We start from the raw sequence: 56,688 nt of genomic DNA, 5'->3' as shown, positions 1-56,688 counted from the left end.
GGCTTCAAGCGACTGCTGCTTTGCCGTGTCCGGCTGGGTCCGGGCGGCGGCGACGGCCGTATGCGCACGGATCGCCGCCCGGCAGGCGAGGAACAGCGGCAGGGCCGCCAGCCCCGCCACATCGTCGCCAAGCGCCATATACCGGTTGAACACCTCGTTCGCGCGGTCGCGGTGCCCGCGATGTTCAAGGTCCATCAGCAGGAACGCCAGATCGTACAGAACGTCGATGACGGAGATGTCGTCATTGAATTCGATCGCGTCGAACAGGGTCGGCGCCCCGTCGACAAGGCAGATATTGCGCAGATGCAGGTCTCCGTGACAGCGCCGGATGCGCCCGGCCCTGCCGCGTTCGTCCAGCAACCCGGAAAAACTGTCCAGCGCCGTCCGGGACCGTTCCTCCAGCAGCGCAACCTTGTCCGGATCGAACAGCGACGGGGTGGATTTGCGGATCTCCCGGAAATTTCCGTCGATAATGTGCCGCATGACCGCGGCGCCGCCCCGGTCGCTTGCCGGGGCCGCTTCATCGTGAAACCCGAATATGGAATCCGCCAGCCCGGTCATCAGTTCCGGCGTCAGTTCCCCGGCTTCGGCCATGCGGTCGAACAGGGAATCCTGGTCGAATCGGCGCATTTCGACCAGCCATTCGACGGGTTCGCCGTTCCCGTTCAACTGAAAGGCGCCATCCTCCGCCCGTGTCACCGCCACGACGCCGAGATAGAGCGACGGGGCCGTACGGCGGTTCGTATCGATTTCGGCCTCGCAAAAGGCGCGGCGGCGCGCCAGGGTTCCATAGTCGAGATATTCGAAACGGATGGCGCGCTTCATCTTGTAGACGCGGTCGCCAGCCAGGAACACCACCGAAATATGTGTATCGATTCGCTGGACGTTCTCAACATCCCGCCCGTAACTCTCCGGTCGCGACAGAAAGGCAATCACGTCCCGCTGGATATCGTCGGTCGAATTATCCGGCACGCGGATTGCTCCCCACTGTTCTGGACTTTAGGCTTATCGTTAATGTGGGCGAATAGTCAGGGAATGCAACATGGATAACCTTTGGAAGGTACTGGTTCTGGGTCCCATGCCCCCGGCGGCGACCGATATATTCGAGGCGCGGGACGATATCGCCTATGAGGTCGTGACCGACGTATCCGAGGCAAACCTGATTGCGAAGATGAAAGGCGTGCACGGCGTAACCGTCCGCACCGCGATCATCACACCAAAAGTCATTGCCGTCGCCGACCGGTTGAAGATCGTGTCCCGCTATGGCGTCGGCTACGACAATATCGATGTCCCTGCGCTGAATGCGCGCGGCATTCCGCTGGCGGTCATCGGCACGGCCAATGCCGTCCCCGTTGCCGAAGCCGCCATGTTCATGATGTTCGAACTGGCCAAGATGGGCCGCGAGCATGACCAGGCGGTACGCGCCGGGAACTGGGATTACCGGTTGAACACCCATGCGATCGAACTTTGGGAAAAGAAGCTGCTGATCGTCGGTTTCGGGCGTATCGGCACGCGGCTGGCAAAACGCTGCCTGGCGCTGGAAATGGATGTCCACGTCGCGGACCCCTATGTTTCGCCGGAAGTCATTGTTGCCGCAGGCTGCAAGCCCGTCGCGGATTTCCGGGCAGCACTGCCGGATATGGACTACGTGTCGCTGCATCTGCCGTTTTCGCCGGAATGCGCCAACATGTTCGGCGCGGCCGAATTCGAGGCCATGAAGGAAAGCGCTATCCTGATCAATTGCGCGCGCGGCGGCATTGTCGACGAAGGGGCGCTGCATGCGGCGCTGTCAAACAGGACCATCCGTGGCGCCGGGCTCGACGTCCTTGAATCGGAACCGCCGAGAAAGGACAACCCGCTGTTCCGGCTGGACAATGTCATCTTCAGCCCGCATATCGCCGGCGTCACACGCGAATCCGCGCATCGCATGGCCATCACCTGCGCGCAGAATGTCGTCGACGCGCTGGACGGCTCGCTGGACCGGGGCATGGTCGTCAATACGTCGGTTCTGGATCCGGCATAGCCGCATGCAGCAATAACCGCGCCGCCGCGGCGGATCGGCGCCCTGCTGCCGGTACGCGGCGTCGCTGGCGAACGGCCCGTCCGGCAGCATCACCGGCGCATCGGCGGACTCGGAATTGAGCGGCAGAACGCGATTTCGCCGAAGAAACCCGGCAGCGGCGAAGGGAATTTCGCCAGATTAACCAGGGTAGTGACATTTTTTAAAAAATTATTGCAGTGGGGTTTAAAATAGGGAGGGACAATATCAAGATATCTCGCTACATGTTCGCGCGAAACGGTGCCGCAACCTGCGCCGACAACGATGTAACAAGATAATCCTGGTACCTTAAGAATGCTGAACCGACACGACGATCTGCAGGGATAACCCGGTAGACCGACTGGCATGACAGTATTGCGTATTTTTGTGGGCCTGGCCGCCGGGGCGGCTTTTTTGAATGTATTGCTGACCCTGCAAAATGTCTGGCCGACACCCTGGGTCCGCAGCACACCCGAAATATCCATCGAAATTGTCATACTCCTGTGCGCCTTCGCAGTCGTGACGGAGTTTCGCGGCCTGCCGGGCAGGACCGCGCGCTGGGCCGTCTCCGCGGCCCTGCTCTTGCTCGTTATCGGCCGCTATGCGGACATTACGGCGCCGGCGCTCTTCGGACGGCCGATCGACCTGTACTGGGATGCGCAGCATTTGCCCGCGGTTGTCGCCATGATCATGGAAAGCGCCCCCGCCTGGCAGGTTATCGCCCTGGCTGTTGGCATCGTTGCAGGCGTCATTATCCTTTACCTGACCATCCGCCTGGCGGTCGGCGGAATCCTCGCCGCCATGCCGGTTGCGGGACTGCGGCGCGGCGTCGGCATCGCCTCGGTCCTGGCGATCGTCCTGTATTCGGTCAATTCCGCCGGCGTTCATACGGGAACGGCGACGGCATATGCCTTGCCCGTAACACCGGTTTACGCGGCGCAGGCCAATTTCCTGATCAGGGCGAGCCGGGCGGACATGCGCCAGCCCGCCGTCATGCCCGCTTCCGACCTCGCGCATGCCGGAGGCGGCGATGTCTATACGTTTTTTTTCGAATCCTACGGCGCGATCGTCCATGACCGGCCGGAGATGCGAACCGCGCTTGCGGGCGATTACGAAAACCTGAACGCCGTGCTCGCGAGATCCGGCTGGCAATCCGTATCGGCGCTCGTCGATTCCCCGACATTCGGCGGCGGATCCTGGCTGGCCCATGCGACGCTGCTGACGGGCGACTGGATCACCCGCGAACCGGAATACCGGATGTTTCTGGCCGCCCCTCCGGAAACGCTGGTCGACCGGTTCCGGAAGGCCGGATACCGCACCGTGGCCCTGTTCCCGGGGATCAGATTGAACTGGCCGGAAGGCGCGGCGATGGGCTTCGATTCAATCATGACGTCAAGGAACATCGCCTATCGCGGCCCGGCCTTCGGCTGGTGGACGATTCCCGACCAGGCCAGCCTGGAAGCCTTCCACCATGCCGAAATCAGCCGCAGCGACCGGAAGCCGCTGTTCCTGACCTATGCCTCGGTGATGAGTCACCTGCCGTTCGGTCCGACCCCGCCATACCAGGCGGACTGGGGGCGGATCGCGACGGAAACGCCGTTCGACCCGGCGGAAGCGGACGCCGCGCTGGCGCTGGCGCCGGACTGGCAGGACATGACGCCGGCCTACCTGCGGTCCATCCGATACAATCTCCAGATGCTTGGCGGATTCCTGGAAAAGCGGGCGCCCGAAGACGCCCTGATCGTCGTTCTGGGCGATCACCAGCCGCCTGCGGTAGTCAGCGGGGCCGCCGCATCATGGGCGGTTCCGGTCCATATTTTTTCGCGCAACAGCGCCATCCTGGAGCGCTTTGCCACCGCCGGGTTCCAGCCCGGTCTCACCCCGGCGTCGCCGGTACTGATGCGCATGGATGCGCTGAACCACCTGCTGCTGCACGCGCTTGATTCATCCCCGCGTCTGGCGGGAGCCTTGCACCGTTGAAGTACATTTCGTTCCTGGTTCTGGTCGCCGCAACCGCGACGACCGTAGCCCTCTGGTCAATTGCAAATCAGCCCGCCACCGCGCCGGCATGGATCGGCGGGCCGCTGGCCGGCCTGTCATACAGCCCTTATGGCGCGGGGCAGGACCCGACGGACGGCGACATGCCGACCCCGGAGTCCATCGGCCGCGACCTCGATCTCCTGCGCGGACAGACCGCGACGCTGCGGACATACAGCGTCGACGGCACGCTGCGCGACATCCCGGCGCTGGCCGCCGAAAGGGGCATCGGCGTCATGCCCGGCGCCTGGATCGGGCCCGACCGGGAACGGAACCGGCGTGAAACCGACAATCTCATCGCTATCGCGCGGAACGACAGTAACGTCCGGCGCGTCCTGGTGGGCAACGAAACGCTGCTCCGCAAGGACATGTCAGCCGACGCGCTGATCGCGGAAATCGAACGGGTCCGCAGCCGTATCCGCAAACCCGTCAGCACGGCGGAAACCTGGGATATCTGGCTGGCGAACCCGGCGCTCGCCGCGGCGGTCGATTTCATCGGCGTCCAGGTTTTGCCGTACTGGGAAGGCATCGCCGCCGAAGAAGCCGTCGGTTATACCTTTGCCCGGCTGGCGGAAATAGAAGCGGCCTATCCGGGCAAGCCCGTCGTCCTGACCGAAACCGGCTGGCCGAGCATGGGCCGGACGATCCGGCAGGCCGAAGCCGGCCGCATCGCGCAGGCGACGTTCCTGCGCCGGTTCGCCAATGCCGCGGCGGCCCGGAACCTGGATTATTTCATCATTGAAGCGTTCGACCAGCCCTGGAAAATCGGTCCGGAAGGTCTGGCAGGCGGCTACTGGGGCCTGTTCGATGCCGACCGGCAGCCCAAGTTTTCCTGGACCGGTCCGGTTCAGGAGCACGTCAACTGGCTCGAATGGGCGCAACTGGCGGCGCTGCTGGGCCTGATGCCGGCGGCCGCCTATATGGCCCGGCGGCCTGGTTTGCGGACAGGCGGCGCGCTGCTCACCGCGGCCACATCGTTTACAACCGCAACCCTGCTGGTCCTGCTGGTCATGACCATGGCCGGTCTCTACCTCACGATCGCGCAGACGGTGCTGTGGGGCGTATTGCTGGCTTCGGCGCTGTTCCTGCTGGCGGGGGTCTTCATCGACGGCATGGAGGCCAGCGACCTGTTGTGGAACGGCGGCATGCGGCGCCGCTTCGGCCCGGCCCGGCCTGAAGACACGCCGCGCATGGTGTCGATCCACGTCGCCATCTGCAAGGAGCCGCCGGAAATGGTCCGGCGCACGCTGACCGCCCTGGCCGCGCTCGACTACCCCGATTTCGAGGTCATCGTCGTCGACAACAATACCCCCGATCCGGCGATGTGGAAACCTGTGGAGGCCTGTTGCAGGATGCTGGGCGACAGGTTCCGGTTCATCCACCGCGATACCCTGCCCGGTTTCAAGGCCGGGGCGCTGAACCTCGCGCTTGCCGAAACCACACCACGGGCCGATGTCATTGCCGTGATCGACAGCGACTATGTCGTCGCCAGCAACTGGCTGGCGGATCTCACGCCGCATTTTGCCGATCCGGAAATCGGACTGGTTCAGGCGCCGCAGGATTACAGCGATCTGGGCGAGAACGGGTTCAAGGCCTGCTGTTACTGGGAATATTCGGGATTCTTCCGCATCGGCATGGTCCGGCGGAACGAAGCCGACGCGATAATCCAGCACGGCACCATGACCATGGTCCGCCACACCGCGCTGCGCGAAGCCGGCGGCTGGGCCGAATGGTGCATTACCGAGGATGCGGAACTCGGCCTGCAACTGGCCAGCCTCGGCTGGAAATCCGCCTATACGGCGCAAAGCTACGGCCGCGGCGTCATGCCGGATACCATGCGCGCTTATAAGATGCAGCGGCTGCGCTGGGCCTATGGCGCGATGCAGATCCTGAAACGTCACTGGCGCTGGTTCCTGACCGGCGACGATACGAAGCTGACCGCGGCGCAGCGCTTCCATTATGTCGCGGGCTGGCTGCCCTGGCTGACCGATGCCGCCGGCCTCGTCTTCACCGTTGCGGCCCTGGTCTGGACGGTTCTGCTGTCGGTCCTGCCCAATCAGGATACACCGCCGGTCATTGTGCTGATCCCGGCGCTGGCCGCGTTCGCCTTTCGCCAGTGGCGGATCCTCCACCTGTACCGGCGCGCCGTCGCCTGTTCGGCCCCGAAACGCTGGGGCGCCGCGCTGGCCGGTCTGGCGCTGAACCATACGGTCGCAAAGGCCGTGCTGCAGGGCCTGGCGACATCCGGACGGCCCTATCAGCGCACGCCGAAAAAACGGAGCGGCCCGCAGCTTGTCCAGGCCCTCGCCATGGCGGGCGAGGAAACCCTCATGCTCGCGCTGCTGACCGGCGCCGCGATCCTGTTCGCCGTGATGCGGGCGCCGCTCGCGGCGGCGGACGGGATCTGGCTTGCCGCCCTGGCGGTCATGGCGCTGCCCTATGCGGCGGCGCTCGCGCTGACGGTCGTCAACGCGGTCACGGGCGGCGCGGCCCGCGACAGGTCGGCCGACGGTTTGCTAAACCTGGTGCACGACGCAGCGCCCGTCCTCCCCGAACCCGAGCACGCTTCCGCGGCGCGTGGCGCAACGGATCGACGCCGGCGATCACGCCGGCGCGCTGGCGCCGTGCGATGAGGAGCTGCGGGCCGCGGCGATTTGCCATGCGCTGGTTTACGGTCAGTCGTAACCGAACAGCCAGCGGGTGGTGCCGCCATTCACATTTTTCACCGAATGCGGCACATCGCGCGGGATGAACACCTCGTCGCCCGGCGCGACTTCGACTTTCTCGCCATTCAGCGTCAACTCCAGCCGTCCTTCCAGCACCGTCAGCAGTTCATTCGTCGAATGGATGAAATCGTTCCATTCCTGCCCGGGCGGATCGGTAAAGGCATGGCAGGAATAGCCCCGTTCCCGCCAGGATTCCGCTACCGTGGCATGATCCACCGGAGCGGAAAACCGGCTCCTATCGACGCCGTCCGCCTCTCCTGTCATCCTTCCCTCCACAGAACTTCAGGGGGAGATAATACATCATGCCAGAAATCAGGGAAATCACGAGCGGATTGCGCTTTCCGGAAGGCCCGGTCGCCATGGCCGACGGGTCGGTCATCCTGGTCGAAATCGCCGCGGGACGGGTGACGCGGGTGCTGCCGGACGGCACCAGGAAGACGGTGGCGGAACCGGGCGGCGGGCCAAACGGCGCGGCCATCGGGCCGGACGGCAAATGCTACATCTGCAACAATGGCGGTTTCTCCTGGGTCGAGGAGGACGGGTTGCTGCGCACCGGCGGCACGGCCCCGGACTACACGACCGGGCGGATCGAGCGGATCGACCTGGACACCGGCGAGGTCGAAACGCTGTACACCGAATGCAACGGCCACAACCTGCGCGGCCCCAACGACATCGTCTTCGACGGCAACGGCGGTTTCTGGTTCACGGACCTTGGCAAGCGCCGCCCGCGCGACATGGATATGGGCGGCATATACTACGCCCGCGCCGACGGCAGCATGATCGTCGAGGCGGCCTATCCGGCGGTGACGCCGAACGGCATCGGGTTGTCGGCCGATGACAGGACGCTCTACGTGGCGGAAACCGAAACCGGCCGGCTGTGGGCATGGGACATTATCGGCGAAGGCAAGCTCAGCAAGGAACCCTGGCCCAGCGTCAATGGCGGCCGCTGCATCGCCGGCGTGGACGGCTACCAGCGCTTCGACAGCCTGGCGCTGGACAGCGCGGGGAACATCTGCGTCGCAACGCTGGTCAACGGCGGCGTCACGGTAATTTCGCCGGACGGCAGGAACATCGAACACATCCCCATGCCGGACCGGATGTGCACCAATATATGCTTCGGCGGACCGGATCTGCGCACTGCCTACATGACCCTGTCGACGACGGGCAAGCTGGTCTCGATGGAGTGGCCGCGACCGGGGCTGCCGCTGCATTACCTCAATAAATGAATCACGCCATGCCCCGCGGCAGCCGGCGCCGCGGGGCATGGATAGCGGATTAAGGCGCGGAACGGATTGGCCACCGTCAGAAGCTGAAAAAGCGGGATAAACTGATCTGGCCCCGTGCATTTCAGCTTCGTTCCGATTAGAATGATTCAATAATTTTACCATGGCTGGCACGAGGAGTACCGAAGAATGGCCAACGAGGGATACCACGAACCGATCGACGAACTGTCCGACGAAACCCGCGACATGCATCGGGCAATCACGTCGCTGATGGAGGAACTGGAGGCCGTCGACTGGTACAACCAGCGGGTCGACGCCTGCAAGGACGAGGACCTGAAGGCCATCCTCGCGCATAACCGCGACGAGGAAAAGGAACACGCCGCCATGGTCATGGAATGGATCCGCCGCAAGGACCCCAGCTTCGACAAGGAATTGAAGGACTACCTCTTCACGGACAAGGTGATCGCGCATCGCTGACAGGGCCGTCGGCACAAATCATACCGGGGCGGCCTCACAGATGCCGGGCCGCCCTTCTCATTGCCATATGCGCTCGCCACGACCCATTGGCCGCTTGCTCGTGCGGCCTGGACTCAAGACTATGGCACATCAGCGGCGGGCGGCCTTCGCACCCGCATACAGCACCGAATCCCGGCGTTCGGCATCCGCGGCGATGGCGGCGAAATCCGCCGGGTCCAGCCGCGTCGCGGGGGGCGGCATAAGCCGGAAATTGCCGTAGCGGTCCTCGCCGCTGATCAGCGAGACCTCGGTTTCCGGACCCGCGGAGGCTTTCATGGACGGCACGATATAACGGATGGCGGCGCCGATACGGCGGTCGCCGGTGCCGTTCGGACCCGAGGCATGAAACAGGTGGCCGTGATGCAGCGAGGCCTGGCCCGGCTGCAGCACCACATCGACCGCGTCGGATTCATCCACCTCGACGGCGATTTCCTGGCCGCGGGTCAGCAGGTTGTTGTCGGCGAAGCTGTCCGCATGGGGAACGATACTGCGGCCATGGCTGCCGGGAATAAATCGCATGCAGCCGCTCGCCACCGTTGCCGGCGACAATGCGACCCAGAGCGTCACTTCATCCGCCCGGTCGAGCCCCCAATAGGTGAGGTCCTGGTGCCAGCTCACGAAACTCGGCGTGTTCGCCTCCTTGATGAACAGTCCCGAACCCCAAAGGATCAGGTCCGGACCCAGCACGGCGGTGGCCGCGGCAATCATCTTCGGATGCCGGACCAGCCGGGCGAAGGACGGCAGCAGCCGCGCCGGATAGCCGCGCAGCAGGCGCAGCTTCTGTTTGTCCGCGCGCACTTCATCTTCGGCCCGTTCCAGATCGGCGCGCAGTTCGGCGGCTTCCTGTGCGGACAGGATATCGAACGGAAAAACAAATCCGTCGCGGGCGTAATCCGCGGCAATCGTGGGCGTCGATACGTTCATGACGAAGTTCTCCGATCCGGTTCGCGCAACGCTGCAATACCGGAGAACTGTAGCGGCCCTGACCGGTTGCCGACAAGCCGCCAGATGTCGTGGCCTGTCGTCGCGGCGCCGGAAGTTGTCCCTGGCGATTGGTCCCAACTTGAATTCCGTTCAGTTACCGGCCATTTTGCCTGCATGTCAATTGCGCCGAAACCGACCCCGCCCTTCGCCGCCCTGCGCGCCTTTCACGCGGTGGCGACGCATGACCGCTACCGCGATGCCGCCGCGACCCTCGGCATCACGGAATCGGCGGTGAGCCACCAGGTGCGCAAGCTGGAAACATTCCTGCAAACGGCGCTGATGGACCGGTCCGGCCCGCGCGCCGTGCTGACCGATACGGGGCGGCGGTATTTCGAACAGATCGATCCCGCCATCCGCCAGATCCAGGCGGCGACGGAATCCCTGCTGCCGACCGGCGGGCGCGATACGGTGCGGCTGACCCTGCCGCCTTCGCTGGCGGCGGCCTGGCTGATTCCCAAGCTGGGCGCTTTCGAGAAGGAAAATGCCGATACCGACCTGCAGTTGATCACCACGACCCGGGTCATCGACCTGCGGCGCGACCAGGCGGATATCGCCATCCGGCTGGGCAAGGGACACTGGCCGGGCATCGATGCCAGCTTCCTGCTGGAGGAAACCGCCTTGCCGGTCTGCGCGCCCGGTTACTTCGAGCAACTGGGCGGCGATGCGTCCCCGGGCGGCAATCTGCCGCTGCAGGGGGCGCGGCTGATCATCAATGGCAGCTTTCCCGATGAATGGGAGGAATGGGCCCGCGCCCGCGGCATGCCGCCGCCGGACCTGAAAGGCGCGATCACGCTGGATTCGCTGGCCCAGGCGTTGCAGGTCGCCGAGGGCGGCCATGGCGTCGCCATGGGGCGGCGGCCCGTGGTCAATGACTGGCTGACCCGCGCGGCGCTGATCGCCCCGTTCGGCAAGGCGGACCCGACGGGTGCGGGGTATTACCTGTGCCGCGCCGCCGGCAAGACACCGACCGCCGCCGTGCGGCGGCTGGAGCGCTGGCTGCAATCGGTCGCTGCCGCATAAATCATTCATGACTTGAATTGTATTCAAGTCATCGTGAAACGAAGTCGCTGGAATCCTGCTACGGTTTCCCCCATCTTTCGCCTCAACGGATGGTCGCGGCATGGCCCGGCCCGAACAGGAGATACGATATGACACAGCTTGCAGGCGAACAGCCCGCGGCCCGGCGCGAAGTCCGGTCGGCGCTGACCTTCATCACGCGGCAGAATACCAAGCCGTATTTCAACAGTTCCGCCCTGACCGGCGGCGCGCCCGAGGTGTTTTTCGGCACCGAAGACCATAATGTCACCGTGGAGGACATGCGTCCGATTGCCGATACGCTGTCGCTCGACGTGCAGGGTTTCGAACTGATGACCAGCCCGACCGCCGTCGACGACCTGTATGACGACAATGCGGTGGACACCGCCTATGCCGACGAACTCAAGGCGCTGCTGACCCGCCGCTTCGGCGCGACTTCGGTGCATATTTTCGACGTCACCCGCCGCGCCGATGCCGGCGCCGGCGCGCCGAACCGGGACGGCCTGCGCGGCCCGGCCGACCGGGTGCATGTGGATTACACGGTCAAGAGCGGCCCGCAGCGGACCCGCGACATTCTGGGCGACGCGGAAGCCGAACGCCTGTTCAATGCCGGCGCCCGCATCCTGCAGGTCAATGTCTGGCGGCCGATCAGGGGCCCGGTGAAGCGCTCGCCGCTGGCGCTGGCCGATGCCTCCAGCGTAAAGCCGGACGAGTTGATCGCGACCGACCAGATATTCCCGGACCGGGTCGGCGAAATCTACAATGTCGCCCATGCCTGGACCCAACGCTGGTATTACGCCTCGGAAATGGAACGCGACGAGGTGCTGCTGATCAAGGGCTGGGACTCCGTCGCGGATGGCCGCGCCCGGTTCACCCCGCATGGCGCCTTCACCCTGCCGGATACCGAAAACGCCCCGGCGCGCGAAAGCATCGAGGTCCGCACCCTCGTCGTCATCGAATAGTAGCGTCGCGGATAATACCGTCCGCCCGGTACTTGCGTCAGTCGTCCGGCCAGATCACCGTGGCCGCCGCGAGTTCCGGCCAGCCGATGGGCGAGCCGGCAATGGCGGCCGCTTCCGCATCGGGCAGGGAGGCATCCCACCGCCCGCCGATAAAGCGCCGCCCGGTCACCCCGTCCGCATCGCGGGAACACAGCCAGGCCACAGGCGGCCCCATCACGGTCGGACGCAGCATTCTGGCGGGATCCATGCCGGATTCCTTCGCGATGAAGGCGGTATCGGTCGGCCCGCCCGGCACCACCACATTGACGGTGATACCGGTGCCGTCCAGTTCCTGCGCCCAGGCCGCCGATCCCGCTTCCAGCGCCGCCTTGCTGGCGCCATAAGGCATGTTGCGCAGCATGGTGAAGAAGCTGGTGGTCACGTTGATCACCCGGCCCCAGCGGCGCTTTTTCATGCCCGGCAGGGCCGCGCGCATCATCTGTAGCGGCCCTTCGGTATTGACCGACATGAATTTGCGCCAGACCTCCGGCGTCAGCTCCTCGATGGTCAGCAGATTTTTCTCGCCGTCCGGGCGAATTCTGCTGGCGCCGAAGCCGGCATTATTGACCACGATATCGACCTGGCCGAACACATCCGACACCCTGCCGACCGCGATCTCGCAATCGCCCGGCTCCGCCACGTCGCCGCCGATGGCGAACACGCCGTTGGTGCCCGCTTCCTGGTTGATCGCCTCCGCCGCGCGGGCCGCCGCGTCGCCATCGATATCCATCAGCGCCAGCCGGTGACCGTCCCGTACCATGCGCCGCGCCATCGCCTGTCCGATCCCGCCGGCGCCGCCGGTGATGATGGCGACCCGTGTTTCCGCCTGTCCGCTTGTCATTTTTGTCATGCCTCCCTGAAATGCCTGTCGCCGGAGGAGTATAGGAATACAGCCGCCATTCGCCAGTCCGGTTCGGTCACCGCCTTGCAGTTGCAGAATGCCGGGCGAGCAAAGAAAAGTCGCCGTCCGTGGTTGCCATTGCGCGGCGAAACGCCAACTTCATGACGTGGCGACACCGCACTACACCAACGGCTGGCCTTGCCACGAAACCTGAAACAGAAATCACCCGTTCTGAAGGTACATTGATTGATGCATGGAGTTGCAGGAAGCGGGAAAACAGCATTACGCGGCGGCACATTTCTGGCGATGATATTCGCCGTCGGCGTGAGTGCCGTCGGCCTGCGCGCCGAGACCCCGTCCCAGCCGGGGCGTTACGGCATCTGCACGAAGGCGGAAGTCCTGCGCCTGCTGGATGCCGGATTCCCGCAACCGGACGTAACGCGGTTGTGCGTTACGCATAGCATGCCGGATGCCGACGCCGCCAGGGCGGCGGCCCCGCCAAAGGCCGCCGGCGGGCTGGTCGAAAAGGATCCTAATCCACCACCGCCGCCGCCGAAGAAACCTGAACTTTCGTTAATTGAATTCCCGGCGATTGCCGACTGGCGCGGCCCCGGTGCACGCCCGGACCGCGCCCGCTGGCAGCCCGCCTATACGGCCGAGGGGCGGCCGCTTTCGGATATCGATATCGCCGCCGGGGCCAGGGTTGCCGTCCGGGCCGACGGTTTCCCGCTGCGCCGGGTTCCGGTGCGCGACGTGCCGGGCCTGCTACAGGCGGTCAAGAACGCGAAACCGGGCGACTATATCGAACTGGAACCGGGCACATACGCGGCGAAAATCTATCGCGGGATCACCGTGCAAACGGCCGGACGGGCGGAGGCGCCGATTGCCGTCGGCGCCAAGACCCCCGGCTCCGTCACTCTTAAACTGGAGGCATCGGAAGGCTTTATTGTCAAGGCGCCCTACTGGATATTCGAGAACCTGGAGATCGAGGGGAATTGCGCCGACCACAGCCATTGCCACCATGCCTTCCATGTGGTGGGCAGCGCGACCTCCCTCGTGTTGCGCAACAATCACATCCGGGATTTCAACGCGCAGCTGAAGGTCAACGCGATTTATGACGACAATCCGGATTTCGGCCTGGTGGAAGGCAACAGCGTCTACGATACCCAGGGCCGCCAGACCAGCGCGCCCGTCACGAAGCTGAATATCAATTCCGGCAATGGCTGGATGGTGCGAGGAAACCTGATCGCCGATTACGAGAAACGCGGCGGCAACGGAATCAGTTACGGCGCCTATTTCAAGGCGAACAGCCGCGACGGCGTGTTCGATGGCAATGTCGTGGCGTGTTACATGCAGACGGAGGTCAAGGGCGGCGTCCGTCTGGGCCTGTCTATCGGCGGCGGCGGCACCGGCCAGAAATTCTGCCGCGACCAGAACTGCGATTCCGAACACACGGGCGGGATCATCCGCAACAATATCATCGTCAACTGCCCGGTCGATGTCGGCGTCTATCTGAACAGGGCCACCGATACGCTGATCCACAACAATCTGATCCTGAACACGCGCGGCATCGACTCGCGTTTCCCGACATCCAGCGTGCGGGTCTTCAACAATATCCTCGACGCCCGGGTGAAGGAGCGCGACGGCGGAAAAGCCAGCGGCGACCACAATCTGCTGATCTCCGGCGAGGATTTCGAGGCGACGGATCTGGACGCCGTTTTCCGCCACGTCGACGGCCTGAAGCTGACGCCCACGGAAAAAGGCCTGCGCGCCATAACCGGAAAAGGCGCGGAGATTCCGAAATCGGCGACCGATATCTGCGGCAACCCGCGCAAGGCCGGCGCCCCGGATATCGGCCCCGTGGAATATCAGTCCGGGAAGCCATGCGTTCCAGGCGCCATGTGGAAATAGCGCCAGTCCGTTGACACTGTCGCTTCGGGACGGGTCAGGCAGGTTGGCGAGGAGGGGCGCCCGGGCTATACCAACGAAGGGCGCGGGACGCGAAATCCGTCGCCTGAGCCACTGATGGAGAATCGCGCTTGGACCGCCGGATATTCATACAGGGAATTGCGGCGACGGGCATGGCCGTGACGGCCGTCACCCCGGCGACCGCCGCAGCCCCGATGCATACCCGACCGATCCCGAAATCCGGCGAGACGATCCCGGTCATCGGCCTGGGGACGTGGATCACACTCAATGTCGGCGATGACCCGCAATTGCGGGCGGACCGGCTGAAGGTCGTACAGGCGTTTTTCGACGAAGGCGGGCGGATGATCGATTCCTCGCCCATGTATGGTTCTTCGGAAGAAGTCATCGGCTGGTGCCTGGCCCGCATCCCGGATCGCAACCGCGTGTTCGCCGCCACCAAGGTCTGGACGCCGACCCGGTGGCTCGGCGAAAGGCAGATGGAAAAATCCCTCGACCTGTGGGGCGTGGCGCAATTCGACCTGATGCAGGTGCACAACCTGCTGGACTGGGAGGCGCATCTGGAGACCCTGCTCGCGTGGAAGGCGGCGGGGCGGATACGCTATATCGGCATGACCACGTCGCATGGCCGGCGGCATGACGACCTGGCCGAAATCATGGAAACACAGCCCATCGATTTCATTCAGATCACCTATAATGTGCGGGATCGCGAAGCGGAGAAGCGACTGCTGCCGCTGGCCGCGGAGCGCAGGATCGCCGTCATCGTCAACCGTCCGTTCCGGGGCGGCGAACTGTTCAACGGTGTCGAAGGCCGTCCCCTGCCCGGCTGGGCGGCGGAAATCGATTGCGCCAACTGGGCGCAGTTCTTCCTGAAATTCATCATCTCCCATCCCGCCGTGACCTGCGCCATTCCCGCCACCAGCCGGGTCGATCACCTGTACGAGAACATGGGCGCGGGCCGCGGCGCCCTGCCCGGTCCCGACATGCGGGCGCGCATGCTGCGCCATATGGAAACCCTGTGAGGCGGCGCCGATGATCCCGTTCTCCAGGGACGTTTTCCTGAACGTCGTCGAACGCTATGGCGCGGCCATGCAACCCAGCCAGATCATCGCCTTCCTGTTGGGCTGCGCCATGGTCGACATGGTCCGCCGGTACCGGCCGACCGGCAGCCGCCTGATTTGCGGATTGATGGCCGCCGGCTGGTTCTGGATCGGCATTGTCTACTACGGCAGCTACATCGTGGCGCTGAGCTGGGCGGCGTGGATCGCCGCCGCGGCGTTCGTCCTGCAGAGCGCCTTGCTGCTCGTTTTCGGCACCCTCCAAAACGCCCTCGCGCTGCAATACGAACGAAGCGTTCATGCGAATGTCGGGATCGGGTTCATGCTGTACGGCCTGTTCGCCTACCCGGCGACAGCGGTCGCAACCGGGGTGGCGCTGAAATCGGCGCCGGTCGTCGGCCTGGCGCCCGATTCAACGCTCCTGTTCACCCTTGGGCTCCTGCTGGTCGCGAAGAACCGGACGCCCCTTCTGCTGGCGATTCTGCCCCTGGGGCTGGCGGCCGCCAGCGGCATTTCGGCAATCCTGATCGGACTTCCCGAGGATTACGTCATGCTGCCGGCGGCGATTTTGGCGCTGGTGCTGATCATCGCGAAAAACCGGCGCGCCGGATAAACCGGCCGGCCGCCACGACTACTTTCTGCCCTGTTCCGGCGGGTTTGGCAGTGCGGCGATCACGGACATCAGGCCATCGCTGTATCCGTCGCGGAGGCTGACCCAGTAGGGATCGTCGCGGCGGTATTTGGACAGGTTTTCCGCCGAAAAACTGTCCTTCCTGTAACGCAGCAGATCGATCGGCCCTTCGACGGACAGATTGCTTCGAATCGTCGCGTCATAGGACAGCAGCGCCAGTTTCGCCGCCGTATCCAGCGAGGTCTTGTCGCAGATTGCCCGGTCGAGAATCGGCTTGCCGTATTTCGTTTCACCGATTTGCAGCAGTTGCGAACGCGACGAGGCCTCGATGAAGTTTCCGGCCGAATAGATCTGGAACAGGCGATGCGCCTCGCCCAGGATCTGACCGCCGACAAGAAACGTGGCGTTCGGATCGCCATGCATCCGGACGAATTCGCCGTCATGCTGCAGCACATCGCGCATCTGGCCGCCGACCATGCGCGCGACTTCGAACATGGTTTGCGCGGAAAACAGGTCCCGGCCCGAATCGGGTTTGTTCAGGTTTTCCCGCAGCAGGGTGATCACGGCCTGGGTCGTCCCCAGGTTGCCCGCGGACAGGATCGCGATCACCCGCTTCCCCGGCTGTTCGAAAATCGACATTTTCCGGACCTTGGCGATCTGGTCGACACCGGCATTCGTGCGGGAATCCGAAGCCATAACCAACCCGTCATCCAGATACACTCCAAGACAATAGGTCATTTTGCGTTCCTTTTGGGCTAACCCTGTTAAGAAAATCGTATTAACGATGTGGCTAATTTATGGGCGGAATTCGATACGATGCAAAAGCGCCGCACAAGCGAAATTGGTGCCCGATACAGCAAATATTTTTCTTTCCCTCAAGGAGACTCCCGTGACCACGAATCTGGCGGAAATCGTCGCAACTGTCCGCGCGGACATGGAATCGCATATCGGTTCCGGCCGCGTCGCCGATTACATTCCCGCGTTGTCCCGCGTCGATCCCCGGAAATTCGGCATCGCGGTCACCACCTGCGACGGCGAAACCATCACCGCCGGCGACGCCGAGGAACCCTTTTCCATCCAGAGCGTGTCCAAGGTCTTCGCCCTGACCATTGCGCTTGAAAGGGTCGGGGAAGCGTTGTGGCAGCGGGTCGGGCGGGAGCCTTCCGGCTCCGCCTTCAATTCCATCGTCCAGCTGGAGCACGAACACGGCATTCCGCGCAATCCGCTGATCAATCCCGGCGCCATTGTCGTCGCGGACGTGATTTTGAACCAGCGCGACCCGAAACTGGCGATCACCGAAATCCTGGAATTCCTGCGCGCCCGCGCCGACGACCGGTCGGTGCAGATCGACCAGGAAGTCGCCCGATCGGAAGCGGATACCGGGCACCGCAATACCGCCATGGCCTATTTCATGCGCGCCTTCGGCAATCTGAACAGCCCGGTCTACGATGTCCTGACCACCTATTTCCATCAATGCGCCATCACCATGAACTGCGTCCAGCTGGCCCGCGCCGGGCTGTTCCTGGCCGGCAGCGGCCGCGACCCGATTTCCGGCGAGCAGGTCGTCAAGGAAGCACGGGCGCGGCGCATCAATGCGGTCATGATGACCTGCGGCCATTACGACGCCTCGGGCGACTTCGCCTTCCATGTGGGCCTGCCGGGCAAGAGCGGCGTCGGCGGCGGCATCCTCTGCGTCGCCCCGCACCGCGCCTCCGTCGCGGTCTGGTCGCCAGGGCTCAACGCGGTCGGCAACTCGCTGGTCGGCTCGCTGGCGCTGGAACGGCTGGCCCTGCTGACGGGGTGGTCGGTTTTCTGACCAGACGGTAGAATCGCACTACACAACGACGTCCGAAACAGGAGGGCACCCGATGACCACCAAATCCGCCACCGCCGCCTCTGAAACCCATAGGGCGCCGGAATTCCGCCATCCGGACGACATGGATTGGGAAATGGGCCGGTTCAAAAACCGCACCAAGTTCCTGTTCCACCCCTCCGAAGCGCATCCGACGCGGCCGAATGCCGGGTTCCTGCATTACGAACCGGGAGCGGGATTTCCCTTCCACAAGCATGAATTCGCGCAGGTCTGGTACATCATCGACGGCACCTTCCGCATGGGTGAAAAGACCTATGGACCCGGCACGCTGGTCTGCATGGACGACCCGCATTTCGAGGACGAGATGTATACCGAAACCGGCGGCACGGTGCTGTTCGTACAGTATCCCGGGCCCAATACCGGTGCGCGGCCGCTCTATGAGGGGCGCATGAATCTCGCCCGCCCCGAAACGCCCGAAGAACACGATCTGGACCATTAGGCGCGACCGACGGGAGCACCGCGTGACATCCGCCACACCAGCGCCCGGCGGCGCCCCCGCACCGCGCACCCGGGCGGTCGCGGCGCTGCGCGGGGCCGGTATTCCGCTGCTGATCCTCGGCCTCGTTACGGCGCTCGTCGCCGTCGACTTCGTACCGCTGCCCGAAGGGGCCAGCCCGGACAGTGTGCGCACCGGAATCCTGGTGGTGTTCACCATCGCGTCCTGGGCGATGAACCTGCTGCCGGAACCGTTGACGACGCTGCTGTTCTTCCTCGCCGCCATGCTGTTCCATATCGCCGCGCCGACGACTGTCTTCGCCGGCTTCGCCACGCCGACATGGTGGCTGGTGCTGGGCGGCGCCATTGTCGGGATCGCCATCCGCACCACGGGGCTTGGCCCCAGGCTGGGGCGGCTGTTCTTCGGCCGGGCGAGCGGCGGCTACCGCTATTTCATCGCCATGGTCGTGGTCGCCTCGGTCAGTCTCGCCTTCCTGATGCCCTCGACCATGGGACGGGTGCTGCTGCTGGTGCCCATCGTCATGGGGCTGGCGGACCGGCTCGGCTTCACCCCGGGGCGCACGGGCCGCACCGGCCTGATCATGGCCACGGCGATGGGCAGCTACCTGCCCTCCACCGCGATCCTGCCGGCCAATGTGCCGAACACGGTGCTGCTGGGCGCCGCCGACGCGCTGTACGGGATAAAGCTGCAATACGGCTCATATTTTCTGCTGCATTTCCCGGTGCTGGGGCTGGTCAAGGGGGCGGTGTTGATCTGGCTGATCTGCCGCCTGTTCCCCGATACCGTGGCGTCGCAGCCGGCCGCCACCACCGCCGGACATGGGCGGCTGTCCTCCGGCGAGGGCCGCCTCGTCTTCCTGCTGGCGTTGATGCTGTCGCTGTTCGCGACCGATTTCTGGCACGGTATTTCGCCGGCCTGGATCTGCCTCGGCGCGGGGCTGGCCTGCCTGCTGCCGCAATCGGGGCTGGTGTCGTCGAAGGAGCTGCAGCAGGGCCTGGCCATCGGGCCGCTGCTCTACGTCGCCGGGTTCCTCAGCCTCAGCGCGGTAATCGCGCAAAGCGGGCTTGGCGCCTGGGCCGGGCGCGGGCTGCTCGACCTCGCCGAGATGACGCCGGACAACCCGATTGCCAATATCCCGCTGGTCGCCGCGATCTATGCCGGGATCGGGCTGCTGACCACCCTGCCCGGCCTGCCCGCCGTGCTGACGCCGGTCGCGGGCGAATTCGCCCAGGCCAGCGGACTGTCCATCGATACGCTGCTGAACCTGCAGGTGCCGGTCTTCGCCACGGTATTCGTGCCCTACCAGTCGCCGCCGATGATGATCGCCATGCTGATCGGCGGGGCGGCGCTGAAGGACGGGTTGAAGCTGTGCCTCGTCCTGTCCGCCATCACCGTCGCCGTCATCCTGCCGCTCGACTTCGCCTGGTGGTGGCTGCTGGGGGAATTCAACGTCTGATCGATTCCTATGCCGCCGTCACCCGGCAGCGCAGTTCGCTCTGCAATGTCGAATGCAGGAAGCAGGTGCGTTTGGCGGAATGCATGACATCGCGGGCGTATTCCGGATCCGGTTCGTCCGGGTTCAGATACAGCACGGTGCCGATGACCGGCGCTGCTTCCGGCGCGGCGCCGGGCAGGGGAATGTCGATGGCCTGGATCATGCGGTAGTCGTGCACCGGGCGTTTCATTGCCGCCGCATAGCGGCCAAGCTGGGTCATGAAACAGAATCCGATTCCGGCGGCAAGCAGCACGGCGCTGGACGGCGCGGTGGGCGACCCCGCATCGGAGGACCCCCGCCAGGCGAAAACCCCGGCTTTCGGCCGCGCGATGCCGGTTTCGCCGACAATCGCGCCGTCCGCCGTGACCCGCGCGGTGGCGGATACCCGGTTGCGGCGGTTCTGCACCGCATCCAGCCCCGAACCGCCGGTCTGGACGAATGTCGGATCGTCCGGCCGCAACCCGCTCTTGACGATGCAGGAGGTGCCGACCGCCGACAGCGGCGCGGCGGGCAGGACATCGATGCCGACCGCAAGTCCGCAGCCGGGCGGGTCCAGCGGTACCGGCGCGCCGTGCGATACCAGGCTGAACTCGCTTATGAAGGCGCTGCGCATCAGGTAGCCGGCCAGCGACCCGGATACCGCCTCCAGCGCCAGCGCGGAGACCGCCCGCTTCGGCAGGTCCCTGATCGAAACCGCGACATCGGGGTTCAGCCCCGTGCCTTCCATCGTCCCTTGCAGGATCGAGCCGCTGAGGCTGTAGTGATTGGTCATGTCGACCGACAGCGCCGACGCGGGAATGCCCTGTGCGGCGGCTTTCTCGGCGACAGCCCCGGCAACGGAACACGCCATCCCGGCGGCGAACCAGGCCAGCGGCGGCGGCGCCCAGTCGGTGCCGCCCAGCCCCGGCCCCTCGTCGCAGAGCAGTTGCCAGGCCTCATCCGCAGCCGGGCGGAAAACCTGCCCGCGTTTCTGCATCACCTCCAGCGGGTCGAAGGCGGCCCAGATCCGTTCGAATCCGTCGGGCGGTGGTTCCAGGCCGGCGCAGGCGGCCGCCGCGTCTATCGCCAGCGGCCCGGTCTCCTGCAGAAATTCATCGGAAGCTTTGTCGAATGGCACGGCGATTTCTCCCCGGGATCAGGCGCGGCGACTTTGTTGCGGAAAAGATTATACGCATCGACCCGATGAATAAATGGCGGCGCCGCAGCCGGATATTCGGGGAACCGTGCCGGGCAACCGTCCGTTCATACCGGTGATGCCGTACCGCTCGGCCGGCAATCGAACTTTAGGAAAGGGACAGCACCGATGAAATTTCTCACCGATGGCGAGTATTCATTCAGCGACGAAGAACTCTCGCTTTACGCAAAACACGATCTGCGCCGCTACAGGGTCACGATTGACCGGGAAGTGTTCGAGCGCCGCTACAACGCCACCGCGTCCGGCGATTTCCATGAATACTGGGGCCTGCTGATGGACAACAAGGCGGAACTGGAACGCCTTGCCGCGGAAAAGCATGCCGCCATTGACGCCACGCCGGGCACGCCGATAACCATCGCAACCGACGACCTGCAGGATTACTGACCGGGACGGCCCCGGTTGGCCGGCGGCTCGCCGGAGCCGCCGGCATAAAAACGTCGCTTGACAATGCATCCATATATCGTGTTTTCTGGATATATGGATAAAACGCAGACCCTCGATGCGCTGTCCGCGCTGTCGCAGGGAACCCGGCTGGATGTCTTCCGACTGTTGATGAAGGCCGAACCCGAAGGACTGTGCGCCGGTGACATCGCCGAACGGCTGGGGGTGCGCCAGAATACGATGTCCGCCAATCTGGGCATTCTGGAGCGCGCCGGCCTGATCCGGGGCGTCCGGGAAGGGCGGAGCATCCGCTATTTTGCCGACCTGGACAGCATGAGGGCATTGCTGCGGTTTCTGATGGAAGACTGCTGCGGGGGGCAGCCTGAACTGTGCGCCCCGTTGCTGCGCGATATCGTCACTTCTTGCTGAAAAAACCCGACACATGAATATTGAATCGATAATCGTCCTGTTTCTCGGCGACCGAAACGCCGCCACCGACCCGCGCCCGACGCACCGGGAAGAATTCGCCCGACCCGGCGCGCCCGCCTGACCGCCACCTGCCCAGGGAAAGCACACCGCATATGACTACAAATATGACAGCCGCCGCGCCGGCCGGCATCGGATTCTTTGAAAAATGGCTGTCGGTCTGGGTCGCCCTGTGCATCGCCGCCGGGATCGGGCTGGGCAGTCTCGTGCCCGGATTGTTCGATGTGCTGGCGAAGCTGGAATACGCCTCGGTCAACCTGGTGGTCGCGGTGCTGATCTGGGCGATGGTCTATCCGATGATGGTGAATGTCGACTTCGCCAGCCTGCGCAGCATCGGCGACCGGCCCAAGGGGATGGTCATCACCATTCTGGTCAACTGGCTGGTCAAGCCCTTCACCATGGCGGCGCTGGGCGTGCTGTTCTTCGAAATCCTGTTCGCCGACCTGATCGCCCCCGCCGACGCGGAACAGTATATCGCCGGGCTGATCCTGCTGGGCGCGGCCCCCTGTACGGCGATGGTTTTCGTGTGGTCGCAGCTCACGCGTGGCGATGCCACCTACACGCTGGTCCAGGTGTCGCTGAACGACGTCATCATGATCTTCGCCTTCGCGCCCCTGGTCGCGCTGCTGCTGGGCGTCACCAGCATTGTGGTGCCCTGGGAAACGCTGCTGCTGTCGGTCGGTCTCTATGTCGTCATCCCGCTTGCCGCCGGTATCGTCACCCGGCGCTGGCTGGTCAGCCATGCGGCGCGGGGCGAATCCGGCGCCGCGGCGGTGGAGAAATTCACCGGGACGATCAAGCCGGTATCGGTTTCCGGGCTGCTGGCCACGGTGGTGCTGCTGTTCGGATTCCAGGGGCAGGTCATCCTCGACCGGCCGGTGCTGATCGCGCTGATCGCCGCGCCGCTGATCATCCAGTCCTACGGTATCTTCGTCATCGCCTATGGCGCGGCCTATCTGTGGAAGGTGCCGTTCAACGTGGCGGCGCCCTGCGCCCTGATCGGCACGTCGAACTTCTTCGAACTGGCGGTGGCGGTCGCGATCAGCCTGTTCGGCCTGTCCTCGGGCGCGGCGCTGACCACCGTCGTCGGCGTGCTGGTCGAGGTGCCGGTCATGCTGTCGCTGGTCGCCTTCGCCAACCGCACACGGGCACATTTTCCCGGCAGTTGACCGGATTCCCCGCTGTACATGCGGCGGCGCGCCGGTATTGTCGCGCCATGCAGAAGGATCCCGCATCGTTCCGGAAACTCGCCGTCATCACCGGCGATCACAAGGCCAGCGACCCGACCAAGCTGGGCGCCGCCTACGGGCCCGAAGACCTCGCCGCGCATGCCGCCATGGTCGCGGCGCTGGAAAGCCTGAACCGGTTTTGCATTACCGTGTACAACGACCATGACGGGCTGTTCGAGCGGCTGACGGCCGACCGGCCCGACCTGGTGGTCAACTTCTGCGACACCGGCGTCAACAACCGGCCGACGCGGGAACTGAACCTGCCGGCCTGGCTGGAGCTCCACGGCATTCCCTATACGGGCGCCTCGCCGCAGGCGATGGTGCTGTGCTTCGACAAACAGGTCGTCCGCCTGCTTGCGGAGGCAATCGGCATCGAGGTGCCGCGCGAAGCCTGGATGCCGGCCGAAAAGGGTTTCCAGACGCTGCCCGGATTCTATCCGGCGCTGCTGAAACCGAATACCGCCGATGGCAGCGTCGGCATCACCAAAGACGCGGTGGTCCGAAACGACGACGAGGCGCGCCGTTACCTCGCCTTCCTGCACGATACCCTCCCAGGGCACGACGTGCTGTGGCAGGAATACCTGCCGGGACCGGAATACGGCGTCGGATTGATCGGCAATCCGGCGGATACCCTGACCGCGCTGCCGCCGCTGGAAGTGGACTTCTCCCAACTGCCCGCCGGGCTGAACCCGATCCTATCCTTCGAATCGAAGGCCGACCCGGATTCGCCCTACTGGACGAAGATCGCCTTCCGCAGGGCCGCTATCGATGCGGCCACCGCCGCGCGGCTGACCGGCTGGGCCGGCACGCTGTTCGGACGGCTGGGCCTGCAGGATTACGGGCGGTTCGATTTCCGCTGCGCCGACGACGGGCGGCCGAAGCTGATGGAGGTCAACCCCAACCCGGCCTGGGCGAATGACGGCAAGCTCGCCTTCATGGCGTCCTTCGCCGGAATCGCCTACCCGCATATGCTGGAAATGATCGTCGACGCCGCCATCACCCGGCTATAGCACATCAGGATAGAATGGAACCGCATCAGGTTCCATTCTATCCTGTGAAGGTGCTATATCTTCAATAAGATAGATCAGATTCACGTATTTGGTTGAATCGCCTCTGGCGATCCAACCAGATACGATCTGATCTGTGCCGCGCGTCACAATAGCTTGCGGGGAATCGCCACTGTCCAGTGCCGTGATTCGAACGGCGCGCCGCCGTCGAAAGCCTCCACATCGCCGGAAAACTGGAAGGCATCCGCGGTTACGGACAGCCGCGTGCGGCAGTCCACCCGGATCGACCAGTCGTCGCGCCGCAGGGTGGCGCTCTGCACCAGTTCCGTCTGCGCCGACAGCGGATCGTCCTCGACGATCCGGTAGCGCTTCATCATCGTGAAGCCGATGTCGAGGTCGATATCCTCAAGCCGGGCCAGCGCCGCGCCGCCCAGTTCACCGCCATCGCCGCGCAGCGTATAGACCATCTCGTTCGTGGTCAGGTCGATCTCGACCCGCCGGCGCATGTCCATATGGGACAGCTTCTTCTGCTGCGCGCCCGGCGCGGCAACAGGCTCCCCAAACGGCCGTAATCCGGCATCGTCATCACGATCCGGCCGGACCGGAAGATCGAGAAACCCGGTCCCCGTCCGCACGGTCAGGATCGCCGTTTCCGGCGCCGGCCAGATCATCGGCCAGTACCCCGTGGACAGGGCCAGCCGCAGCCGGTGCCCGGCCGGGACGGCCTGCCCCAGGTCATCCAGCTTCAGCGTGACGCGGTACCATGTCCCCGGTTCCAGCGGCGACGGGAATTCGTGGCTGTCGCGATGGGTCAGGTTGAGGATGCCAAAGGATATTCGCCCGGACGTGCCATCGGGATGCACGTCGCACAGCCGCGCGACGAGAAAGGCCACGGGCTTGTCCGATTTGATATCGAGGGTGAGTTCCGGCGCGCCGAACAGGTCGATATCCGCCGCCAGCGGATCGCTGTCGAACAATTGCGAGCCGCCATCGTCCGAGCGCTGGTCGCGTGGCGCTTCGCCATCCGACCCGAAACCGCACCATTCGCCGCCCCGCACGCCCATGGTATGCGGCGAACTGAAGCTGACCTCGTGCGTCTCGTGCTCCGCCTCGGACAGGTGACCCCAGCCGAGATGGTAACGGCGGGTCGCCGCCTTCGCGTCGGGCCAGTCCGCCTCCGCGACCCAGCGGCCGGGCCGGGTCTCGTATTGCGGCTGCGGCGGCAGGCTGTCCTGGACCCAGACCCGCAGCATCGGTTCGTCCATGATTCCGTCGTCAATGCCCTTCAGCCAGTGATCCCACCAGCGCACCGCTTCCTGCAGATAGCCGATGGAGGGGCCGGGAACCGAGTCATGCGGAAAGGCGTGCGACCACGGGCCGATCAGCCCCTTGCGCGGGCCCGGCAGGCCTTCCAGCAGTTGCGACACCGCATTGGTATAGCCGTCCGCCCAACCGCCGATGGCGTAGACGGGACAGGACACCGCGGCGAAATCCTCGCAGACCGAGCCGTGTTTCCAGAATTCGTCGCGCCACGGGTGCCCCATCCAGACCGCCGGGAACGGCTGCAACGCGGCAATCCGGCCGCGCCACATGTCGCGCCAGCGGTCGCCGACGATCTGCGGATCCGGCGGCAGCGCGTTGTAATGCATGAAAACGGAACCCCATTGCATGTTCTCGTTCAAAAGGCAGCCGCCCTTGTAATGCGCGTCGTCGGCATAGCGGTCATCGGCGGCGCAGAGCGTGATGATCGCCTTCAGCGCCGGCGGCCGCAGGGCCGCGACCTGCAGCGCGTTGAATCCGCCCCAGGATATCCCGGTCATGCCGACGGCGCCCGAACACCATTCCTGCGCCGCCAGCCAGGCGATCACGGCAACCGCGTCCTCATGTTCCTGGGCGGTGTATTCGTCATGCAGCACACCCTCGGAATCGCCGGTGCCGCGCAGGTCGACGCGGATACTGGCATAGCCGTGCAGGGCGTAATACCGGTGCATCGGTTCGTCGCGCAGCCGCATGAAGTCGCGCTTGCGGTAGGGCAGGTATTCGAGCAGGGCGGGAGCCGGCCCCTGTCCTTTCGGCAGCCACAGCCGGGCGGCGAGCTTCGTGCCGTCCGGCATCGGAATCCAGATGTTCTCGATTTCCTCGATCGTGGACAGGTCCATCGGCGGATACCGGTCAGCCATCCACGGCCGGCCGGCGTCGGCGCGCGGAACGCAATTCCTGGGTCGACCAGTAGCTGAGCGCCAGCCGCTCGCGCGCCCGCATGCCGGCCTCGAGGTTCCAGCAGTTCACGATGCCAAGCCGGAAACCGCCCGGCGGCATGGAATGCCAGGCTGGCGGGCGGTCCTCATGAAAGGTTACCTGCACGCTGGTAACGTCCGGCATGGCGCGGATGTCGTCGATCAGGTCCCGCGGCGGATGGTGGTACTGGACGTTATGCGCGCCGAACAGCACGACGCTGTACCCTTCGCGGCGCGCTGAATCGTCGTATTGCCACACGCCGTCGCGGTACAGCCGGACCAGCGCATCGACCCAGGGATGGCCGCCGTACAGGTCCGGCCACTGGTCGGCGAAGCGCAGATGCGCCTCGATGATCCGCGCGCCGATGGTTTCGAAATTGGCCATGCCGGTATAGCCCGTCAGGTTCCTGCGCAGCCAGTCCCCGCAATATTCCTCGATCTCCGGCTTGCTGTCGGCCAGCACGGTCCAGTAATCGAACATCCCGCCCTTGAGCGGCTCGCCGGTGGTGTGGCGCCACCATTTCGCCTCGCCATCGACCACCGCGACATCGGTCGAAACATGCTCGCCTTCCAGCAGGGTCGTCCAGAAATGACCGGGTTTCTGATGCGTCTTGTAGTCGGTCAGGTTGCGCATGACGCGGCTGCCGGTCCCCATGCCGCGCATGTTGAAGACCGGCTTGGAGAAGACGGGAAAGGACGGCGGCTCAAGCCCGTGCGGACCGCAGGCAAAGCCCTGACTCTCGGAAATCTCCAGTTTGTTGTAGACCCATTTGTATTCCGGATACCACAGCCAGGCGTCGCCGTCCTCGGTCGGAACATTGACGTCCTCGGGGCAGTCCACCCCCTCGAAATACTGCATGCGCCACGGATCGGCTTCCCGGATCGGCATTCGCCACCCCACTCTGTCGCCGCGTTTCAAGGAATACGGCAGCCGGATATTTGTAGCCCCCGCAGCGGCGGCGGGCAACGACCACAAAATCGCTTGACCCGGCAACGCCATGTTGAAACAAGGGGCCGGCCCCTTCTCCCGCAGCAGGTCTGACCGAAGCGTGCCGAAAATGCTGCCCTATGCCGCCTTTACCGCCGTGCGCCAGAACACGCTGCATGGAATCCTGTTCATGTGCCTCGCCGTGGCGCTGATGCCGGTCATGAACACGATCGCCAAGATGCTGGCCACGGAATACCCGTTGCAACAGGTCGTCTGGGCGCGGTTCGCCGGGCATTTCCTGATCATGCTGCTGCTGTTCATGCCGCGCCGGGGCTGGCGCGTCTTTGTCACCACCCGGCCCCTGGTGCAATTCGCCCGCTCGGTGACCATGTTCGCCTCCAACGGCTGTTACATCGTCGCGCTGTCCCTGATCCCGCTGGCGACCGCGTCATCGGTCAGCTTCACCGCGCCGCTGATCGTCACCGCCCTGTCCATGCCGCTGCTGGGCGAGCGGGTCGGACCGCGCCGCTGGGCCGCCGTGCTGGTGGGGTTCGCCGGCGCGCTGATCATCATCCGCCCGGACGGCGCGTCGATCGCGACCGGCGAAATGCTGGTGCTGGTCTCCGCGACATCTTTCGCCTTCTACCAGATCCTGACCCGCAAGCTGGTCGCGGTCGACGCGCCGGACACGCTGATCCTGTACACCGCGCTGGCGGGGACGCTGATTACCAGCGCCGTCGTCCCGTTCTATTTCGAAGCGCCGCGCGAATGGCTGCATGCGCTGGGGTTCGTCCTGCTGGGCGGCATTGGCGGCGCGGTCCAGTATCTGGTCATCAAGGCGCTGCAATACGCCCCCGCCGCGATCACCGCTCCCTTCGCCTATGGGCAGCTCATCGGCGCGACCGTCCTGGGCTATTTCTTCTTCGGCGATTTCCCCGACAGCTGGACCTGGGTCGGCGCCGCCATCATCGTCGCCAGCGGCGTTTATGTCGCCTATCGCGAGCGCGTCCGCGCCCAGGAAAAGAACCGGTCATAGGCGGCCTCCGCCATCCCCCGCCCGGCGGCTTCAGAAGAACAGCGTCAGGTTCTTGGCCTGCAGGACGCTCTGGTCGAGGAAGATTTCGCGCGCCGCGATTTTGAACCCGCCGCCATCGGGGCGCAGCCGGTCATGGCGCTTGCCGACAAAGAAGTCCGTCTCCGTCTCGTTGCGGTTGCGATAGATGAAGAAACGGCAATGCGTGTCGATACGCCCGTCATCCGCTTCCACGACGCGCAGATTGGCGATCATGTGGCTGGTGCGGGAAACCGGCTCCTCCGCCCAGTGCAGCCCGGTCATGATCTGCTCGACCCGTTGCTCCAGTTCGAAGCGGCCCTCGTCGAACCAGTTCAGGTCGGCGCCTTCCCTTGTGTATTCCCCGTCCCATTTGCCCGTTTCGCGATTGCTCGCGACCGGCATCCAGTAGCGGATATCCGCGTCCAGAAGGGCAAGCCATTCGCGAAACCGGCGCGTATCCAGCAGGTCGGCCTCCGCGATATAGAACTGCTCCACCCGGTGGCGGAGGATGACCTGTGCCAGGAAGGCGCTCTCCGGCGTCGCGTCCATGACCGGCGCTATTCCGCCGCCTGCAGCGGCTTGCGCTGGAACGGGGGGCGGTCCATGTCGCGCGCCCAGCGACCGTAATAGGCGCGCTGGTTCTGTTCGGAGACATCCTCGGTCGCATAAATTTCGCCGCCCAGCCAGGATACCGGCCAGCCCTTGCGCTCATGCCCCATGCCCATGCCGTAATGGAAATCATGGCGTTTCGCGATGGTGCCGCGCGCGCCCTGATGCGCCGAGCTCCAGTTTTCCATGTCGTCCTGTTCGGTCAGGCCCGACGGCCCCTGGTAACGGATGACATAATGGCGCAGCACGTTCTTGACCTCGTCCGGCGCCGATTTTGGCGCCAGGAAGATGCGCCAGATTTCGGTTTCATGCGGACCGGAAGGATGCCAGGTGCCCATGCTCTGCACCCCGTTGGAGTAGGACACATTCGGGAAGATCGTGCCGCCATGCCCGTACCAGCGCGCCTTCTCGCCCAGCTTCGCCTGTCGCTTCGCGTAGCAGTCGCGGAAGTAATCCTCGACCACCGCCATTTCCTGATAGGTGGGCACGTAGGCGTAATCATCCTTGAACAGTTCGCCCCGGGCGTTGTGGCCTTCCTTCGTCAGGATGTTCAGCTTGTGCACCGCGCGCGTTTTCGACACCGTGTCATAGGTATGCCGGCCCCTGGTGCCGGCGGGCGACAGGACCACCGCATCGACCGAGGCGTGGCTGGGGTTGTGATAGTAATCGCCGCCGAAATTCTCCGCGCCGAATTTCCAGTTGCACGGCACTTTCCATTTGAAGACGCCGCCAAAGGCTTCCCAGTCGCCATGGGTGCCGTCGGGCAGTTCGCAGTAATCGTCGAAATAGAAGCGCAGGTCGCCCAGATAGTCCTCGAATGCCGGCGTTTCCTCGTCCCAGCAGGCGAAGACATAGCCGTGATAGCTGGCGACACACGCCTCGATCAGCCCCCATTGCGACCGGTCGAGTTCGTTGTGATAGCCGCTTTCCAGCTTCGGCACGCCGATCAGTTCGCCCTCGTCGGAAAACACCCAGGCGTGGAAGGGGCAGGCGAATTTGCGTGAATTGCCGCTGTCGTAACGGCAGACCCGCATGCCGCGATGGCGGCAGTTGTTGAGGAAGACATGCAGCCTGCCATGCCGGTCGCGGTTGAAGATGACCGATTCCTCGCCCATCCGGCCCAGCATGTAGTCACCCGGTTCCGGAACATGGCTTTCATGGCCGACAAACAGCCAGGAGCGCGCGAAGATGCGCTCCAGTTCGTCGTCATAGATGGCCTGCCCGGTGAAAATTTCCCGGCTGATCCGGCCCTTGTCCAGGTTGACCAGCCCGCCCGTATACCGCCGCGCGCCGCCGCCGCTCATTGCGATGGCCTCCCTCATCACATTCGCATGCCCGAACATAGCGATTCCGCGGGCCGGGCGGCAATAGAGGCGCCGCAATCCCGCAATATCCGGCATTTTCCCCGCCGTCGGATCGCTATAGAATGCAACTGTCACCACCTTACAGGGGGAGCCGGAAGCATGAGCATCGAATCACCAATCTGGCCGGCGCAGCTGGATCACCTTCGACTCAATTCCGATGACCCGGCGATGCTGGCCGATTACTACGCCACCGTGTTCGGCTTTCACCGGTCGCCCTTCGAGGACGATACCTTCCTGCTGCAGGGTCCCGGGCGGCGACTCGTCATCGGCGGCGGCAGGCCGGGCGAGCGGCCCTATCACGGCTTCCGGGTGCAGAGCCGCCGGCAGCTCGAGGAGATCCGCGACTTCGTCCAGGGACAGGGGCTGAACACCGAACCCTCGCCGTCGACCGTTTTCGAACCCGACGCGGTGGCGGTACGCGACCCCGATGGCTGGCTCGGCGTCTTCGGCCTGCCGCGCCGCGACCTGCCGTCACGGAAAGCGGTCAATACGCCGTCGGCGCTGAAGCTTTCGGGGCGGCTGCAGCATGTCGTTGTCGCGACGAACAACCTCGCGCCGATGATGCAATTTTACGAGGACGTGCTGGGTTACGCCGCATCCGATTACTGCGCCGCCGATGTCGACGACCCGGCGACGCGCAAGGTCGCGTTCTACCGGTCCGACCCGGAACATCACAGTTTCGCGGTGTTCAGCGCCTCGGAAGTCCGTTCCGACCACCATGCCTATGAAGTCGATTCCTGGAACGATATCCGCGACTGGGCCGACCACATGGCGTCGCGGAACATCAGGCTGTGGTGGGGGCCGGGCCGCCACGGCCCCGGCAACAACCTGTTCTTCATGATCAGGGACCCGCACGGGAACCAGGTGGAAATTTCCGCCGAACTGGAAAACCTGCCGCGCGAAATGGCGCCCCGGACCTGGCCGCTGGAGGAACGTTCGCTGAACCTGTGGGGTCCCGGCTGGATCAGAGATTAGCGACCATTGCCGGCGCGACTTCCTCCATGAACGGTTCCAGCACCGTCGTCCGGCGCAGGACGCGGCTTTCATGGGCTGTGTCGAAGGGGGTCGCGCGGTGCAGCACACAGCGATTGTCCCACATGACCAGGTCGCGCCGCCGCCAGCGGTGCCGGTAGATCAGTTGCGGCGCGGTCGCGCGCTCGTTCAGGTCCGCGACCAGCGCCCGGCCTTCCGCTTCGGGCATGCCGGTGGCGTAGGCGGCATGTTCGCCAAGATACAGCGCGGCACGGCCCGTTTCCGGATGGACCCGGACAATGGGATGTTCGACCGGCGGCGCGGCGGCGCGCTGCTCCGCCGTCATCTGGACGCGCGCCCCGGAACGGCGCCGGGAATCGTTCAGGTCGTGGACGGCCGTCATGTTCGCGATGCGCGTCCTTGTGGCGTTGTCGAGATCGTCATAGGCCGTATACATGTCGGCGAACAGCGTATCGCCGCCTTCGCTGGGAATCTGCAACGCATACAGCATGGTGATGGCGCCCCTGCGGTGCGACCATGATCCATCCGTATGCCAGATCATCGCGCCCGGATCCGGATGTTCCCCGGTCGGCCGGCCATCCCTGTCCAGGTTGCTGATCACGAAAATGCCGGGATCCACACCGCGATACTGGCTCAGCACATGTTCCTGGATATCGCCGAAATACCGGCTGAGGGTGATCTGCTGCCGTTCGTCGAGCCCCAGGTCGCGGAAAACCAGCACCTGGTGCTCCAGCAGCGCCTCTTCAATTACCTTGAACAGCGCCTCGCCGGAAAATCTGGTGAAGTCCAGGCCCGTTATCCGCGCTCCGAATGGACCGCTGAGGGGTGCGATATTGAAACAGCGCTTACCCGCAACCATGACCGGCGGCATCGTTTTCCTCCCACGGAATTTCCGCCTGAACCGAGGCGGATTCATCACAATAACGCTTCGAGAAGGCAATAGTTCACTGACGGCAGACCGCTCAAGGGGCAGCCGCCCACCTATTCTTCCCGCCATTCCCATACGAAAGCCTGAAGACAATACGGGCGATCATTTTGCCGGACAAGCGGGGAAATAATCTGAATCGCTATAAAATACTGGATTTGGGGGATTTTTTTCCCGCATGCATCGCAGTCAAGGAAAGCGATCCGAAAACTGGCCATTAAATGACGCGGGGAGGAAAACTGTAATATCTGGCAAGGCCTTGGCAGGTGCGCGCATAACGAAGCCGCGGGGGATTTCAGAGTCCCAGAATGGCCTTGGCGATAATATTCTTCTGGATTTCGTTCGATCCGCCATAAATCGACGCGGCCCGGCGCAGGATTCTCTCGCTCATGATCCCGACGCTGTAATCCGGACCGACCGGCGCCTCATTGGTGTCCGGGCGCACCTGGCCCGGTCCGAACGGCAATGCGTAATACGCCATCGCCTCGACCAGAAGCTCGTTCAGTTCCTGTTCGATCTGCGTCCCGCGGATTTTCAGGGTCGACGATTCCGCGCCCGGCGGCCGCCCGGCGCTCATCGCCGCCATCATGCGCAGATTGGTCACTTCCAGCGCCATCAGATCGACCTCGACCGCCGACAGTTTCGCCCGATATTCCGCGTTGTCGATCAGGGCGCCGCCTTCCGACCGTTCCATCGCGGCGATTTCCCTGATCTTTTCCACCACCCGCTTCGATTTCGAGACGCCGGCGATACCCGTGCGTTCATGCCCCAGCAGGAACTTCGCATAGGTCCACCCCTTGTTTTCCTCGCCGATGCGGTTTTCGACCGGCACCCGGACATCGTCGAAGAAAACCTCGTTCAGGTAATGCATCCCGTCCATCGTGATGATCGGCTTTACCGTCACGCCGGGCGTTTTCATGTCGATCAGCAGGAAGCTGATGCCTTCCTGTTTCTTTACATGCGGATCGGTCCGCACCAGACAGAAAATCATGTCGGCCCGGTGCGCCTGCGAGGTCCAGATCTTCTGGCCGTTGACGACGTATTCGTCACCGTCGCGGACCGCGCGGGTCTGCAGCGAGGCGAGGTCCGACCCGGCCCCGGGTTCCGAATAGCCCTGGCACCAGAATTCGTCGCTGGACAGGATTTTCGGCAGGTAGCGCTGTTTTTGCGCGTCGGTGCCGAAGGTGTAGATCACCGGCCCGACCATGGTGATGCCGAAGGAACTGATCTTGGGGCAGTCCGCGGCCTGGTATTCCTCGCCATAGATGAATTTCTGCACCGCGCTCCATCCGGTCCCGCCATATTCCCGCGGCCAGCCCGGCGCGATCCAGCCCTTGCGGTACAGGGTCTTCTGCCAGTCGACCATCGCCTCCTTCGACAGGTAGGAAGGCGTCCGCCGCACGACCCGGCGCACCGGTTCCGGCAGGTTTTCGCGCAGAAACGTCCGGACTTCGTCCCGGAACGCGAGATCGGCCGCGCCGAAAGTCATGTCCATCGTTCAGCCTCCTGCACGCTGCGTCTTCCGCATATTGTACCGCCGCCGCGCAGAACGGCAACCGGCTCCATCGACGATGTGCAGGCGGCCGGATTTCAGGTCTTCCGATACATCACGCGCCCTGTTCGGCGCGGAGCGCGAACCCCGCTCGGTCAGATACCTTCGATCGGCACGCCCTCGACGGAAACCGACGACCTGCCATCCACGCCGACCGGCACGTCGCCGACCAGCGTGGTGCGGTACATCTGGCGGTCGTCGTCAATCTCGAACACATCCCTGGGCGCCAGATGCGCCGTCGAGCGGTTATCCCAGAAGGCGATATCGCCCTTGTTCCAGCGGAACCGCACCGTGTATTCCGGGCGAACCGCGTGTTCCCACAGCATCTCCAGCATCATCTGGCTTTCACGCGGCGCCATGCCGATGATCGATTTCAGGAAGGTCGGGCTGATGAACAGGACCCGCTCCCCCGATTCCGGGTGCACCCGCACAAGGGGATGTTCGCTGATCAGGGTCCGGCTCTTTACCGATTCCGCGTATTCGTGACTGGCCGCCGCGCCCTGCGGCGGCGCAAAGCTGTGCAGCCCCTTCAGATTGTCCACAATTCCGCGCATGACTTCCGACAGCCCGTTATAGGCGGCGGCGAGGTTGGTCCACTGCGTGTCGCCGGCATGCGGCGGCACGATGTCGCCGCGCAGGATCGACGCGGCGGGCGGGTTGATCGCCGCCGTGATATCCGTGTGCCAGCCGGACCACGGCCGTATCATCGGCGCGCCGGTAAAGGTCTGCGCCTTGCGGTGCTTTGCGACCGAATAGATTTCCGGGAACCTGTCGTCATGGCCGAAGACGACATGGCCGATTGTCGGCGCACCGAACTGCCGCGTGAAGGCGACATGCTGGGCATGATCCAGGTGCTGGCCCCGGAAGAAAACGACCTTCCATTGCACCAGCGCCGCGCGGATTTCCGCCACCGTCTGCGGCGAAATCGGCTGTTTCAGGTCGACACCGGTAATTTCCGCGCCGGTATGCACCGTCACCGGCGTCACCTCGATGGTGGCATTCCGCCCGGCTTCCTGACCCTGTTCCATGACAGCCGACATTTTCCGTCTCCTTCCATCTTATTCGCTTTTGCCGATATGTTGCTGCCGGGATGCTACAGCCAAGGACGCCACGACAGCAAGTCGAGCCGCCGGCGACCCCTGTCGCCCTAGAGCAGACCGTATATCATGCGGCCGGCGGTCGCGAACAGGAAGAACGCAAAGGCGAACTTGAGCGCCCGCGGGCTCAGGAAATGCGCCAGTTTCACGCCCAGCGGCGCCGTCAGCGTCGTGAACGGCGCGATCAGGACCAGCCCCAGCAGGTTGACATGACCCACGCTGGCGAACGGCAGCGCCTTGATGCCCCAGCCCGTGATGATGAAACCCAGCGCCGCCGGCGGCGCGATCACCAGACCTATCGCCGCGGCGGTGCCGACGGCCCGGTGCACGGGAAAGCCGAAGGCGTTGAAATAGGGTACGCACAGCGTGCCGCCGCCGATCCCCATCATCGCGGACGTCCCGCCGATGGTAAACCCGGACAACCAGGAGACAATCCCTTTCGGCAGACCGTCGCGCAAGCGGAATGACGGTGGCGTCAGCACCATGTAAAGCGCGACGCAGATGGCGACCGCCGCGAAAATCGCGCTCAGGGTCGCCCCACGGACCGAACCGGCGATCAGCGTGCCCATGATTGCGCCGCCGAAAATCCAGCCGCCCCAGGATCGGAGCACGGCCGTATCGACCGCGCCGCGTCCGTGATGCGCCAGCGCCGAAATGAGCGAGGTCAGAACGATGCTGGCCAGCGACGTGCCGACGGCCACATGCATCCGCACCGACATGTCGATGTCCAACAGCCCCAGCATGCTGAACAGCACCGGCACCACCACGATCCCGCCGCCGACGCCGAGCAGCCCGGCCAGCACCCCGGCGATGCAGCCTGTCGCGACAAGTACGCCGGCGAGCGGCAGAAAAACCTGAATATCCGTCGGCATGTCAGTGTCCCCTGCTGTGTCCGGGCAGATTACGCCGGGCCGCGCCGGACGGCGACAGCAATTTCCCGCGCCTCATCCCGCACTGTTGGCGGCAATTCAGCCGTTCCGCCCTTCGACCTGCCATCCCAGCCGGTCGGCCAGCGCCACCACCGCGCCGATGACGAACAGGGTCGGCGCGCCGAGGCCCTCCCGGGCGATCCGCCCGGGCAGGTCCGACAGCGTGGACAGGATCACCCGCTGCGACGGCAGGGTGCCGTTTTCTATCGCCGCCGCCGGCGTGTCGCCCGGCAGACCCGCACCGATCAGCCTGTTGCAGATCCGCTCGATCTTCGACAGGCCCATATAGATCACCAGCGTCGTGTCCGGGTCGGCCAGCCGGGGCCAGTCCAGGTCGTCATCGGCGGTCCCGCGCGTATGGCCGGTAACGAAATGCACCCCCTTGGCGACGCCGCGATGGGTCAGCGGAATACCGGCATAGGCGGCGCAGCCCGCCGAAGCGCTGATCCCCGGCACGATTTCGAACCCGATGCCGTGTTCGGCCAGATAGAGCGCCTCTTCGCTGCCGCGCCCGAACACGAAGGGGTCGCCGCCCTTGAGCCGCACCACGCGCTTGCCGTCCTGCGCCAGCGACACCAGCAGCTCGTTGATGGCCTGCTGCGGCAAGACATGGTCGCGCGCGGCCTTGCCGGCGAATATCCGGGTCGCGCCCGGGGCGACGAGATCGAGAATTTCGGGCGAGACCAGGCGGTCATAGACAACGGTTTCCGCCTCTCCCAGCAGCCGGGCGGCGCGCAGGGTCAGCAGTTCCGGATCGCCCGGGCCGGCGCCGACCAGGAATACCCGTGCTTCGTGTGAAAGATTGTTCATGGCGCGCGAATACTACACACGACCGCCCCGGGGCCAGCAGATTTTCTGCGCCGCCGCGACGGCGGATATCAGAAATTCTGTACCTGCTTGCGGAAATTCCGGTCCCGCTTCAGATGCCATTCGCGGCGCATCGCTTCGTTGCGCGTCGGATAGCGTTCGGCGTAGAGCAGCACCCATTCGCGCCCGCGCGTCGACCGCGCCCCGCGGCCCGCATTATGCGCCGCCAGCCGCCGGTCGAGATCCAGCGTCCAACCGACATAGGTGCGGTACCCGCCCCGGCCCTCGCTGCCGAGGATATAAACATAGGACGCCACCCGTTCGACCCTTCCCGCTGCGCTTGCCGCAGCAGGCATAGGCCGATTCGCCGCATTCAGCCAGAGACCGGCGCGCGGCCCATGACATGGGTCAATTGGACCGCCGCGAATTTTACAATGCGGTCCTGTCCTGCCCGATGGACCGATGCTAAATCTGGTCTGTCCCGTTGAAAGGGAGCACCTGTGGCGGCTCTGCGAGCGCGGCATCGAAGGAAATCGACCATGTACATACCACGACATTTTGCCGAGGACGATCCGGCGGTCCTGCGGGATTTCATCCGGCAGAACAGTTTCGGCATCCTGACCAGCGCGGTAGACGGCACACCCTATGCGACCCACCTGCCCTTCCTGCTGGACGGGGATACGCTGATCGCCCATATGGCGCGCGCCAACCCGCACTGGCGCGCTTTTGCAGGGGGCGGCGAGGTGCTGTGCGTTTTTTCCGGACCGCACGCCTATGTCTCGCCGCGCTGGTACGCGGCCGAAAACGCGGTGCCGACCTGGAACTACACCGCTGTGCATGTCTATGGCGCGCCGGAGATCATCGACGATCCCGACGCCGCCTTTGCCGACCAGAAAAAGCTGGCTGACGCCTTCGAATCCGGCGCCGACGCGCCCTGGTCGCTGGATGACCGCAACCCGGACTATGTAGCGGGCATGATCCGCGCCATCGTCAATTTCCGCATCCCCATCGCGCGGATCGAGGGCAAGTTCAAGCTGAGCCAGAACCGGCCGGCCGGGGACCGCGCCAATGTGATCGAGGCGCTGGCGAAATCGCCCCATTCGGACGGGCGCAGAACCGCGGAGATGATGCGGAACCGGGAATAGCCGTCGCCGCCTTCTACGCCGTTGTCCGGCCGTGGCGCCATGACTGTCACGCCGTTCCTGGCGGATTCGATTGAATTCAACGACGTCCTGATGGAGGCCATTTTCAACAAGGCAGATCAGAGTCACGTGTTGGCCGGGTCGCCGGCGGCGATTCCAGCCGTGCACGATCTGATCTGGCCGCCATGTCGCGCGTCGATTGCGGCGCATCCGCCGCCGGGTCCGCCGCCATGCCGATACCGTAGGCGACGCCCAGCTTGCCGACGAAGGCGGCGAGGTTCTTCGAATCCACATTGACGGCGACGAGGCTGACCTCCACATCGTTCCAGGCCTTCAGCAGCCGCGACAGCAGGACATTGCGATCCGGCATGGCGCTGACATCGCGCAGGAAGGTCGCCGACACCTCCACATAGGCGCCGCGCAGCTGCCGGGTTTTCGCGATGGCCGCCGAAAAATTGACCAGCCAGACGGGATACCCATCCTGCAGCAGCCGATACAGCTGGCGCATGGCGCGCGACCGCGTCGCGCCGGTATCGATGCCCAGCGGGCGGAACCCGACGGTGCGGCCCTGCCCGGCCTGCTCCGCCGCGAAAGCAACGGCGGCGCCGGTTTCGAGGGTCGGCGGATGGATATCGACGATCACGGTGGTCCGGGGGTCCGGCTGCGCCGCCAGCGCAAGCGTGGCAACCGCCCGGTCATGGCGGCAGCAGAGTTCCGGGTGATCCGCCAGCACCAGCAGGCGGCTGGCCAGCACGCTTTCGTCGCCGAACACCAGTTCGCCATGGGCCAGCACCAGTTTCACTTCGCCCGTTGCCAGCATGCGGACCTCCCGGCAATAGATGGCGACATCGTCCCGGTCCAGCGCGGTCTCGATCAGCCGGACCGCCCGGGTAATCTCTTCGGATACCCCGCTCAGCCGGTCGCTGCCGAAATCCGCGCCGTGGCGGACGGTCTGGGAGAACTTGTGGCAGAGATGGGACAGCAGCCCGCGCCGTTTCCCCGGATCCGCCGCCACCGCGTCCAGCACGACGGATTGCGCCTGCGCCCCCAGATCCTGCGCCGAAACGCCGAGCCGTTCCGCCGCTTCGACCGCCGACGCCACCATCTCCGCCTGGTCCTGGTCCGCCGCGGCCAGCACGCCGTAGCTGCTGACGGCCAGCCGGCCGACCGGCCCGCCGGCCGCGCCCAGCGCCGCCTCGATACCGGCGCGCACGTTGCGGGCCGCGTCCTCGCCCAGCCGGCGGCTCAGGCGGGCATCCCGCAACCCGTCGAAATCGATCATGAACAGCCGCATGTCGTCGCCGCCGGGCAGGCCCAGCCGGCTGGAAACAGCTTCCAGGAAGTTCTCCCGCGCCAGCGGCCCGGTTTCCGCCGGCGCCACGGGGGTGAACCGGACCCAGAACCTGTCAGAGCCGGCCGGTTCGATCGAAATATCGAATAGCGCTTCGTTATCCGACCCGGTCAGTATTTTCAATCCCGTGACCGCCGTCGCCGATCGGGGCGACGCGATCCGAAGCGCCGCTCTCACCGCCCCGCCGCTTTCTTCGGTAAATAGGGAGAACAGGGAGCCAGCCCGTATCTCGCCGCCGGACCGGCCAACCGTCGCCGCCGCATCGTCGGAAACCGCGCTCAGCCGCCCGCCCCTGTCGGTCAGCACCAGAAATTCACTCGCCATGCCACACGTCCCCGCTGAAACAGCTCTCCTGCCGGAATTCGCCTGTACACCTGACCGGCTGGATACCAATTCGTCCCCCGTGCGCAATCACCCATTTGAGGGCCATGTATGATCCATATCTTCCGTTATCGGGATGCAGGATTGCGCAAATAAGGGTTGTGCCGCCCCCGGCGCGGGCGCAGAAATCCGCTGCAGAACCCCGTATCACGGATCGGACCGGCCATGGCCACGACGCTCATCAGCTCTCCCGGCGACAATACGCGCGGCGCGATCGCCATGCTGACCGGCGTGTTCCTGTTCTCCGTCATGGAAGCCATGGTCAAATGGCTGGCGGCGGATTACCCGGTGCAGCAGATCATCCTGTTCCGCTCCGCCTTCGCGCTGCCGCCCTGCGCCTGGTTCATCCACCGCGCCGGCGGGATCGCCGTGCTGCGGACGAAGCGGGCGCATCTGCACGCGCTGCGCGGCGGGCTCGGCCTGCTGGCGATGGGCTGCGTGTTCCTCGCCTATGGCCGCATGGAACTGGCGGACGCCAAGGCGATCCTGTTCGCCGCCCCGCTGTTCATGACCGTGCTGTCGATCCCGATCCTGGGCGAAAAGGTCGGCATCTACCGGTGGAGCGCGGTGCTGGTCGGCTTCCTCGGCGTGCTGGTTATCCTGCGCCCGGACGACGGCATGATGCAGTCCGGCGCGCTCTTCGCGCTGGGCGGGGCGATCCTGTATGCGCTGGTCGTCATCGTCATCCGCTACCAGAGCGGCACGGAGAACGTGGCGACGATCATCTTCTATTTCACGCTGATCGGCACCATCGGCGGCGCCATCCTCACCGCGATCTTCGGCTGGGTGACGCCGACCCTGCCCGACCTCGCGCTGCTCGTCACCGTGGGGCTGATCGGCGGCTTCGGCCAGTATTACATGACGCTCGCCTTCCGCCTCGCCGAAACCGCCGCCATCGCCCCGCTGGACTATACCGCGCTGGCCTGGGCGATCCTGTTCGGCTGGCTGTTCTGGCACCACATCCCGACGCCGGGCGTCTTCGCCGGCATCGCGCTGGTAACCGGCAGCGGGCTGTTCATCCTGTACCGCGAGCGGAAGCTGGCGGGGGGACGGCGAAACTTGTCGGTTGAACCGGGGAAAGTTGGCCCGTAACCTTTACCGGACGCGTTCCGGAATGCGGAATGCCGGATCGATCGACACCAGCGCGGGGAGATTCGAATATGGCCAAGGGGTATTGGGTAAGCTTCTACGAGAAGATCATCGATGAAAACAAACTGGCGGCCTACGCAAAACTGGCGGGGCCGGCCGTTCAGAAAGCGGGCGGCACCTTCATTGTTCGCGGCGGCGAGACCGTGGCCAAGGAAGGCATGGACGCCAACCGCACCGTGATCGTGGAATATCCCAGCTTGCAGGCAGCGAAAGCGGCCTATGAAACTGCGGACTATCAGGCGGCGCTCAAGGAACTGGATGGTGGCGTCCTTCGCCATTTCCGGATTATCGAGGGCGCCTGATGCCGCGCCCGCCGGACCGGCGGGCCGGGCCGCGCCGGCACTTGCAGCGGTGCGCCAAAGCGCCCGCCCCTTTATCGGGCGCGTACTCCGGCATAGAGTAATCCCGGTATCTGGCGAATACGGGAGGGTCTGACATGACAGAGGCAACAGTCACCGCCGCGCCGGGCGTCCGGCCGCTGGGCGACGGCTTCGCGGCGGAAATCGCGGGGCTGGACCTCGCCGGGCCGCTGGATGACGGCGCCATCGGCTGGATCGCGGACCGGCTCGACGATTACGCCGTGCTGGTGTTTCGCGGCCAGCATCTCGACGCGGCGGCGCTGGACAAATTCTCGCGCCGCTTCGGGACGCCGCAGCGGCATGTGCTGGAACGTTACCGGCACAGGGAGATTCCGGAAATCTCCTATGTCACCAATGTCGCCGCCGACGGGTCGGTGGACCCGTTCGGGGTGCGCCGCGCGACCGTCTGGCACAGCGACGCCACCTATGAGGCGAGCCTGCCGCGCCTCGCCATCCTGCATGCGCTGGAAGTGCCGGCGGAAGGCGGCGGCACCCTGTTCGCCGACCTGCGCGCCGCCTGGGACGCCCTGCCGCCGGAGACGCAGGCGCGGCTGCTGCCGCTCACCGGGCTGCACCGGTTCAACCGGGGCCCCGCCAACGGCGCCGGCATCTATGACGGCCAGGCCGGCGTGCGCGAGGCGGTGGAGGCCACCCAGCGCCACCCGGCGGCGGCGGTCCACCCGCGCAGCGGCAGGCGCATCCTGTTCGTCAACCCGGCGCATGCGGTCGGCTTCGACGGCATGGACGAGGACGCGGGGCGGCAGCTGGTCCAGGATCTCTGGGACCATTCGGTGCAGGACCGCTTCGTCTACCGCCACGACTGGCGGCCGGGTGACGTGGTCATCTGGGACGAACGCGCCACCATGCACCGCGGCGCCGGCGACTCCCGGCCGGAGGAACGCCGGGTGCTGTTACGGGCGATTGTGTATTAGGGGAAGACAAGAATTCTCTAAACTATTGACGCAACTAGTATTTTTTAGCAGCAATAAAAACATCCGTCCAAAGTTGACCGAAAGCAACCATTACTACAAGATATTCGCTAAACAGTGATATGGTATACGCCATGAATGAGAACCTCCGCCCAAGCGGTCGGGAAATTAGAACCGACTACGCAGTCTCACACGATTTAAACGATGAAAAATTTCTCAATTTTCAATTCTACCGCTTGGTGGCCACGAGAAAAAACTTTACGAACTGCGACTTTAGTTACTCAGAATTCGACGCTGCTTACCTAAGGAATTGCGTTTTCGATTCTTGCAATTTTACTGGGTGTAAATTTTCGAATACAAATCTGCGAGGCAGTAAATTTATCGGCTGCAAGTTCGACTATGTACAATTTACACACACCCTAGTAGAGCCGGAAATTTTAGATACAGGATGTCCGGGCCAGGAAAATTTACAGCAGTCATTTGCTCGAACCCTCCGAATTAATTATCATCAAATTGGCGACTCATCGGCTGCAAATAAAGCCATAAAAATTGAGCTAAATGCTACTAGTATTCATTTCTACAAGGCATGGCGGTCGCGAGAATCGTATTATAGAAAAAAATATACTGGGCTCCAAAGGATCAAAATGTTCTTTGAGTGGCTTCATTTTGTGGCTCTGGATTTATTTTGGGGAAACGGAGAAAGCCCTCTCAGATTATTGCGATCATTATTACTTTTAATTGTTCTAATAGCTTTGGGAGACGTCTATTATGTAAGAGATAACCACGAACTTGCAAGCTACACCATTGCATTTTTGCAAGCCCCTGAAGTATTACTAGGTATTACTAGGTATTTCTAAACCTCTCGATTTTTCGGGATTAACTTTAGCGGGGATCGCAAGCCTTCGCTATATAATGATTGCATGTTTGGTTTCAATTCTTATTAAGAGACTTAGTCGTCGGTGATGCACATATATGTATTTGGGTCAATTTGCCGTGGAGATATAACAGCTGATTCCGACGTGGACCTGTTGGCGTTGGTTGAAGGTTTAGATCCAAGGTTGGACCCTAATAAATTTTCAATATATTCATATATTCGCATTAATGAATTATGGGAATCGGGAAATGCTTTTGCTTGGCACCTAGCACTTGAGAGCAAACTCATATATTCAGAAGACGGCAGAGACTTCCTGCAGGATCTAGGAAGACCATCGAAATATATCAATGCGGCAGAAGATTGCCAACGATTCAGAGAAATATTCCAGTCTGCCCTTTGCTCTGTCCGTGAAGGCACTCCAAGTCTAGTATTTGAGCTATCGACGATATTTTTAGCCATCCGAAATATCGCGACATGCTGGTCACTTGCCAAGCTACCATGCCCAACATTTGGACGTGATTCTGCTCGTAAGTTAGACTCAAAAAGCACCTCAGTATCGGATGAAGTCTACTCGATCCTGATGCGTTCTCAAAACTCGGTGACAGTGTATTTTTTATTTCCCGACCGATTTCCCATCCCGCGCGTCCGTCTTGATTTTTTTGTTGAAATAGACTATATTCCTATTTTATGTTTTGCGGTCAGGCCATGCCATCCCTCGAAAAGGCGGGTGCGGGGTGACAGGCTGTGCCCGGGGCAATGGCCCGCCCCGGAGGGAATGCCAACAAATGTTAATCGATGTATAGCGACACGACATGTTTTCTCGCCGATGGGCGGCAGGCGTGGCGTCGAAGCCCCCGCCTCACCCCGACCCTCTCCACCCCCGAGGGGTGGAGAGGGGGAAATTATTCGGGCGGCGCGTGCATTTTTTCCGCCCGCGCCGGGAAATGCCAATGGATGCCAATAAAAGCCAATCGCCGGAAGGTTTCGCAGCGCCCGCTGGCTCCCGCTCTGCCCCCGCCATGTCCTCCCCGCCGGAACTGTCAGCGATGTATCCGGTCCATAGTGTCAGCGATCTATCCGGTTCGGACCCCCCCGACTCTCTCCACCTCCGTGGGGTGGAGAGGGGGAAATCTGGTGGCGGCGGCTCGCGGGGCGAATGTTAAGCGATGTTAATCGATGTATATCGATACGGAATGTTTTCGCCCGATGGCCCTCCATGAGGAGCGCGCGGTTTCGAAGACCCCCTCACCCTGCCCTCTCCCCAAGGGGCGAGGGTTTTGCAGGAGTAACGCCCCGGTCAGGCCGAGCGCACCACGTGCCTTCCGATAATGTTGCGCTGGATCTGGTTGGTGCCTTCGATGATCTGCAGCACCTTGGCGTCGCGGAAATAGCGTTCGATGGGGTTTTCGCGGGCGATGCCGGCGGAGCCGAACAGCTGCACCGCGTCGGTCGCTACCTTCATCGCCGTGTCGGTGGCGAAGCATTTCGACATCGCGGCAATCGGCGCCAGCGCCGCGCCCGAAGCGCCCGCATCGGCCATCGCCGCCGCCTTGTAGACGAGGTGCCGGGCGGCCTCGGTCTGGATCGCCATGTCGGCCAGCATCCAGCGCACGCCCTGGAAATCGGCGACCGGCTGGCCGAAGGCCACGCGCTCCTTCACGTAGCGCGCCGCCAGGTCCGTCGCCCCCTGCGCCAGGCCGACGCCGCGCGCGCCGATCATCGGGCGGCCCTTGTTGAAGGCCTCCATGACCAGCTTGAAGCCCGCATCCTCGCTGCCGATGCGGTTTGCTTCCGGCACGAAGGCGTTGTCGAAATGCAGCGCCGAGGAGGGCACGCCGCGCGCGCCGAGCTTGTCCTCCTTGCGGCCGATCTCCAGCCCCGGCGTATCGGCGTCGACGATGAAGATGCCGATGCCGCCATGGCGCTTGGCCGGGTCGGTCTTGGCCGCGACGAGGATGAAATCCGCCACCGCCGCGTTGGTGCAGTAAATCTTGTTGCCGGTCAGCGCATAGCCGCCGTCGCGGCGGTCCGCCCGCGTGGCGATGCCCGCGACATCGGACCCCGCGCCCGGTTCGGTGACGGAGATCGCCGCGCGCATCTCGCCCGAGGCCAGCACCGGCAGGTATTTCTGTTTCTGCTCCGGGGTGCCGCCGGCGAGGATCGCGCCGAACGGGGCCCATTGCACCATCAGCAGATAGGCGGTGTTGTAACAGACGCGGCCGAATTCCTCGATCGCGAGGCAGGCCGACAGGATGCTGCCGGCGCCGCCATATTCGGTCGGGAACGGCAGCGCGAACAGGCCCAGTTCGCGCAGCAGGTCGAACATGTCCTGCGGGTATTCCGCCGTCCGGTCGATCTCCGCCGCGCGCGGCGCCACCCGGTCGCGCGCCACCGCCTGGATGGTTTCGCGCAGCATCTGCTGTTCGTCGGTCAGCCCGTACTGTTCGACCGGCACCCCGTCCTCCGCGCCGTCCATGGTCAGCCCTGCCAGCCGACCGCTTTTTCGGCCAGCAGCGATTCGATTTCCGCCGCCGAGAACCCCCAGGAGGCGAGGCCGTCGCGGGTGCCCGCGCCGACATCCTGCGGCGGGAACTGCACGGCGGAGGGCGTGCGGCTGAATTTCGGCGCCGGGCCGGGCTGGGCGATGCCGTCCAGTTCAACGAAGCTGCCGCGCGCCCGGTTGTGCGAATACTGCGCGGCTTCCTCGAAATTCAGCACCGGGGCGAAGCAGATATCGGTGCCTTCCATGATCGCGCACCATTCGTCGCGGGTCTTTTGCGCGAAGATCGCCTCGAAGCGTTTCGCCATGTCCGGCCAGGTGGAACGGTCCATCTGCGGCGGCAGGTCCTTCGCGTCCAGCCCCAGCGCATCGAGCAGGAGGGCATAGAACTTGGCTTCGATGGAGGCGATGGACACGAATTGATCGTCCTTCGTGCGGTAGCAGCGATAGAAATGCGCGCCGCCATCGGTGAAGTTCCGGCCGCGTTCATGCACCCAGTTGCCGCTGGCGACCAGCCCGTAATGGCCCATGCCCAGATAGGACGAGCCTTCGACCATGGAGACATCCACCGTCTGCCCCGCGCCCGAGGCGCGCGCTTCCAGCACCGCCGACAGGATGCCGACGGCCAGGAACATCGCGCCGCCGCCCATATCCGCCACCACGTTCAGCGGCGGCAGCGGCAGTTCCGGCGAGCCGATGGCGTGCAGCACGCCGGTGATCGCCAGGTAGTTCAGATCGTGCCCCGCCACCTTCGCCAGCGGGCCGGTCTGGCCCCAGCCGGTCATGCGGCCATAGACGAGGCGCCTGTTGAGCGCGGCGCAGTCGTCCGGCCCGATGCCGAGCTTTTCGGTCACGCCCGGCCGGAACGGATCGATCAGCACATCGGCTTCGGCGATCAGCCGCCTGACGGTTTCGATGCCTTTCGGGTGCTTCATGTCGACGGAAACCGAGTGCCGGCCGCGGCGGCCGATATCGGCCTTCACCGGCTGGCCGAGACCAAGGCCCGGGTCGGTATTGCGGTCGATGCGCAGGATATCCGCGCCCATGTCGGACAGCAGCGCGCAGCACAGCGGCGCCGGGCCGATCCCCGCCAGTTCGATGACTTTCACCCCGACCAGCGGGCCGCTGCGTTTTCCGGTATCGCTCATGGCCTCAACCCCTTTCGTTCATACCCGTCCGTACAGATTCGTTCCATCCGGCTGCAGTTCCCGCGCCATCAGCCCGGCCACGACCAGATAATTCAGATGCGCCAGCGTTTCGCCCAGCGCGAAGGTGATGTTCTTCCCGTCCATCGCCCGGGGGAAGATTTCCGCCGCCAGCGCCGCCGCCGTCATCGGCGCGGCGCATTTCGCGAGGAATTCCTCCAGCCGTTCGACGTGGTGACTTTTCAGGTAGTCGAGGCGCGCATGCAACCCGGCGAAGGGTCTGTCATGCGAGGGCAGCACATAGGTATCGGCCGGAAGCTGCCGCAGCTTTTCAAGGGAGAACAGGAATTCCGCCAGCGGGTTGGCGTCCGGCTCCGCCGCCTGCACCGCCACGATGGGCGTGATCCGCGGCAGCACCTGGTCGCCCGCGATCATCAGTTCCAGCGACTCGCAGTACAGGCAGGCATGTTCGGGCGCATGGCCGGTGCCGACCACGACCCGCCAGGCGCGGCCGCCGATATCGAACGTCATGCCGTCATGCATGCGGTAATAGCTTCGCGGGACCGGGCTGACCAGTTTCGGGTAACGCAACCCGCCCTTGCGGGTATCCGCCACCAGTTCCTCGGTGCAACCGGCGGCGCGCAGGAAGGCCGCCTGGTCGTCCAGCAGGGAGGGGTCCGTATCGAGGCTGAGGCTGCGCGCCTGCAGCCATTCCACCTGCGTCATCCACAGCCCGACGCCCAGCCGCCGGCACAGCCAGCCGGCCATGCCCGCGTGATCGGGGTGGAAATGAGTGACGATGACCCGGTGCACCGGCCGCCCGGCCAGCATCCCGCCCAGCAGGCCTTCCCAGATGGCGATGCTGTCCTCGCTGTGCACGCCGGTATCGACGATGGTCCAGCCGGCGCCGTCCTCCAGCAGCCACAGGTTGATGTGGTTCAGCCGGAACGGCAGCGGCATGCGCAGCCAGTGGACCCCCGGCGCGATTTCCGTCGTCCCGCCGGGCGCGGGGGTTTCGATATCGTGATATTCGATGGTATCGGACATGGTTCGGACCGGTCCTCAGGAGGAACCGTAGGTTACCAGTTCCCCGGTCGTACCATAACCCGCCGCTTCGGGAATCCGGATGAAACGGCCGCCATCGACTTCCTCCACCGTCGGCAGGACCGTGACGACAGGGGTCGCGCGCGCGGCGGCGACGGCGTCTTCGGCGGTCGCGGCGCGGCCCAGCTTGCCGAGATTCATGCGGGTCGGGAACACCACGGTGCGCCGCTGGGCTTCCGCATCCGCCAGCGCCTGCGCCGGGTTGATCCAGATCGAATCGACCGATTCCGTGCCGTCATGCATCGCCAGCAGCCGTTCGGGCGCATGGGCCACAAAGAAATGCGTATCGAAGCGCCGGCGTTGCCATTCCGGGGTGATCCAGTGCGCGAAGGGCACCAGCAGGTCGCAGGCAAGGTCGAGGTCCTCCGCCTCGACGATGTCGCGGATGACGATGTCGCCCACGTCCAGCGCGGCCCGGTATTTTTCCGCGATGCGTTCGTGGCGCTCGGGGTCGATCACCCTGTCGCCGCCATGCGGCCGCGCCAGCAGGATGCCGGCTTCCTCGAAGGTTTCGCGGATCGCCGCCACCTGGAACGCCATCCGGTCCTCCGGGATGCCGCCGCAGCGGTCGCGCAGGACCGGGTCGGCATCGCCGGGATCGACCTTGCCGCCCGGAAACACCAGCGCGCCGGACGCAAAATCGATCTCCCGGTGGCGCACGACCATGAAGACTTCCAGGCCGGAATCGCCATCGCGGACCAGCAGGACGGTCGACGCGCCGACGGCGTCTACGGGGATTTTCTTGTCGGCTGGCGGGGTCGCGGCGTCGCTGGACATAAGGAGCTTCCGTTGGTTGGGATTCGGCCAATTTTTGTTTGCCCGCTAATTATTAGGCTCCTAACATAAAAAGCAACCGCTGAGACAGCGAATGCCGAAAAAGGAAAGCCGCGCCATGTTCACCGAAGACCAGATTGCGATCCGGGACGCCATCGAGAAGATCTGCAACGATTTCGGCGATGAATACTGGCTGGACCGCGACCGGACGGGCGAATTCCCCGAGGATTTCTTCCAGGCCTTCGCACAGGGCGGGTGGCTGGGTATCGCCATGCCGGAGGAATACGGCGGCGCCGGGCAGGGCATCACCGAAGCCTCGCTGATGATGCAGGCCATCGCCGAATCCGGCGCGGGGTTCAGCGGCGCCTCGGCCATCCACCTGAACATCTTCGGGCTGAACCCGGTGGTCGTTTTCGGCACCGACGAGCAGAAGCGCCGCATGCTGCCGCCGCTGATCGCGGGCAGGGAGAAGGCGTGTTTCGGCGTCACCGAACCGGATGCGGGGCTGGACACCACCAACCTGACGACCCGCGCCGAAAAGCAGTCCAATGGCGGCTATATCGTCAACGGCCGCAAGATCTGGACCTCCACCGCGCAGGAAGCGGACAAGATCCTGCTGCTGGCCCGCACCGCGCCGCGCGACGCCAGCAGGAAACGCGCCGAGGGGCTGAGCCTGTTCTACACCGATTTCGACCGCAACTATATCGAGGCGCGGGAGATCGAGAAGCTGGGCCGCAAATGCGTCGATTCCAACGCGGTCTTCATCGACGGGCTGCCGGTGCCGCAGGAGGACCTGATCGGCGAGGAAGGCAAGGGCTTCTATTACCTGCTGCACGGGCTGAACCCGGAACGGATCATGGTTGCCGCCGAAGCCGTCGGGCTGGGCCGGGCGGCGCTGCGCAAGGCGGCGCAATACGCCACCGAACGCGTTGTCTTCGACCGGCCCATCGGGCAGAACCAGGGCATCCAGCACCCGCTGGCGAAAAGCTGGTGCGAGCTGGAGGCGGCCAACCTGATGACCTTCCGCGGGGCGGAACTGTACGACAAGGGGCTGGATTGCGGGGCGGAGGCGAACGCGGCGAAATACCTGGCCGGGGAGGCCGGCTTCACCGCCTGCGAACGCGCGGTGATGAGCCATGGCGGCATGGGCTTCGCCAAGGAATACCATGTGGAGCGCTACCTGCGCGAAAGCATGCTCGCCCGCATCGCCCCGGTCAGCCGCGAGATGATCCTGAACTATATTTCCGAAAAGGTCCTGGGGCTGCCGCGGTCTTACTGACGGGAAGGCAATCATGAAGATCACCCGCATCTACACAGACGATTCCGGTGAAACGCATTTCGACGAGCATGAGGAACCCGGCGTCGAATTCCGTGACAACGCCGCGTATACGCGCGTCATCGACGCCTACGGGCTCGCCTTCCGGGAAACGGAACCGCTCGGCGACAGGCCGGCGCTGGGCGACTGGCATACCGCGCCGCAGCGGCAGTATGTCATGTTCGTGGTCGGTTCGACCGAGATCGAGGTCAGCGACGGCGAGAAGCGCGTCTTCACAACGGGCGATGTGCTGCTGGTCGAGGACACGACCGGCAAGGGCCACCGCAACCGGCGGCTGAGCCCCGATCCCGAAATCTGGGCCTATGCTCGCTCCCGCTGACCAATGCCGGGTGACGTGACCCGCCGCGGCGCATCGTGCCGAACGTGAAGCGCCCGGCTTCGAACAGCGTCGTGGTCCCGTTCGCCATCATTCAGCGACCCAACTTTACCTGTTTCCAACAAAACCGGTTCCTGATAACTCTGAGACAGTAAAGGCAAGTTGTATTGTTTATCCAGACGGGTCTGCGGCGAATTCCTCGGGCGACGGTTAGGAGGACAGGTTACTTGAAGACACCACCCTGCACCTATCGGAGCGTTCCGGCGAGCATCGTGGCGGCGACCTTCATGGCCTCTGGCGCCGTTGCGGCGCAGCCCGCCGCGGATATCCGGTCCGTTCCGGCGCAGGCGACCTACGTAGCCGACAATTCCGGGACGTCGGCCTACGGTCGTGACCTGACGCTGCCCGCCGCGCCGCAATCGGTCGCGCGGACGGACGCCGAAAACGCAAGACCCGGCCTGACCAAGGAAGACAAGGCACTGATCCTCAATGCGGGCGGAGCGGCTGCGATCACCCTCTACGGCACGCTGTTCTGGGACTATTTCCAGGCGGCGCCGAAAGCGGACAACGAAGACTGGTTCGGGCGCGAAACCAAGCATGGCGGCGCCGACAAGCTGGGCCATTTCTGGGGCACCTACACGATGGGGCATGCGTTCTCCTACATGTACCGCCGGTGGGACTATGAACCCCGGCAGGCAAACACCCTGGGCGCAATGTCCGCGCTCGGCCTGCAGACGTTGATGGAGGTAGGCGACGCCTTCAGCGGCGGGTTCGGCTTCTCCTACGAAGACGCGCTGATGAATGTCGCCGGCGCCGGCGCCGCCTATATGCTCGGTCGATATCCGTCGCTCGGGCGCAAGGTCGATTTCCGCATCGAATACACGCCCGATACCTGGACCGATTTCCGGAACGACGTGCTGACGGACTATGAAAACCAGCGCTACATCATGGCGCTCAAGCTCGACGGAATCGAGGCGCTGCATGATACATATCTGAGCTATCTGGAACTGCATCTTGGCTACTCGACCCGCGGATACGAGGAATTCAATCCTGGACAGCCCGACAACCGCGAACGGAACCTGTATTTCGGCGTCGGGCTGAATATCAGCAAGCTGGTGCAGAAATACCTGGACACACGGGTGCTGGACTACGTCCAGTTGCCCTATACGACCGGCGGCTACGAGAAGGGGCTGGACTGATGCAGTGGGCGATCCTGCTGGTCATGACAGCCACCGCCGCGCTGACCGGTTGCGCCGATCGCAACATCTACCCGGGCGAGCCGCTGCCGCGCGACCGGGTCGCCTTCGTCGAGGCGGCGCGGGCGCTCGATGCCAGCGCCGACATCGCCATCGACGGCGCGAAGACCGGGTCGCTGGCCCAGTACTATTTGCAGCCGGGCACGAGGTCGTGGCTGCCCGGCAAGCCGACGAAGGGGGCCGCGGTCCTGCCCGGCCGCCATAGCCTGACGGCCCGTATCGCACGATATGGCTGGTTCGGCGCAGCGGATACGCATTGCGCCACCCTGATGTTCGACGCCGAAGCGGGACGGCGCTACCGGCTGCAGTGGGATGACGATGCCGTCGCGCTGCACGACCTCGCGAATGAAAGCGTCGTAGCCAATGCGGAACTGGGACGCTGCACGGCGGCGGGCTGATCGCGCACCGCATCCACATACGCACTGTTGACACGGCATCGGGCGCGCCCGAACATTGCCGCTGTCAGCAACGGGAGTCACCATGTACGGAAAAGTCGTTACCGAACCGCCACGCCCCAGCCCGGAACTGCTGAAGCAGTTCGAGGGAATCTGGACCTCCACCATTTCCGATGCGATGGGCCGGCACGGCGTCCTCGACCCGGATATCCAGCCGCTCTTCGCCCCGGTCAATGTGATCGGCGTCGCGCTGACGGTCATCAACTACCCGAACGACAACATCACCACGCACCGCGCGCTGCAGATGGCGCGGCCGGGCGATATCCTGGTCATCGATGAAGGCCGCGGCAATGTGACCGGCGCGTTCGGCCACAACATGTCGCTGAACGCGCGGGCGCGCGGCGTGATCGGGCTGGTCAGTTCCGGCCATGTCCGCGACGCCCGGCTGCTGCGCGAGGAGCAATTCCCGGTTTTCTGCCGCGGCGTCTGCCCCCGGTCGGCGCAGAAGAACCACCCCGGCGCCATCAACGTGCCGGTCAGCGTCGGCGGAATCGTCGTTCAGGCCGGTGATATCGTCATCGGCGACGATGACGGGGTCGCCGTGGTGCCGCTCGCTTTCGCCGAGGAAGTGCTGGCCAAGGCGCGGGAACGGCAGCAGATGGAGCACGACCAGGCGGAGGGGATCCGCACGGGCGATCAGGCGCTCGGCATCCTGTACGGCGAGAACTGGGCCGCGACCCGGACCGCCGATACGCTGCGGGAGATTCCGACGCTGACGCCGAAACCTTAGATCAGGCCGGCACTTCGCCCTGGACCTGGCTGCGGTGCATGATGCGGCGGGCCGATTCGTCGAACGGCGCGCGCCGGTGCATCGCACAGCGGTTGTCCCACATGATGACGTCGCCGACCGTCCATACATGCTCGTAGACGATATCCTGCGCCAGCACCGTTTCCCATAATTCGTCCAGAAGCGCCTCGCTTTCCGCGACCGGCAGCCCCTCGATATAGGCGTTGAGGCGGCGGCCGAGATACAGCGACTTTCGCCCGGTTTCCGGATGGGTGCGGATCAGCGGGTGTGTCGGGCCGGGACATTCGGACACATCCCGCGACGGCGCGAAATCGCGCCGCAACACGCCGTCGCTGGTATGCGAACAGTCATGTTTGCAGGAACGGCCCTCGATCCGGCGCCGCAGGGATTGCGGGAGCAATTCGAGCGCCGCGTACATGTCCATGAAGGACGTATTGCCCCCGGATGGCGGCAGTTCCAGCGCGTGCAGGATACTGGCGGAGGGCGGCCGCTCGACGAAGGAGCTGTCGGTGTGCCAGCGCGCCTCGCCCGAGCCCAGCTGTCCGATCTTCCTGCCGCCTTCCACGACGTTGGAAATGACATTCACCTCTGGCGGGATATCGTCTTTCTGGCCGGACCCCTGCGAATAGTTCAGCAGGCGGCTGGGCGGAAATTCCAGCGCGCCGAAATGGCGCGCAAAGGCCAGCAACTGCGGATCCGTCAGCTCCTGATCATGGAAAACGAGAATAATATGGTCGAGCCAGGCCTTGCGTAACGCCGACCCGGTCGCCGCATCCAGCGGCTGCGACAGGTCGATTCCCGATACAACGGCGCCCAGCGGGGCATCCAGTGACGTAACCTTCATGGCAACCCTCATCTCCTGCAGGTCGTGGTGCTGAAACAATCCGGAACTGGCCGGCAGAGTGCAAGACTACCCAAGGGCGGGTGCCGAAATCAATGACCGGTCCCGGAGTGCCCGTTGACATGCCATGGCGCGCCGTCGAACAATGCCGGTTCACCGTTTACCGAAACCATGAGGCGAGGCCCGGCGAAATGGCGAAACTGGCCGACAGGGTTGCCGTGGTTACCGGCGCGCAGCAGGGAATCGGCAGGGCCATCGCGCTGGCCATGGCGGCCGAGGGCGCGCATGTTGTCATCAACTGGCTGGACGACCCCGATGCGGCGGCCGCTATCGCTCAACAGGCCTGGGACATGGGCGTCAAGGCGGAAGCCGTGCAGGGCGACGTTTCCAGCGCCGCCGATGTCGAAACCATCATGGCGGCGGCGGACCGGCTGGGCGGCATTGGCATCCTGGTCAACAACGCGGCGATCTTTCCGCGCTCCGGTTTTCTGGACCTGGCGGAATCCGAGTGGGACGCGGTCATCGGCGTGAACCTGAAGGGCAGTTTCCTGTGCGCGCAGGCGGCGGCAAAACGCATGGTTGCCGCGGGCACGAAAGGCGATATTATCAACCTGACATCCGGCGCGGCGTTCCGGGGTTCGCCGCGCGGCGTGCATTACGTTTCCAGCAAGGGCGGCGTCGTCGGCCTGACCCGGGCCGCGGCCCTGGAACTGGCGCCACACGGCATCCGCGTAAACGCCATCGCGCCGGGGATGACGGACACGGCGCAACCGCGCCACGGTAACAGTGAGGAAGAAATTGCGGCGATAGCGGCGTTGAACCCGCTACCCGGCCTGTCGCAACCGGAAAACATCGCCGACCTGGCGGTCTTTCTGGCGTCGGACGGCGCATCGCGCATCACGGGCCAGACGATGCATGTGAATGGCGGACAATATCTGTCGTGAGATGAAATCTGAACAAGACGATCACAGAAGAGAGGAATTACAAAATGGATGGAAACACTACACCGGGTACACCCCCGGCGCTTGACGGCATCAAGGTGCTTGACTTCACCCAGTTCGAGGCGGGACCGTCCTGCACCCAGGCGCTGGCCTGGATGGGCGCGGAAGTGGTCAAGGTAGAGGAACCCAGGCGCGGCGAACCCGGCCGCTGGGGCATGACCGACCGCCCGGACGCGGATTCGCACTACTTCATCTTCTATAACCTCAACAAGAAAAGCGTCACCTGCAATCTGAAATCCCCGGAAGGCAAGGCGCTGATCGAGAAGATGGTGAAGGAAGTCGATGTCGTCGTGGAAAACATGGCGCCCGGCACCTTCGCCCGGCTCGGCTTTCCCTATGAGCGGCTGGCCGAACTGAACCCGCGCATCATCTTCGCGCAGGTCAAGGGCTTCTCGCCCGAGGGACCGCACGCCAACTACCTGGCCTTCGACATGATCGCCCAGGCCGCCGGCGGCACCTTCGCCATCAACGGCTTCCCCGACCAGCCGCCGATCCGCCCGGGCGCGACGATGGGCGATACGGGCACCGGCATGATGGCGGCCATGGGCATCCTCGCCGCCCTGTACCAGCGGGTCAGCACCGGCAAGGGCCAGCACATCCAGGTCGCGATGCGCGATGCGATGGTCAATTACAGCCGCACGCCGATGAGCCGCCAGGCGGCGCTGAAGGACGGTTCGGTCCTGCCGCGTATCGGCAACGAGGTGTTCGGCACGGCGCCGGGCGGGCTGTTCCCGTGCAAGCCGGGCGGCATCGACGACTGGGCCTATGTCTTCGCCTCGCGCGGCAATGAGGAGCACTGGAAGCGCCTGTGCCGGGTGATCGGCCGCGAGGACCTGATCGACGATCCGCGCATGGCCGACGGCAGCACCCGCTATGAGCACAAGGACGTCATCAACGAGGCCATCACCGCCTGGACAACGAAGCACACCAAGACGGAAGTGATGGAACAGATCGCCGGCGCGGGCGTGCCCTGCGGCGCCGTCTACAACATGAAGGAGCAGCTTGAGGACAAGGACCTGCTCAAGCGCGGCATCATGAACGTGATCGACCACCCCATACGCGGCAAGGTGACCGTGCCGGGCTCGCCGATCAGCATGTCGGGCAGCAAGGTGCCGGTGAAGAGCTCGCCGATCCACGGGTCGAGCAACGAGGAAATCTACGGCAAGTGGCTCGGCCTCTCGCCGGAGGAAGTGAAGAAGATGCGCGCCGAAAACGTCATCTGACGCACGGCGTGCAAGCGGAAATGGCGGCGCGGTCCGGTAAAACGGGCCGCGCCGTTTTTTCTCACCGTTGCAATTGTGACTGCCGGGTTGGCTTACGACATTTGATCGAAGACCAGTGTAGATAGAGTATGCACAGGACAAGTTCTGACCCCGGAAACTTACCCGACAGAGGTCCAGGAGGGGACACGCTATCAGTCAAAAATCGGGTCAACAGCTTTTTTCATGTCAATGTAATCGGAGCCGTCTTGCGTTGGCTCGTTCCCATCTTGATCCTTGAAGCGTCCCCATTCGATGCCTCGCTTAAACCATTTCTTTTCAGGATGTTGTTCCGCGATCCGCAATCGCACCAGTTTTGACCACTGAATACGCTGGACGGGCTCATATTCATCCTGTCCATAGTTCTTCGTTCCCGTCGCCCCGTCTTCTGTAGCCTGTTTTTTTATGTCCGCACTACTTCGCCAACAGACCGTCAGTGCCATTGCTACAAATTTCTGGTTCTTTGTAAGTGTCCTCATATCATTTCTCATCAAGTCAACGATCTGAACGGTTTGGCTTTCCGAAAAAAAATCCTGCCAAGACAAACATAAAGCCGAGCCCCAAGACATATTTGTAGGGTATTGCAAATTGTGAAAACCAATACTCCCTCTCACGGCGGAGATACTCCATATCGCAGTCGATGCAGTAGGTCATTTTCGGAATAACAGTGATCGTCTGGTATTGTAGGTTGGTGATGATATCTAAGCTCGGATGCCAACCATCCAAAAATACGAATCCCAACACCCCGAGCGTCACGCCAAAGGCAACAAGCCCCCGTCGAGACAAACGACTTATGATTCCTGCCAAAATTTTCCGATATCTGGGTTCAACTTCCGTCACGGATATTCTCCGAAAAAGTTCCACCCCTATTGAGGGTAATAATATCAGCCGACATTCTCCAGATAACATTGAAACCTACCATACCTGTTGAAATCCTTTCAAGTGCCTGGGATTTATGATCAGGGTCAGGTCTTGTTTTGTGATAGGGGTCAGGTCTTGTTTTGTGCAGACAGCCACGCTACCCTGTCTTCCAGAGTCGGAATAAGGGCATTTCCTGACCCGGGAGGAAGGATGGCAAATGATAGGGGTCAGGTCTTGTTTTGTGCAGACAGCCACGCTACCCTGTCTTCCAGA

54 protein-coding genes (1 of these 54 only partly in view) are annotated in these 56,688 nt (G+C 64.0%); 30 read left to right on the top strand and 24 right to left on the bottom strand.

Annotation, left to right across the window (positions count from 1 at the left end):
• Positions 1–972: the 5' portion of an AAA family ATPase gene (locus tag WD767_09215; protein ID MEX2616263.1), read on the bottom strand. 582 nt of this gene lie to the left of the window's left edge; only the first 972 of its 1,554 coding nucleotides appear in the window; its start codon is at positions 970–972; the stop codon falls past the left edge of the window.
• 70 nt (positions 973–1,042) lie between these two features.
• Here WD767_09215 and WD767_09210 point away from each other — a divergent pair, with 70 nt between their 5' ends.
• The 3 genes from WD767_09210 (at position 1,043) to WD767_09200 (ending at position 6,708) form a co-directional block, all read left to right on the top strand.
• Complete coding sequence (locus WD767_09210) at positions 1,043–2,023, top strand: hydroxyacid dehydrogenase (protein ID MEX2616262.1); 981 nt, start codon at positions 1,043–1,045, stop codon at positions 2,021–2,023.
• Between the two features lie 381 nt (positions 2,024–2,404).
• The gene (locus WD767_09205; protein ID MEX2616261.1) at positions 2,405–4,018 is read left to right on the top strand and encodes a sulfatase-like hydrolase/transferase; all 1,614 of its coding nucleotides are present in this window, start codon (positions 2,405–2,407) and stop codon (positions 4,016–4,018) included.
• Positions 4,015–6,708: a glycosyltransferase gene (locus WD767_09200; protein ID MEX2616260.1), complete on the top strand. Its 2,694-nt coding sequence runs from the start codon at positions 4,015–4,017 to the stop codon at positions 6,706–6,708. The genes WD767_09205 and WD767_09200 overlap by 4 nt, the downstream gene beginning before the upstream one ends.
• 42 nt (positions 6,709–6,750) lie before the next feature.
• On the opposite strand, the gene WD767_09195 is transcribed toward WD767_09200, so the two are convergent.
• Positions 6,751–7,065 (bottom strand): cupin domain-containing protein, encoded by a 315-nt coding sequence (locus tag WD767_09195; protein MEX2616259.1) that lies wholly within the window; start codon positions 7,063–7,065, stop codon positions 6,751–6,753.
• A 38-nt stretch (positions 7,066–7,103) separates the two neighbouring features.
• Between WD767_09195 and WD767_09190 the strand changes: the two genes are divergently transcribed.
• A complete protein-coding gene (locus tag WD767_09190) occupies positions 7,104–8,027 on the top strand; it encodes an SMP-30/gluconolactonase/LRE family protein (protein MEX2616258.1) in 924 nt (307 codons plus the stop codon).
• A gap of 186 nt (positions 8,028–8,213) precedes the next feature.
• Positions 8,214–8,501 (top strand): ferritin-like domain-containing protein, encoded by a 288-nt coding sequence (locus WD767_09185; protein MEX2616257.1) that lies wholly within the window; start codon positions 8,214–8,216, stop codon positions 8,499–8,501.
• A gap of 129 nt (positions 8,502–8,630) precedes the next feature.
• Here WD767_09185 and WD767_09180 read toward each other — a convergent pair whose 3' ends face one another.
• Positions 8,631–9,464 (bottom strand): phytanoyl-CoA dioxygenase family protein, encoded by an 834-nt coding sequence (locus WD767_09180; protein ID MEX2616256.1) that lies wholly within the window; start codon positions 9,462–9,464, stop codon positions 8,631–8,633.
• 174 nt (positions 9,465–9,638) lie between these two features.
• Here WD767_09180 and WD767_09175 point away from each other — a divergent pair, with 174 nt between their 5' ends.
• Positions 9,639–10,544 carry a LysR substrate-binding domain-containing protein gene (locus WD767_09175; protein MEX2616255.1) on the top strand — a complete coding sequence of 302 codons (906 nt, stop codon included), beginning with the start codon at positions 9,639–9,641 and terminating at the stop codon, positions 10,542–10,544.
• A gap of 128 nt (positions 10,545–10,672) precedes the next feature.
• Positions 10,673–11,521 (top strand): CmcJ/NvfI family oxidoreductase, encoded by an 849-nt coding sequence (locus WD767_09170; GenBank protein ID MEX2616254.1) that lies wholly within the window; start codon positions 10,673–10,675, stop codon positions 11,519–11,521.
• Between the two features lie 37 nt (positions 11,522–11,558).
• Here the strand turns inward: WD767_09170 and WD767_09165 are convergent, their stop codons facing one another.
• Entirely contained in the window at positions 11,559–12,401 is an 843-nt protein-coding gene (locus WD767_09165; GenBank protein ID MEX2616253.1) for an SDR family oxidoreductase, read from the bottom strand.
• A 249-nt stretch (positions 12,402–12,650) separates the two neighbouring features.
• Here WD767_09165 and WD767_09160 point away from each other — a divergent pair, with 249 nt between their 5' ends.
• The 3 genes from WD767_09160 to WD767_09150 all read left to right on the top strand — a co-directional run bounded on the left by WD767_09160 (position 12,651) and on the right by WD767_09150 (position 15,998).
• The gene (locus tag WD767_09160) at positions 12,651–14,312 is read left to right on the top strand and encodes a hypothetical protein (GenBank protein ID MEX2616252.1); all 1,662 of its coding nucleotides are present in this window, start codon (positions 12,651–12,653) and stop codon (positions 14,310–14,312) included.
• 170 nt (positions 14,313–14,482) lie between these two features.
• A complete protein-coding gene (locus WD767_09155; GenBank protein ID MEX2616251.1) occupies positions 14,483–15,349 on the top strand; it encodes an aldo/keto reductase in 867 nt (288 codons plus the stop codon).
• 10 nt (positions 15,350–15,359) lie between these two features.
• On the top strand, positions 15,360–15,998 hold the full coding sequence (locus WD767_09150; GenBank protein MEX2616250.1) for a DUF6064 family protein: 639 nt from the start codon (positions 15,360–15,362) through the stop codon (positions 15,996–15,998).
• 18 nt (positions 15,999–16,016) lie between these two features.
• On the opposite strand, the gene WD767_09145 is transcribed toward WD767_09150, so the two are convergent.
• On the bottom strand, positions 16,017–16,754 hold the full coding sequence (locus WD767_09145) for a peptidase (GenBank protein ID MEX2616249.1): 738 nt from the start codon (positions 16,752–16,754) through the stop codon (positions 16,017–16,019).
• 151 nt (positions 16,755–16,905) lie between these two features.
• Here WD767_09145 and WD767_09140 point away from each other — a divergent pair, with 151 nt between their 5' ends.
• From WD767_09140 to WD767_09130, 3 genes are read left to right on the top strand one after another with little or no spacing between them, the layout of a single operon-like run.
• Positions 16,906–17,832, top strand: coding sequence for a glutaminase (locus WD767_09140; protein ID MEX2616248.1), 927 nt, complete (start codon positions 16,906–16,908; stop codon positions 17,830–17,832).
• Between the two features lie 52 nt (positions 17,833–17,884).
• Positions 17,885–18,328 carry a cupin domain-containing protein gene (locus WD767_09135; GenBank protein ID MEX2616247.1) on the top strand — a complete coding sequence of 148 codons (444 nt, stop codon included), beginning with the start codon at positions 17,885–17,887 and terminating at the stop codon, positions 18,326–18,328.
• A 22-nt stretch (positions 18,329–18,350) separates the two neighbouring features.
• Positions 18,351–19,802, top strand: a complete 1,452-nt coding sequence (locus tag WD767_09130) for an SLC13 family permease (GenBank protein MEX2616246.1) — start codon at positions 18,351–18,353, stop codon at positions 19,800–19,802.
• 7 nt (positions 19,803–19,809) lie between these two features.
• Here WD767_09130 and WD767_09125 read toward each other — a convergent pair whose 3' ends face one another.
• On the bottom strand, positions 19,810–20,958 hold the full coding sequence (locus WD767_09125; GenBank protein ID MEX2616245.1) for an OsmC family protein: 1,149 nt from the start codon (positions 20,956–20,958) through the stop codon (positions 19,810–19,812).
• Positions 20,959–21,144: 186 nt separating this feature from the next.
• Between WD767_09125 and WD767_09120 the strand changes: the two genes are divergently transcribed.
• The 4 genes from WD767_09120 to WD767_09105 all read left to right on the top strand — a co-directional run bounded on the left by WD767_09120 (position 21,145) and on the right by WD767_09105 (position 24,142).
• Positions 21,145–21,420, top strand: coding sequence for a hypothetical protein (locus tag WD767_09120; GenBank protein ID MEX2616244.1), 276 nt, complete (start codon positions 21,145–21,147; stop codon positions 21,418–21,420).
• Between the two features lie 93 nt (positions 21,421–21,513).
• The gene (locus WD767_09115; GenBank protein MEX2616243.1) at positions 21,514–21,846 is read left to right on the top strand and encodes a metalloregulator ArsR/SmtB family transcription factor; all 333 of its coding nucleotides are present in this window, start codon (positions 21,514–21,516) and stop codon (positions 21,844–21,846) included.
• Positions 21,847–21,998: 152 nt separating this feature from the next.
• A complete protein-coding gene (arsB, locus tag WD767_09110; protein MEX2616242.1) occupies positions 21,999–23,072 on the top strand; it encodes an ACR3 family arsenite efflux transporter in 1,074 nt (357 codons plus the stop codon).
• A gap of 47 nt (positions 23,073–23,119) precedes the next feature.
• Complete coding sequence (locus tag WD767_09105; protein ID MEX2616241.1) at positions 23,120–24,142, top strand: D-alanine--D-alanine ligase; 1,023 nt, start codon at positions 23,120–23,122, stop codon at positions 24,140–24,142.
• Between the two features lie 143 nt (positions 24,143–24,285).
• Here the strand turns inward: WD767_09105 and WD767_09100 are convergent, their stop codons facing one another.
• Entirely contained in the window at positions 24,286–26,319 is a 2,034-nt protein-coding gene (locus WD767_09100) for a CocE/NonD family hydrolase (GenBank protein ID MEX2616240.1), read from the bottom strand.
• A complete protein-coding gene (locus WD767_09095; protein ID MEX2616239.1) occupies positions 26,312–27,265 on the bottom strand; it encodes a hypothetical protein in 954 nt (317 codons plus the stop codon). The genes WD767_09100 and WD767_09095 overlap by 8 nt, the downstream gene beginning before the upstream one ends.
• A 169-nt stretch (positions 27,266–27,434) precedes the next feature.
• On the opposite strand from WD767_09095, the gene WD767_09090 reads away from it, so the two are divergent.
• Complete coding sequence (locus WD767_09090) at positions 27,435–28,340, top strand: DMT family transporter (GenBank protein MEX2616238.1); 906 nt, start codon at positions 27,435–27,437, stop codon at positions 28,338–28,340.
• 30 nt (positions 28,341–28,370) lie between these two features.
• Here WD767_09090 and WD767_09085 read toward each other — a convergent pair whose 3' ends face one another.
• The gene (locus WD767_09085) at positions 28,371–28,907 is read right to left on the bottom strand and encodes a 3-phenylpropionate/cinnamic acid dioxygenase subunit beta (GenBank protein MEX2616237.1); all 537 of its coding nucleotides are present in this window, start codon (positions 28,905–28,907) and stop codon (positions 28,371–28,373) included.
• An 8-nt stretch (positions 28,908–28,915) separates the two neighbouring features.
• Positions 28,916–30,271 carry an aromatic ring-hydroxylating dioxygenase subunit alpha gene (locus WD767_09080; GenBank protein ID MEX2616236.1) on the bottom strand — a complete coding sequence of 452 codons (1,356 nt, stop codon included), beginning with the start codon at positions 30,269–30,271 and terminating at the stop codon, positions 28,916–28,918.
• Positions 30,272–30,430: 159 nt separating this feature from the next.
• Here WD767_09080 and WD767_09075 point away from each other — a divergent pair, with 159 nt between their 5' ends.
• Positions 30,431–31,306, top strand: coding sequence for a VOC family protein (locus WD767_09075; GenBank protein ID MEX2616235.1), 876 nt, complete (start codon positions 30,431–30,433; stop codon positions 31,304–31,306).
• Here WD767_09075 and WD767_09070 read toward each other — a convergent pair.
• The 6 genes from WD767_09070 to WD767_09045 form a co-directional block, all read right to left on the bottom strand.
• Positions 31,296–32,195: a TauD/TfdA family dioxygenase gene (locus WD767_09070; protein MEX2616234.1), complete on the bottom strand. Its 900-nt coding sequence runs from the start codon at positions 32,193–32,195 to the stop codon at positions 31,296–31,298. The two genes, WD767_09075 and WD767_09070, sit on opposite strands and share 11 nt — an antisense overlap.
• Before the next feature lie 349 nt (positions 32,196–32,544).
• Positions 32,545–33,744, bottom strand: a complete 1,200-nt coding sequence (locus WD767_09065) for an acyl-CoA dehydrogenase family protein (protein ID MEX2616233.1) — start codon at positions 33,742–33,744, stop codon at positions 32,545–32,547.
• A 152-nt stretch (positions 33,745–33,896) separates the two neighbouring features.
• On the bottom strand, positions 33,897–34,841 hold the full coding sequence (locus WD767_09060; protein MEX2616232.1) for a TauD/TfdA family dioxygenase: 945 nt from the start codon (positions 34,839–34,841) through the stop codon (positions 33,897–33,899).
• Between the two features lie 107 nt (positions 34,842–34,948).
• Positions 34,949–35,770, bottom strand: a complete 822-nt coding sequence (locus WD767_09055) for a sulfite exporter TauE/SafE family protein (GenBank protein MEX2616231.1) — start codon at positions 35,768–35,770, stop codon at positions 34,949–34,951.
• Between the two features lie 96 nt (positions 35,771–35,866).
• Positions 35,867–36,637, bottom strand: coding sequence for a uroporphyrinogen-III C-methyltransferase (cobA, locus tag WD767_09050; protein MEX2616230.1), 771 nt, complete (start codon positions 36,635–36,637; stop codon positions 35,867–35,869).
• Between the two features lie 68 nt (positions 36,638–36,705).
• The gene (locus WD767_09045; GenBank protein MEX2616229.1) at positions 36,706–36,990 is read right to left on the bottom strand and encodes a GIY-YIG nuclease family protein; all 285 of its coding nucleotides are present in this window, start codon (positions 36,988–36,990) and stop codon (positions 36,706–36,708) included.
• Positions 36,991–37,173: 183 nt separating this feature from the next.
• Between WD767_09045 and WD767_09040 the strand changes: the two genes are divergently transcribed.
• The gene (locus WD767_09040) at positions 37,174–37,779 is read left to right on the top strand and encodes an FMN-binding negative transcriptional regulator (protein ID MEX2616228.1); all 606 of its coding nucleotides are present in this window, start codon (positions 37,174–37,176) and stop codon (positions 37,777–37,779) included.
• Positions 37,780–37,882: 103 nt separating this feature from the next.
• Here the strand turns inward: WD767_09040 and WD767_09035 are convergent, their stop codons facing one another.
• Positions 37,883–39,451, bottom strand: coding sequence for a hypothetical protein (locus WD767_09035; protein MEX2616227.1), 1,569 nt, complete (start codon positions 39,449–39,451; stop codon positions 37,883–37,885).
• Positions 39,452–39,673: 222 nt separating this feature from the next.
• Between WD767_09035 and WD767_09030 the strand changes: the two genes are divergently transcribed.
• The 3 genes from WD767_09030 to WD767_09020 all read left to right on the top strand — a co-directional run bounded on the left by WD767_09030 (position 39,674) and on the right by WD767_09020 (position 41,948).
• Positions 39,674–40,600, top strand: a complete 927-nt coding sequence (locus tag WD767_09030) for a DMT family transporter (protein ID MEX2616226.1) — start codon at positions 39,674–39,676, stop codon at positions 40,598–40,600.
• A 68-nt stretch (positions 40,601–40,668) separates the two neighbouring features.
• Positions 40,669–40,959, top strand: a complete 291-nt coding sequence (locus WD767_09025; protein ID MEX2616225.1) for a DUF1330 domain-containing protein — start codon at positions 40,669–40,671, stop codon at positions 40,957–40,959.
• A gap of 134 nt (positions 40,960–41,093) precedes the next feature.
• The gene (locus WD767_09020; GenBank protein ID MEX2616224.1) at positions 41,094–41,948 is read left to right on the top strand and encodes a TauD/TfdA family dioxygenase; all 855 of its coding nucleotides are present in this window, start codon (positions 41,094–41,096) and stop codon (positions 41,946–41,948) included.
• Positions 41,949–44,116: 2,168 nt separating this feature from the next.
• Here the strand turns inward: WD767_09020 and WD767_09015 are convergent.
• Genes WD767_09015 through WD767_09000 form a run of 4 tightly spaced genes read right to left on the bottom strand, consistent with a single transcriptional unit; the run spans position 44,117 to position 48,345 of the window.
• Complete coding sequence (locus WD767_09015) at positions 44,117–45,295, bottom strand: acyl-CoA dehydrogenase family protein (GenBank protein ID MEX2616223.1); 1,179 nt, start codon at positions 45,293–45,295, stop codon at positions 44,117–44,119.
• A 2-nt stretch (positions 45,296–45,297) separates the two neighbouring features.
• Positions 45,298–46,467: a CaiB/BaiF CoA-transferase family protein gene (locus WD767_09010; GenBank protein ID MEX2616222.1), complete on the bottom strand. Its 1,170-nt coding sequence runs from the start codon at positions 46,465–46,467 to the stop codon at positions 45,298–45,300.
• Between the two features lie 18 nt (positions 46,468–46,485).
• Positions 46,486–47,511: an MBL fold metallo-hydrolase gene (locus WD767_09005; protein ID MEX2616221.1), complete on the bottom strand. Its 1,026-nt coding sequence runs from the start codon at positions 47,509–47,511 to the stop codon at positions 46,486–46,488.
• 15 nt (positions 47,512–47,526) lie between these two features.
• The gene (locus WD767_09000; protein ID MEX2616220.1) at positions 47,527–48,345 is read right to left on the bottom strand and encodes an NUDIX hydrolase; all 819 of its coding nucleotides are present in this window, start codon (positions 48,343–48,345) and stop codon (positions 47,527–47,529) included.
• A 91-nt stretch (positions 48,346–48,436) separates the two neighbouring features.
• On the opposite strand from WD767_09000, the gene WD767_08995 reads away from it, so the two are divergent.
• The 5 genes from WD767_08995 (at position 48,437) to WD767_08975 (ending at position 52,435) form a co-directional block, all read left to right on the top strand.
• Entirely contained in the window at positions 48,437–49,621 is a 1,185-nt protein-coding gene (locus tag WD767_08995; GenBank protein MEX2616219.1) for an acyl-CoA dehydrogenase family protein, read from the top strand.
• 13 nt (positions 49,622–49,634) lie between these two features.
• The gene (locus WD767_08990; protein ID MEX2616218.1) at positions 49,635–49,997 is read left to right on the top strand and encodes a hypothetical protein; all 363 of its coding nucleotides are present in this window, start codon (positions 49,635–49,637) and stop codon (positions 49,995–49,997) included.
• Positions 49,998–50,221: 224 nt separating this feature from the next.
• Positions 50,222–51,193, top strand: a complete 972-nt coding sequence (locus tag WD767_08985; GenBank protein ID MEX2616217.1) for a DUF2279 domain-containing protein — start codon at positions 50,222–50,224, stop codon at positions 51,191–51,193.
• Positions 51,193–51,648, top strand: a complete 456-nt coding sequence (locus tag WD767_08980; protein MEX2616216.1) for a hypothetical protein — start codon at positions 51,193–51,195, stop codon at positions 51,646–51,648. Before WD767_08985 ends, WD767_08980 begins: the two co-directional genes overlap by 1 nt.
• Before the next feature lie 82 nt (positions 51,649–51,730).
• Positions 51,731–52,435, top strand: coding sequence for a hypothetical protein (locus tag WD767_08975; protein MEX2616215.1), 705 nt, complete (start codon positions 51,731–51,733; stop codon positions 52,433–52,435).
• 1 nt (position 52,436) lies between these two features.
• On the opposite strand, the gene WD767_08970 is transcribed toward WD767_08975, so the two are convergent.
• The gene (locus WD767_08970; protein ID MEX2616214.1) at positions 52,437–53,297 is read right to left on the bottom strand and encodes a TauD/TfdA family dioxygenase; all 861 of its coding nucleotides are present in this window, start codon (positions 53,295–53,297) and stop codon (positions 52,437–52,439) included.
• A 119-nt stretch (positions 53,298–53,416) separates the two neighbouring features.
• On the opposite strand from WD767_08970, the gene WD767_08965 reads away from it, so the two are divergent.
• Together WD767_08965 and WD767_08960 are read left to right on the top strand one after the other, a co-directional pair.
• Positions 53,417–54,238 carry an SDR family oxidoreductase gene (locus WD767_08965; protein ID MEX2616213.1) on the top strand — a complete coding sequence of 274 codons (822 nt, stop codon included), beginning with the start codon at positions 53,417–53,419 and terminating at the stop codon, positions 54,236–54,238.
• A 44-nt stretch (positions 54,239–54,282) separates the two neighbouring features.
• Complete coding sequence (locus tag WD767_08960; GenBank protein ID MEX2616212.1) at positions 54,283–55,518, top strand: CoA transferase; 1,236 nt, start codon at positions 54,283–54,285, stop codon at positions 55,516–55,518.
• Between the two features lie 191 nt (positions 55,519–55,709).
• Here the strand turns inward: WD767_08960 and WD767_08955 are convergent, their stop codons facing one another.
• Together WD767_08955 and WD767_08950 are read right to left on the bottom strand one after the other, a co-directional pair.
• Positions 55,710–55,997, bottom strand: a complete 288-nt coding sequence (locus WD767_08955; protein MEX2616211.1) for a hypothetical protein — start codon at positions 55,995–55,997, stop codon at positions 55,710–55,712.
• Between the two features lie 52 nt (positions 55,998–56,049).
• A complete protein-coding gene (locus tag WD767_08950; protein ID MEX2616210.1) occupies positions 56,050–56,394 on the bottom strand; it encodes a hypothetical protein in 345 nt (114 codons plus the stop codon).
• Between the last annotated feature and the right edge of the window lie 294 nt (positions 56,395–56,688).

This window comes from Alphaproteobacteria bacterium (assembly GCA_040905865.1).
GTDB lineage: Bacteria > Pseudomonadota > Alphaproteobacteria > UBA8366.
Note: the sequence above shows the minus strand (reverse complement) of the source record. Positions and strands in the feature narration are given on the sequence as shown.

Excerpts from the sequence above, each read along its gene's own strand:
- WD767_09210 (MEX2616262.1), top strand. The coding sequence starts at position 1,043 with ATGGATAACCTTTGGAAGGTACTGGTTCTGGGTCCCATGCCCCCGGCG.
- WD767_09205 (MEX2616261.1), top strand. The coding sequence starts at position 2,405 with ATGACAGTATTGCGTATTTTTGTGGGCCTGGCCGCCGGGGCGGCTTTT.
- WD767_09195 (MEX2616259.1), bottom strand. The coding sequence starts at position 7,065 with ATGACAGGAGAGGCGGACGGCGTCGATAGGAGCCGGTTTTCCGCTCCG.
- WD767_09190 (MEX2616258.1), top strand. The coding sequence starts at position 7,104 with ATGCCAGAAATCAGGGAAATCACGAGCGGATTGCGCTTTCCGGAAGGC.
- WD767_09185 (MEX2616257.1), top strand. The coding sequence starts at position 8,214 with ATGGCCAACGAGGGATACCACGAACCGATCGACGAACTGTCCGACGAA.
- WD767_09180 (MEX2616256.1), bottom strand. The coding sequence starts at position 9,464 with ATGAACGTATCGACGCCCACGATTGCCGCGGATTACGCCCGCGACGGA.
- WD767_09175 (MEX2616255.1), top strand. The coding sequence starts at position 9,639 with ATGTCAATTGCGCCGAAACCGACCCCGCCCTTCGCCGCCCTGCGCGCC.
- WD767_09170 (MEX2616254.1), top strand. The coding sequence starts at position 10,673 with ATGACACAGCTTGCAGGCGAACAGCCCGCGGCCCGGCGCGAAGTCCGG.
- WD767_09165 (MEX2616253.1), bottom strand. The coding sequence starts at position 12,401 with ATGACAAGCGGACAGGCGGAAACACGGGTCGCCATCATCACCGGCGGC.
- WD767_09160 (MEX2616252.1), top strand. The coding sequence starts at position 12,651 with ATGCATGGAGTTGCAGGAAGCGGGAAAACAGCATTACGCGGCGGCACA.
- WD767_09155 (MEX2616251.1), top strand. The coding sequence starts at position 14,483 with ATGGCCGTGACGGCCGTCACCCCGGCGACCGCCGCAGCCCCGATGCAT.
- WD767_09150 (MEX2616250.1), top strand. The coding sequence starts at position 15,360 with ATGATCCCGTTCTCCAGGGACGTTTTCCTGAACGTCGTCGAACGCTAT.
- WD767_09145 (MEX2616249.1), bottom strand. The coding sequence starts at position 16,754 with ATGACCTATTGTCTTGGAGTGTATCTGGATGACGGGTTGGTTATGGCT.
- WD767_09135 (MEX2616247.1), top strand. The coding sequence starts at position 17,885 with ATGACCACCAAATCCGCCACCGCCGCCTCTGAAACCCATAGGGCGCCG.
- WD767_09120 (MEX2616244.1), top strand. The coding sequence starts at position 21,145 with ATGAAATTTCTCACCGATGGCGAGTATTCATTCAGCGACGAAGAACTC.
- WD767_09115 (MEX2616243.1), top strand. The coding sequence starts at position 21,514 with ATGGATAAAACGCAGACCCTCGATGCGCTGTCCGCGCTGTCGCAGGGA.
- arsB (MEX2616242.1), top strand. The coding sequence starts at position 21,999 with ATGACTACAAATATGACAGCCGCCGCGCCGGCCGGCATCGGATTCTTT.
- WD767_09105 (MEX2616241.1), top strand. The coding sequence starts at position 23,120 with ATGCAGAAGGATCCCGCATCGTTCCGGAAACTCGCCGTCATCACCGGC.
- WD767_09100 (MEX2616240.1), bottom strand. The coding sequence starts at position 26,319 with ATGGCTGACCGGTATCCGCCGATGGACCTGTCCACGATCGAGGAAATC.
- WD767_09095 (MEX2616239.1), bottom strand. The coding sequence starts at position 27,265 with ATGCCGATCCGGGAAGCCGATCCGTGGCGCATGCAGTATTTCGAGGGG.
- WD767_09090 (MEX2616238.1), top strand. The coding sequence starts at position 27,435 with ATGCTGCCCTATGCCGCCTTTACCGCCGTGCGCCAGAACACGCTGCAT.
- WD767_09085 (MEX2616237.1), bottom strand. The coding sequence starts at position 28,907 with ATGGACGCGACGCCGGAGAGCGCCTTCCTGGCACAGGTCATCCTCCGC.
- WD767_09080 (MEX2616236.1), bottom strand. The coding sequence starts at position 30,271 with ATGAGCGGCGGCGGCGCGCGGCGGTATACGGGCGGGCTGGTCAACCTG.
- WD767_09075 (MEX2616235.1), top strand. The coding sequence starts at position 30,431 with ATGAGCATCGAATCACCAATCTGGCCGGCGCAGCTGGATCACCTTCGA.
- WD767_09070 (MEX2616234.1), bottom strand. The coding sequence starts at position 32,195 with ATGCCGCCGGTCATGGTTGCGGGTAAGCGCTGTTTCAATATCGCACCC.
- WD767_09065 (MEX2616233.1), bottom strand. The coding sequence starts at position 33,744 with ATGGACATGACTTTCGGCGCGGCCGATCTCGCGTTCCGGGACGAAGTC.
- WD767_09060 (MEX2616232.1), bottom strand. The coding sequence starts at position 34,841 with ATGTCGGCTGTCATGGAACAGGGTCAGGAAGCCGGGCGGAATGCCACC.
- WD767_09055 (MEX2616231.1), bottom strand. The coding sequence starts at position 35,770 with ATGCCGACGGATATTCAGGTTTTTCTGCCGCTCGCCGGCGTACTTGTC.
- cobA (MEX2616230.1), bottom strand. The coding sequence starts at position 36,637 with ATGAACAATCTTTCACACGAAGCACGGGTATTCCTGGTCGGCGCCGGC.
- WD767_09045 (MEX2616229.1), bottom strand. The coding sequence starts at position 36,990 with ATGCCTGCTGCGGCAAGCGCAGCGGGAAGGGTCGAACGGGTGGCGTCC.
- WD767_09040 (MEX2616228.1), top strand. The coding sequence starts at position 37,174 with ATGTACATACCACGACATTTTGCCGAGGACGATCCGGCGGTCCTGCGG.
- WD767_09035 (MEX2616227.1), bottom strand. The coding sequence starts at position 39,451 with ATGGCGAGTGAATTTCTGGTGCTGACCGACAGGGGCGGGCGGCTGAGC.
- WD767_09030 (MEX2616226.1), top strand. The coding sequence starts at position 39,674 with ATGGCCACGACGCTCATCAGCTCTCCCGGCGACAATACGCGCGGCGCG.
- WD767_09025 (MEX2616225.1), top strand. The coding sequence starts at position 40,669 with ATGGCCAAGGGGTATTGGGTAAGCTTCTACGAGAAGATCATCGATGAA.
- WD767_09020 (MEX2616224.1), top strand. The coding sequence starts at position 41,094 with ATGACAGAGGCAACAGTCACCGCCGCGCCGGGCGTCCGGCCGCTGGGC.
- WD767_09015 (MEX2616223.1), bottom strand. The coding sequence starts at position 45,295 with ATGGACGGCGCGGAGGACGGGGTGCCGGTCGAACAGTACGGGCTGACC.
- WD767_09010 (MEX2616222.1), bottom strand. The coding sequence starts at position 46,467 with ATGAGCGATACCGGAAAACGCAGCGGCCCGCTGGTCGGGGTGAAAGTC.
- WD767_09005 (MEX2616221.1), bottom strand. The coding sequence starts at position 47,511 with ATGTCCGATACCATCGAATATCACGATATCGAAACCCCCGCGCCCGGC.
- WD767_09000 (MEX2616220.1), bottom strand. The coding sequence starts at position 48,345 with ATGTCCAGCGACGCCGCGACCCCGCCAGCCGACAAGAAAATCCCCGTA.
- WD767_08995 (MEX2616219.1), top strand. The coding sequence starts at position 48,437 with ATGCCGAAAAAGGAAAGCCGCGCCATGTTCACCGAAGACCAGATTGCG.
- WD767_08990 (MEX2616218.1), top strand. The coding sequence starts at position 49,635 with ATGAAGATCACCCGCATCTACACAGACGATTCCGGTGAAACGCATTTC.
- WD767_08980 (MEX2616216.1), top strand. The coding sequence starts at position 51,193 with ATGCAGTGGGCGATCCTGCTGGTCATGACAGCCACCGCCGCGCTGACC.
- WD767_08975 (MEX2616215.1), top strand. The coding sequence starts at position 51,731 with ATGTACGGAAAAGTCGTTACCGAACCGCCACGCCCCAGCCCGGAACTG.
- WD767_08970 (MEX2616214.1), bottom strand. The coding sequence starts at position 53,297 with ATGAAGGTTACGTCACTGGATGCCCCGCTGGGCGCCGTTGTATCGGGA.
- WD767_08965 (MEX2616213.1), top strand. The coding sequence starts at position 53,417 with ATGCCATGGCGCGCCGTCGAACAATGCCGGTTCACCGTTTACCGAAAC.
- WD767_08960 (MEX2616212.1), top strand. The coding sequence starts at position 54,283 with ATGGATGGAAACACTACACCGGGTACACCCCCGGCGCTTGACGGCATC.
- WD767_08955 (MEX2616211.1), bottom strand. The coding sequence starts at position 55,997 with ATGGCACTGACGGTCTGTTGGCGAAGTAGTGCGGACATAAAAAAACAG.